43 protein-coding genes (1 of these 43 only partly in view) are annotated in these 53080 nt (G+C 44.3%); 38 read left to right on the plus strand and 5 right to left on the minus strand.

From position 1 onward, the window contains the following. The 21 genes from AC3WTJ_RS02495 to AC3WTJ_RS02595 all read left to right on the plus strand — a co-directional run. A protein-coding gene (locus AC3WTJ_RS02495; protein WP_492520412.1) for an ABC transporter permease crosses the window boundary here: on the plus strand, window positions 1-920 show its 3' portion. It extends 70 nt beyond the left edge of the window; 920 of the gene's 990 nt are visible here — the last part of the coding sequence; its start codon lies off the left edge, out of view; it ends in the stop codon at window positions 918-920. Window positions 921-931: 11 nt separating this feature from the next. Further along, window positions 932-1843 (plus strand): carbohydrate ABC transporter permease, encoded by a 912-nt coding sequence (locus tag AC3WTJ_RS02500; protein ID WP_492520413.1) that lies wholly within the window; start codon window positions 932-934, stop codon window positions 1841-1843. A 121-nt stretch (window positions 1844-1964) separates the two neighbouring features. After that, window positions 1965-3494: a response regulator gene (locus AC3WTJ_RS02505; protein ID WP_492520414.1), complete on the plus strand. Its 1530-nt coding sequence runs from the start codon at window positions 1965-1967 to the stop codon at window positions 3492-3494. Between the two features lie 20 nt (window positions 3495-3514). After that, on the plus strand, window positions 3515-5338 hold the full coding sequence (locus AC3WTJ_RS02510; RefSeq protein ID WP_492520415.1) for a sensor histidine kinase: 1824 nt from the start codon (window positions 3515-3517) through the stop codon (window positions 5336-5338). Next, window positions 5331-6869: a response regulator transcription factor gene (locus AC3WTJ_RS02515; RefSeq protein WP_492520416.1), complete on the plus strand. Its 1539-nt coding sequence runs from the start codon at window positions 5331-5333 to the stop codon at window positions 6867-6869. Before AC3WTJ_RS02510 ends, AC3WTJ_RS02515 begins: the two co-directional genes overlap by 8 nt. A gap of 175 nt (window positions 6870-7044) precedes the next feature. Next, the gene (locus AC3WTJ_RS02520; RefSeq protein ID WP_492520417.1) at window positions 7045-8766 is read left to right on the plus strand and encodes an extracellular solute-binding protein; all 1722 of its coding nucleotides are present in this window, start codon (window positions 7045-7047) and stop codon (window positions 8764-8766) included. A 68-nt stretch (window positions 8767-8834) separates the two neighbouring features. Continuing rightward, the gene (locus AC3WTJ_RS02525) at window positions 8835-9737 is read left to right on the plus strand and encodes an ABC transporter permease (protein WP_079412691.1); all 903 of its coding nucleotides are present in this window, start codon (window positions 8835-8837) and stop codon (window positions 9735-9737) included. Between the two features lie 53 nt (window positions 9738-9790). Then, on the plus strand, window positions 9791-10678 hold the full coding sequence (locus AC3WTJ_RS02530) for a carbohydrate ABC transporter permease (RefSeq protein WP_407873148.1): 888 nt from the start codon (window positions 9791-9793) through the stop codon (window positions 10676-10678). Between the two features lie 88 nt (window positions 10679-10766). Further along, window positions 10767-12524 carry a sensor histidine kinase gene (locus AC3WTJ_RS02535; protein ID WP_492520418.1) on the plus strand — a complete coding sequence of 586 codons (1758 nt, stop codon included), beginning with the start codon at window positions 10767-10769 and terminating at the stop codon, window positions 12522-12524. Beyond that, entirely contained in the window at window positions 12517-14115 is a 1599-nt protein-coding gene (locus AC3WTJ_RS02540) for a response regulator transcription factor (protein WP_492520419.1), read from the plus strand. The genes AC3WTJ_RS02535 and AC3WTJ_RS02540 overlap by 8 nt, the downstream gene beginning before the upstream one ends. 41 nt (window positions 14116-14156) lie before the next feature. Beyond that, a complete protein-coding gene (locus AC3WTJ_RS02545; protein WP_492520420.1) occupies window positions 14157-15686 on the plus strand; it encodes a glycoside hydrolase family 43 protein in 1530 nt (509 codons plus the stop codon). Between the two features lie 15 nt (window positions 15687-15701). Continuing rightward, window positions 15702-17174, plus strand: coding sequence for a DUF5605 domain-containing protein (locus AC3WTJ_RS02550; RefSeq protein WP_492520421.1), 1473 nt, complete (start codon window positions 15702-15704; stop codon window positions 17172-17174). Between the two features lie 237 nt (window positions 17175-17411). Further along, entirely contained in the window at window positions 17412-18440 is a 1029-nt protein-coding gene (locus tag AC3WTJ_RS02555) for a LacI family DNA-binding transcriptional regulator (RefSeq protein ID WP_492520422.1), read from the plus strand. 123 nt (window positions 18441-18563) lie between these two features. Beyond that, window positions 18564-19826 carry an ABC transporter substrate-binding protein gene (locus tag AC3WTJ_RS02560; protein WP_492520423.1) on the plus strand — a complete coding sequence of 421 codons (1263 nt, stop codon included), beginning with the start codon at window positions 18564-18566 and terminating at the stop codon, window positions 19824-19826. Between the two features lie 299 nt (window positions 19827-20125). Further along, the gene (locus AC3WTJ_RS02565) at window positions 20126-20833 is read left to right on the plus strand and encodes a carbohydrate ABC transporter permease (protein WP_220138838.1); all 708 of its coding nucleotides are present in this window, start codon (window positions 20126-20128) and stop codon (window positions 20831-20833) included. 12 nt (window positions 20834-20845) lie between these two features. Beyond that, window positions 20846-21667 (plus strand): carbohydrate ABC transporter permease, encoded by an 822-nt coding sequence (locus AC3WTJ_RS02570; RefSeq protein WP_492520424.1) that lies wholly within the window; start codon window positions 20846-20848, stop codon window positions 21665-21667. A gap of 35 nt (window positions 21668-21702) precedes the next feature. Beyond that, entirely contained in the window at window positions 21703-22923 is a 1221-nt protein-coding gene (locus AC3WTJ_RS02575; RefSeq protein WP_492520425.1) for a family 1 glycosylhydrolase, read from the plus strand. Window positions 22924-23195: 272 nt separating this feature from the next. Next, entirely contained in the window at window positions 23196-24143 is a 948-nt protein-coding gene (locus AC3WTJ_RS02580; protein WP_492520426.1) for a helix-turn-helix transcriptional regulator, read from the plus strand. A 73-nt stretch (window positions 24144-24216) separates the two neighbouring features. Continuing rightward, entirely contained in the window at window positions 24217-24768 is a 552-nt protein-coding gene (locus tag AC3WTJ_RS02585) for a DinB family protein (protein ID WP_492520427.1), read from the plus strand. A gap of 673 nt (window positions 24769-25441) precedes the next feature. Further along, window positions 25442-25711 (plus strand): hypothetical protein, encoded by a 270-nt coding sequence (locus tag AC3WTJ_RS02590; protein ID WP_492520428.1) that lies wholly within the window; start codon window positions 25442-25444, stop codon window positions 25709-25711. A 784-nt stretch (window positions 25712-26495) separates the two neighbouring features. Next, the gene (locus AC3WTJ_RS02595; protein ID WP_492520429.1) at window positions 26496-26771 is read left to right on the plus strand and encodes a glycerate kinase; all 276 of its coding nucleotides are present in this window, start codon (window positions 26496-26498) and stop codon (window positions 26769-26771) included. Window positions 26772-26908: 137 nt separating this feature from the next. Here the strand turns inward: AC3WTJ_RS02595 and AC3WTJ_RS02600 are convergent, their stop codons facing one another. Then, window positions 26909-27148, minus strand: a complete 240-nt coding sequence (locus AC3WTJ_RS02600) for a helix-turn-helix domain-containing protein (protein ID WP_492520430.1) — start codon at window positions 27146-27148, stop codon at window positions 26909-26911. 154 nt (window positions 27149-27302) lie between these two features. On the opposite strand from AC3WTJ_RS02600, the gene AC3WTJ_RS02605 reads away from it, so the two are divergent. From AC3WTJ_RS02605 to AC3WTJ_RS02645, 9 genes are all read left to right on the plus strand, one after another. After that, window positions 27303-29096 (plus strand): cache domain-containing sensor histidine kinase, encoded by a 1794-nt coding sequence (locus tag AC3WTJ_RS02605; RefSeq protein WP_492520431.1) that lies wholly within the window; start codon window positions 27303-27305, stop codon window positions 29094-29096. After that, window positions 29074-30672 (plus strand): response regulator, encoded by a 1599-nt coding sequence (locus AC3WTJ_RS02610; protein WP_492520432.1) that lies wholly within the window; start codon window positions 29074-29076, stop codon window positions 30670-30672. Before AC3WTJ_RS02605 ends, AC3WTJ_RS02610 begins: the two co-directional genes overlap by 23 nt. 250 nt (window positions 30673-30922) lie before the next feature. Continuing rightward, the gene (locus AC3WTJ_RS02615) at window positions 30923-32266 is read left to right on the plus strand and encodes an ABC transporter substrate-binding protein (RefSeq protein ID WP_492520433.1); all 1344 of its coding nucleotides are present in this window, start codon (window positions 30923-30925) and stop codon (window positions 32264-32266) included. Between the two features lie 90 nt (window positions 32267-32356). Continuing rightward, window positions 32357-33259, plus strand: coding sequence for a carbohydrate ABC transporter permease (locus AC3WTJ_RS02620; protein WP_492520434.1), 903 nt, complete (start codon window positions 32357-32359; stop codon window positions 33257-33259). Between the two features lies 1 nt (window position 33260). Further along, window positions 33261-34091 (plus strand): carbohydrate ABC transporter permease, encoded by an 831-nt coding sequence (locus AC3WTJ_RS02625; protein ID WP_492520435.1) that lies wholly within the window; start codon window positions 33261-33263, stop codon window positions 34089-34091. Window positions 34092-34124: 33 nt separating this feature from the next. Beyond that, window positions 34125-35279, plus strand: coding sequence for a glycoside hydrolase family protein (locus AC3WTJ_RS02630; protein WP_492520436.1), 1155 nt, complete (start codon window positions 34125-34127; stop codon window positions 35277-35279). A 20-nt stretch (window positions 35280-35299) separates the two neighbouring features. After that, a complete protein-coding gene (locus tag AC3WTJ_RS02635) occupies window positions 35300-36874 on the plus strand; it encodes a glycoside hydrolase family 43 protein (RefSeq protein WP_492520437.1) in 1575 nt (524 codons plus the stop codon). 193 nt (window positions 36875-37067) lie between these two features. Beyond that, window positions 37068-37493 (plus strand): NfeD family protein, encoded by a 426-nt coding sequence (locus tag AC3WTJ_RS02640; protein ID WP_492520438.1) that lies wholly within the window; start codon window positions 37068-37070, stop codon window positions 37491-37493. 1 nt (window position 37494) lies between these two features. Beyond that, window positions 37495-38436: an SPFH domain-containing protein gene (locus AC3WTJ_RS02645; RefSeq protein WP_492520439.1), complete on the plus strand. Its 942-nt coding sequence runs from the start codon at window positions 37495-37497 to the stop codon at window positions 38434-38436. Between the two features lie 79 nt (window positions 38437-38515). Here the strand turns inward: AC3WTJ_RS02645 and AC3WTJ_RS02650 are convergent, their stop codons facing one another. Both AC3WTJ_RS02650 and AC3WTJ_RS02655 read right to left on the minus strand, forming a co-directional pair. Further along, entirely contained in the window at window positions 38516-39604 is a 1089-nt protein-coding gene (locus tag AC3WTJ_RS02650; RefSeq protein ID WP_492520440.1) for a DUF3626 domain-containing protein, read from the minus strand. A gap of 30 nt (window positions 39605-39634) precedes the next feature. Continuing rightward, on the minus strand, window positions 39635-40483 hold the full coding sequence (locus AC3WTJ_RS02655) for an AraC family transcriptional regulator (protein WP_157318937.1): 849 nt from the start codon (window positions 40481-40483) through the stop codon (window positions 39635-39637). Between the two features lie 361 nt (window positions 40484-40844). Here AC3WTJ_RS02655 and AC3WTJ_RS02660 point away from each other — a divergent pair, with 361 nt between their 5' ends. The 7 genes from AC3WTJ_RS02660 to AC3WTJ_RS02690 all read left to right on the plus strand — a co-directional run bounded on the left by AC3WTJ_RS02660 (window position 40845) and on the right by AC3WTJ_RS02690 (window position 48503). Beyond that, the gene (locus AC3WTJ_RS02660) at window positions 40845-42026 is read left to right on the plus strand and encodes a Gfo/Idh/MocA family protein (RefSeq protein ID WP_492520441.1); all 1182 of its coding nucleotides are present in this window, start codon (window positions 40845-40847) and stop codon (window positions 42024-42026) included. Window positions 42027-42064: 38 nt separating this feature from the next. Beyond that, window positions 42065-43741, plus strand: a complete 1677-nt coding sequence (locus tag AC3WTJ_RS02665) for a type 2 periplasmic-binding domain-containing protein (protein WP_492520442.1) — start codon at window positions 42065-42067, stop codon at window positions 43739-43741. Between the two features lie 133 nt (window positions 43742-43874). Next, complete coding sequence (locus AC3WTJ_RS02670) at window positions 43875-44843, plus strand: ABC transporter permease (RefSeq protein ID WP_492520959.1); 969 nt, start codon at window positions 43875-43877, stop codon at window positions 44841-44843. Window positions 44844-44855: 12 nt separating this feature from the next. After that, window positions 44856-45737: a carbohydrate ABC transporter permease gene (locus AC3WTJ_RS02675; RefSeq protein ID WP_492520443.1), complete on the plus strand. Its 882-nt coding sequence runs from the start codon at window positions 44856-44858 to the stop codon at window positions 45735-45737. Between the two features lie 39 nt (window positions 45738-45776). Further along, window positions 45777-46556, plus strand: a complete 780-nt coding sequence (locus tag AC3WTJ_RS02680) for a phytanoyl-CoA dioxygenase family protein (protein ID WP_492520444.1) — start codon at window positions 45777-45779, stop codon at window positions 46554-46556. A 61-nt stretch (window positions 46557-46617) separates the two neighbouring features. Further along, window positions 46618-47445 carry a sugar phosphate isomerase/epimerase family protein gene (locus AC3WTJ_RS02685; protein ID WP_492520445.1) on the plus strand — a complete coding sequence of 276 codons (828 nt, stop codon included), beginning with the start codon at window positions 46618-46620 and terminating at the stop codon, window positions 47443-47445. Beyond that, window positions 47442-48503 carry a Gfo/Idh/MocA family protein gene (locus AC3WTJ_RS02690; RefSeq protein WP_492520446.1) on the plus strand — a complete coding sequence of 354 codons (1062 nt, stop codon included), beginning with the start codon at window positions 47442-47444 and terminating at the stop codon, window positions 48501-48503. The genes AC3WTJ_RS02685 and AC3WTJ_RS02690 overlap by 4 nt, the downstream gene beginning before the upstream one ends. A 76-nt stretch (window positions 48504-48579) precedes the next feature. Here the strand turns inward: AC3WTJ_RS02690 and AC3WTJ_RS02695 are convergent, their stop codons facing one another. Next, complete coding sequence (locus AC3WTJ_RS02695; RefSeq protein WP_492520447.1) at window positions 48580-49332, minus strand: esterase family protein; 753 nt, start codon at window positions 49330-49332, stop codon at window positions 48580-48582. After that, window positions 49329-50519: an ATP-grasp domain-containing protein gene (locus tag AC3WTJ_RS02700; RefSeq protein ID WP_492520448.1), complete on the minus strand. Its 1191-nt coding sequence runs from the start codon at window positions 50517-50519 to the stop codon at window positions 49329-49331. The genes AC3WTJ_RS02695 and AC3WTJ_RS02700 overlap by 4 nt, the downstream gene beginning before the upstream one ends. A gap of 206 nt (window positions 50520-50725) precedes the next feature. On the opposite strand from AC3WTJ_RS02700, the gene AC3WTJ_RS02705 reads away from it, so the two are divergent. Continuing rightward, window positions 50726-53080, plus strand: a 2355-nt coding sequence (locus tag AC3WTJ_RS02705) for a leucine-rich repeat protein (protein ID WP_492520449.1), incomplete at its 3' end; no start/stop codon positions are given.

Here is a 53080-nt window from a genome sequence, read left to right on the forward strand (position 1 = left end):
AAATTGGCGTAGAATTCAGTTGGAAAACGATAAAAAGTCAAAAGCAGTTAATTCTGATGTCGGTACCGATTCTAATTTATTTGGTTATTTTTAATTATGTCCCTATTTGGGGATGGTTAATGGCCTTTCAAAATTATCGTCCGGCCTTGCCATTTCTCAAGCAGAAATGGGTTGGCTTAGATCAGTTTAAATTTCTGATGGGTGATGATGTCTTCCTTCAGGTGCTTCGTAATACACTAGGCATGAGCTTGATCAATTTAGTACTGGGATTTGTAACAGCGATCGTGCTGGCGCTTCTTCTTAACGAAATCAAAACAAAAATATTTAAAAGCACAGTCCAGACGATTTCCTACTTACCCCACTTCTTGTCATGGGTTATTGCGGCTGGTATTGTGGCTTCCACACTGTCCGTAGAGGATGGGATCGTCAATGTCATATTAATGAAGCTTCATTTAATCAGAGAGCCGATAATGTGGCTAAGCTTCGGACATTATTTCTGGGGCATTGTTGGTGCCGCAAACGTGTGGAAGGAAGTAGGCTGGAATACGATCATTTACTTGGCTGCGATTACTTCCATAGATCCTTCGCTTTATGAAGCCGCCTCCATGGATGGAGCCAACCGGTACCAGAAAATGCGCTATGTGACCCTGCCGGGCATTAAAGCGACCTTTATTATCCTTTTAATTATGAATGTCGGCCATATCCTGGATGCGGGCTTTGAAGTGCAGTACTTGTTGGGGAATGGTCTGGTTGTGGACTGGTCGCAAACCATTGATATTTTCGTGTTGAAATATGGAATTGCACTTGGCAACTACTCCTTGGCGACAGCGGCGGGCATATTTAAGACGATCGTCAGCATTGTAATGGTTTTGAGCGCGAATTATATCGCGAAACGCCTCGGCGAAGAACGATTGTTATAAGGGGGTTGGATATGAAAACGGCTACTTTGCAGAATAATCGCTTGGAAGCGATTCTATTCAACACACTAAATGGATTTTTTATGCTTTTCCTGGTCATCGTTACCCTGTATCCTTTTCTTCATACATTGACGGTATCTTTTAACGAAGGCAACGATACGCTGCGAGGCGGACTTTATTTATGGCCGAGGATTTGGAGCTTGCAAAATTATCGGGCGATTTTTATCTCGGGAACGATTTATCATGCTGCCTGGATCTCGGTCGCTCGAACTGTAATGCTTACTGTGTTAGGCGTGTTTCTGACTTCGATGCTAGCTTATACGCTGGCTCAGCCTCACTATTTATTTCGTAAAATCATTGGTCTATTATTCGTGCTGACCATGTATTTCAATGCTGGCTTGATCCCGAATTATTTCCTGATTAAGCAACTGGGATTGCTGAACAGCTTCTGGGTGTACATCCTGCCAGGGATGGTCAGTGCGTTTAACCTGATCGTTATCCGAACCTATATCAAGTCTCTCCCAGGTAGTTTAGTTGAATCGGCGAAGATAGACGGTGCAGGAGATTTTACCATTTTTCTGCGTATTATCTTTCCTCTCTGCACGCCAGTCTTGGCAACTATTGCGTTATTCATCGCGGTTGGCTCCTGGAACTCTTGGTTCGACACGTTCTTGTACGCTTCTTCCGATATTAAATTAAGTACGCTGCAGTACGAGATGATGAAGCTTCTAGGCTCTACGATGAGCAGCAACAGTGATCCCGCGCTCTTAAATGGCGTCAACACGGGCCAAGCCAAAGGGATGGTTACACCTGCTTCTGTACGTGCTGCCATTACAATTGTAACTGCTGTGCCGATTTTGTTAGTTTACCCTTTCCTGCAGCGCTTCTTTGTAGTAGGTTTAAATTTGGGAAGTGTTAAAGAATAAGAGTTCGGGCATTTGGAAAAGCCGTTTTAGTCCGAGGACTAAAATGGCTTTTTCGTTGCTGGATCTATGGGTGGGACCGTATAATAATTTCATATCAAGAGGGAAATCAGGTGAAACGCGAATGTTGAAGGTTCTGATTGCCGATGATGAGCCGATCATGCTGGAAGGGTTACGTTTCCTGGTTGATTGGCACAAGCTTGGATTTGAAATATATGCAGAAGCGCTAGACGGAGAGGATGCTCTACAGCTAGTAGAGGAAAACTGCCCTCATCTGATCATCACGGATATTCGGATGCCCGTTATTGATGGCTTGGCATTAATTGAAAAGGTTTATATGCGCTTTCCTGATACGAAATTTATCGTGTTAAGCGGTTACGCTGACTTTCAATATGCGCAGCAGGCTATGAAATTTGGTGTTTCCAATTACTTGACAAAGCCTCTAGACGAGACGGAATTAGAGAGTGCCGTTCTTGCGGTTGCGGAGGATATTCGTGCGGAGGAAGAGCGGCGTGCTCTGCAGCGCTCTATCCTTGATCGCAGCCGTGCTGAAACGGTTTCACGGCTTTTGATGGGAGACGTCAGAAAGGAATGGGTAGACAAGGCACGAAGCTTGTTGAAACTAAACGAACAATCGAGAATCCGCTGTATCTACCTTGCTTGTAGCCATTCGAAATATAGCGAACAAGAGCGCATCAGCCTGTTCCAGCGTCTTAGGGAAGCAGTGGATTCGAATGCCTTGACCGATGTGAGCGTGCATCCGTTCGTACTAGGCATTAACAGGAGTGGTTTTATTCTTGCCGTGGACTCAAAGGAAGCTGTATTAACGGTCCCTCTCATAGATCAATTCGTATTGTATATGCGAAAAGAATACGGAGAAACCGTTACTTTTGCAATCAGTAGTGAGGTTAGAGGAGCTATTTCATTAAGTAGAGCCTATCAGGAGGCGCTTACAGCTGAGGTGTGCAAATTCCCCTCTAATCTTCCTGGTGTCTACTACTATCAGGATAAAATGTCAGAGGAATCTCCATCGATCCCTGAGGTAACCAAGACATCGCTGATCCATGCCGTTAACAATGGCCATGTAGATGCTGTTCGTACTCTTACGCTTGATTTATTTATGACTTTATCTTCTTCGGAAGCATGGGCGGCGGCAAACTTGTCTACGCTGAAGCTGGAGATTCTTCAGGAATTGGCCAAACAAGGGGCAAACATGGAAAATTGGACCCGGAGATGGTTTGCATCGCCTCTTCCTAAGCATGTGGGAGAACTGAAAAACAGCATGTTGAAAGAGTTTATGGAAGCGGCAGAGTGGATCGCAAGGGAGAAAGGTGCTCGTATCGACGACATTGTTTCTGCCGCTGAAGCATACGTTAAACAGCATTACCAAGGAAAGCTGCAGCTTCAACACGTGGCAGAACATCTTCATGTGAATGCGGCTCACTTGGGGCAACGCTTTAAAAAGCAGCGTGGGCTCGCATTCAATGAGTACGTGCACACCGTTCGCATTACGGAGGCTAAGAAGCTCCTGCTCCGTACCGAGATGAAAATAACCGAAATCGCTCACATGGTAGGGTATTCAGATCCTGAGCAGTTTGGTGCGAAGTTCAAAGCCTTGACCGGCGTAATCCCTTCATCGTACAAAAAAGGCTGAGAACGGATAGGAGATCGACAATGAACCGGAAATGGAAGCTTTTCAGCCATATCGTCAATGACATACCGCTAAAATACAAGTTTCTATTTATCTATCTTTTGTGCGTCTTACTTCCAATTATGAGTATCAATATCCTGTTCTACATGCAAAATAGCCGGGATACGCAAAGTCGGGAGAGGGAAAATCTGCAGATTTCTTTGGATCGGGCAGCTTATGAGCTCACCCAGATCGTAAACGAAAGTGTAGCGATCGGTAACACGGTAGCGGCAGATCGAACTTTCAACGGGAAGCTGGAAGCCTCCTATTCCGACTTGTCTAACTACTATGAAACTTATGACAGCTACTTGCGTGACAAGCTGCGCCCATATACGGATCAGTATCCGTACATTTCCTGGCTAGGCGTGTTTACCACGAACCCGACAATTGGAAGCGGAGGAAGCTATTTTGTACTGAAGGATAGCGATAAGCAGAGCGAATGGTACCGGAAACTGACGGATACGAAAGAGAAGGTGGTCGTCGCCTCTTACTTGGATATGAATCCAATGAATCCTCAGCAACAGAGGGTGTATGTGAGCATTATTCGCAAGCTGGAGAATTTTCCGGATTTGATGACTTACACCAAGTATTTACGAGTGGATTTGCAACTGGATAAGCTGCAGGAGCTTTTTAACAAGGAGCAGAACTATCTGCAATTCAAACTTGTAGATGCTAACAATCGGGTTGTTCTGGATTCGAACCTCTCATACATTGCGGAGGATAACCTTTTGCTCCCAATAGCCAAAGACTACTTAGCATCGAATAACAAGGCAGATGGCAATTTTATCAGCAGCTTGGGAACTGCCAGTTACCTTAGCGGCTGGAAGTTAATTGGGATTCCGGAACAAGCTCGATTTCAACAAAAGCAAAATGCGGTCATAAAATTCGGTATAATACTCACCTTGTGTAGCACAGTAATCCCGACGGTACTTGTTTTTACTATTCTTCAATCCTACAATTTGAGAGTCAGAAGGCTTTCCAAACATATGCAATGGGTGAAGAATGAGCGGTTTGAACCTATTAACATGTATGAAGGCAAGGATGAGATTGGAGGATTACTGCGCAGCTTTAATCTGATGACGGTGAAAATCCGCAATCTGATTAATGATGTCTATAAGCTGGAGATCCAGAAGAAGGACTTGGAATTGGAAAGAGTACGGGCGGAGTTGAATTTTCTGCAGAGCCAAGTAGATCCGCATTTTCTGTTTAATACTCTTAACGCTATTCTGGTGGTATGCAAGAAGCATCGGTATGAGCATGTTACGGATATTATTCGTAGCCTCTCGCAAATTTTGCGAAGGCTGCTCAGCTGGAAGGATGATCTCGTGACGATTGAAGAGGAAATTAGCTTCATTAAGATGTATCTGCAGATTGAGAAATTCAGGTTTCAGGATCGGTTTACCTATGAGATCGATATTGATCCGAGGATATTATCCTGCCGGATTCCCAAGATGAGTATCCAAACTCTGGTAGAGAATGCGTGCAAGCACGGGCTTCAATCGGTGAAGGGAGACCGGAGGATTCATATTTCAGCAGGGTTGGATGACCGCTACCTGATAATTAGGGTCAAAGATAACGGGATTGGTATGGACACTGCCAAGCTGAACAGCATTCTCCAGAACTTGCATGTGGAAGAAGAAGCAGGGAAAGGCATCGGCCTGAGAAACGTGTATAAACGGCTGAATCTTTTTTACAAGGATCGTTCCTTGTTTTTAATAGAAAGCAAAGCATATGAACAGACATCTGTAACAATCCAAATCCCTATTCATCTAATCTTGTCACAGGAGGAGGCAGCTGAATATGTGTAAAGTATTGTTTGTCGATGATGAGCCGATTGCACTCGAAGGAATCCGAATGTTAGCTGATTGGGAAGGGCTAGGGTTCGAGGTATGCGGCATGTGCTCCGACGGGGAAGAAGCTCTGAAAGTAATGATGGAATGCCGACCTTCACTTGTCATTACGGATATTCGGATGTCTGTGATGGACGGACTGGAACTGATTCGTCAGGTTCAGCTATTGTCGGAGACGTATAAGCCGATTTTCATTATCATGAGTGGCTACAGCGACTTCAAGTATGCACAGTCAGCACTGCGATACGGGGTGCGTCATTATCTGCTCAAACCTGTTATGGATGAAGAATGGGAAAGCACTTTGGGGGATGTTATGGAGGAACTTACGTCCCGACAACAGGTGTTTCATCAACAGGAAATGACAATCAGTCAACTCCTTCCAATGATGATTGCTCCCATTCTCCGGGGAGAGCTGGAAGAGTTGGATGAATGCGTATCTAAGCGGATCGGAGAATTGGATCAGGAGGCTGAAGGCTGGAAGTGTATCCTGATAGAAGGGTTGAATGAAGAGGAACTGGCATCTTGCAGCTCCTATGTAAGTGCCAAAAAAGCAATGTTTGTCGACCTTATGCCTGGCCAAGTTTGTCTAGTGGTAGATTGTGCGGAAGACGTTCGGGGACTGGCCGGTAAGGTTTATGAAAGGTTTCGACAGCAAGACGTGGCGATATACGTATCGATGGGGCCTCCCGTTCGGTCTCTTAGGGAATTGCATGTATCCTATTCGGGGGCGGTGGAGGCATCTGTCCACCACTTTTTTTATGATAATAAGGGGCTTGTTGATTATGAGAATGCCGATAGGTTGGAGTTTGGTTATAATCTCGGAATAATGGCAAAGTTGGAGGAACTGCTTGGCGCTGCGGAACGGCTACAGGAACAGGAGGCAGCCGGTTACTTAAAACAAGTCTTCGCTTTGTTCCAGAACAACAAGATAGCTCCGGAAATGGTGCGCATGCTCTGTGTACATGTGGTCCTGAAGAGTATGGATGTGCTGCGGGAGTTGGAAGTAGTATCCATGGATATGTGGCCGTTGTTCCGCAATGAGCTGCAAAACGGGCCTAAATCCCTGACGACATTGGAGCAATCTGTGTGGAGTTATCTGAACGAATATATGCGAAGATTAAGAGACCGGAGGGAATCCAGCTCGGGCCATCCACTGTTTGGAATCGAACGCTATATCCAAGAGAATTATAAGTCTCCGCTAACGATCAAGGAAATCGGAAAACGCTTTTATATGAATCCCGTCTATCTGGGTCATGCGTTCGTGAAGAAGTATGGTGTTGGTATTATTGAATATATCCATGATCTTCGAATTAATGAGGCCAAGAAATTGCTGACGGAATCTGCTGCCACGATCCGTTCCATTGCAGAGGGAGTCGGTTACGTGCATTACCATCATTTTCTGAGAGAGTTTGAGAAGCGGGTAATGGAGAAGCCAGTAGAGTATAGGGAGGCTGCTTACGATGTTAGAAAAAAGGGAAAAGAATGCTGAGTAGTACCCGTTGATTTTATAGGACTACACACAATGATTACGCTTACAACACAACAAGATCTGGTAAGTAAAGTAAAGAGATGTACATTGTTTAGACGTTATACTAACCCTATAATGAAAACATAACCACATCACTGCAGTGATAGCTTGAAATACTCAATATAGGGGGATGTACATGAAGCTAAACCAGCACAAAATGAAAGCGTTATCCGTTTCCTTGCTCGCTATAACAACGCTCGTATCGGCATGCACCAGCCAGAACAATACAACGAATACTGAACAGAAAGAAGCAGTGAGCACCGCCGGTAATACCGATGTGAAAAGTGCAAATACAGAACCGCTTGGCAAGTATGACCCACCAATTGAGGTGTCGTTTGTCCGAAACCTCAGTGATGTTGTTGAGAATAACGTACTCGGTGTGTTAAAAGGCGAATCGTTTGAAGACAACCGATGGACACGTCTATATAAGGAACAGCTCGGGATCACAATTAAAAATAATTGGGTCGTCAAAGGAAGCGATACTTCTGATCAGTATTTACAAAAACTGAATGTAACGTTAGCCTCCGGCGATCTGCCTGATATTATTCCTGTGAACGCAACTCAATTAAAACAATTAGCAGATTCCGGCCAAATTGAAGATATGACAGCTTTGTATGAGAAATATGCGGCTCCTCTCACCAAAGAGATTTTATCGCAAGAGGGAAAAAGTCCCTTCGATGCTGCAACGATTGATGGCAAACTGATGGCAATCCCGCAGGTCGACTCCTCGCTTGAACGTGCTATGTTTATCTGGATTCGCACGGATTGGCTTAAGAAATTAGACCTGCAGCCGCCGAAGACGATGGCTGATGTACAAACCATTTCCAAAGCGTTTGCCGAGAAAGACCCGGATGGCAATGGAAAAAAAGATACATTTGGACTCGGTTTAAACAAAGCCTTGTGGGGAGGAGCTGTAGGCTTAGAGGGGTTCATGGCGGGATATAAGGCTTATCCGAATATGTGGATCACCGATGCTTCCGGAAAGCTGATGTTTGGCGGTATTCAGCCGGAAGTTAAGAAAGCGCTTCAAGCCCTTCAAGGGATGTTTAAGAACGGAGAAATTGATCAGGAATTCGGGATCAAAGACGGTGGTAAGGTAGCTGAGCAAATAGCTGCTGGCAAGATTGGAATGGAGTATGGTGAACAGTGGAATTCCATCTGGCCGCTTCAATTGAACCGTAACAATGACCCGAGTGCACAATGGCAGGCATTCCCGATCGTTTCGGAGTCCGGCGATACACCTAAAGTTCCTTTGAGGTTCAGTACAAGTAAGTTTTTTGCGGTTAAAAAGGGATTCAAACATCCTGAGGCGGTTATCAAGCTGTTTAATATGCATCTGGAGAAAAACTTTGGGCAAACAGCGGAGTTTGACAAATATTATGCACCGCCAGAAGCAGAAAGCGTATGGCAGCTGTCGCCGGTAACTCCGAGCCCAGTAAAGAAAAATGTAGAGGCATTCAGAGCAATCGATGCGGCGCGTAAAGCGAACAACTTCTCGACCCTGAAGGGAGAAGCCAAAACGATTCAAGGAAAGATAGAAGCTTTCAATTCGGGTTCAAAAGAAGGGTTTGCTTTGTGGGGATGGGAACGCATTTATGGTCCGGAAGGCTCTGAAGGCGTCGTTGACCTGTACGATAAAAATAGTCAATTCCTGATGGATAAATTCGTAGGCGCACCTACGCCAACGATGGTTGAGCGGAAATCAACTTTAGAGAAGCTGATGAATGAGACTTACACCAAAATTATTATGGGCGGCTCTGTAGATGAGTTCGATAAGTTTGTGAAAGACTGGACGAAGCTGGGCGGCGAGCAAATTACAAAAGAAGTCAATGAATGGTATGCGGCAACGAAGAAGTAGATGCGGGCAGAGGACGGGTTCACCATCCTTCCTCTGCTTTTTATGCATTAAATAATGGAGGTTATTGTATGGGTATCGGGAAAATGTGGAGAGAGCTTCCGCTGCATCTGATGATGTTACCGGGATTAGTGCTGATTGTGCTATTCTCATATGTCCCAATGGCGGGAATTATCATTGCATTTCAAAAATTTATCCCTGCAAAGGGATTATTTGGTGACCAGCGATGGGTCGGGTTGGATAATTTCAGATATGTCATGAATCTGCCCAGCTTTAATCAGGTCCTGTGGAATACCCTCTTTATCTCAAGTCTTAAGCTTATACTAGGCTTAATCGTACCGATTATTTTCGCCATTCTTCTTAACGAATTGAAGAATGAGGTCATTAAAAGAAGCGTGCAAACGACCATTTATTTACCCTATTTCCTCTCTTGGGTAGTTCTCGGGGGGATACTTATTGATATTCTATCGCCTTCTACGGGTATCGTTAACCAATTGTTGGGTGCTTTCGGTTTGAATAAGATATTTTTCCTTGGAGACAATCATTGGTTTCCGTTTACACTCATTTCATCGGATATATGGAAAAATTTTGGTTATGGGACTATCGTTTATTTGGCGGCTATCACAGGCATTGACCCTGGCTTATACGAATCTGCAACGATTGACGGCGCCAACCGCTGGCATAAGATATGGCATATCACGATTCCAGGGATGCGAATGGTCATTGTCTTGTTGTCAGTTCTCAGTTTAGGACAGCTTTTGAACGCAGGCTTCGATCAAGTGTTCAATTTATATAGCCCTCAGGTGTATGAAAGCGGGGATATTCTGGATACTTTTGTATATCGGATCGGATTATTGGATGCTCAGTACGGTGTTGCAACGGCCGTCGGATTATTTAAATCGCTAGTTTCGCTTATTTTAATTTCAAGTTCTTACTTTGTGGCGTATCGGTTTGCAAAATATAGAATCTTCTAGGAGGAGGGAGAACCGTGGTACAACCATCATCCAGTTCTGTGTCTGATACTTATATCCGGGTACCCAACAGTCGATTCCGATTCGAGTGGTTTTCCGTTCTGAATGTTTCTTTTCTAATTATTGTATCGTTAATTTGCGTCCTCCCGTTAATTCATATCATTGCAATCTCGTTTAGTTCAAGTACCGCAGCAGCAGCAGGTCATGTAAAGCTGTGGCCGGTTGACTTTACATTAGCCTCTTACAAGTTTACGGCTAGTCGAGCAGCATTTTGGCAATCCATGCTTGTATCCTTGGAGCGCATCGCGATCGGGACGCCGTTAAATTTAATTTTAACCATTCTCGTCGCATTTCCTTTATCCAAGGAAACGAAGGCGTTTCGCATGCGAATGGTTTATGCTTGGATTTTCTTCATCACGATGCTCTTTCATGGTGGTTTGATCCCTTGGTATTCTACACTTAAGCAGTACAATATGCTTGATACGATTTGGGCGCTCGTGCTGCCCGGTGCGGTTCCCGTATTCAGCGTGGTCCTTCTGCTTAACTTTTTCCGTGAGGTGCCGAAGGAGCTGGAGGAGGCAGCCGTCGTGGACGGTGCGAGCTATTGGACGACACTCTGGAAAATCTATGTGCCGATATCCATGCCTGCTCTTGCAACGCTTGCCTTATTCTCCATGGTCGAACATTGGAACAGTTGGTTTGACGGCCTCCTGCTTATGGGAGACCCTAGTCACTATCCGCTGCAGAGCTATATTCAAACGATCGTCATTCAACAAAATTTAACGAATATATCACGTGACGAAGCCGTAAATATGGCCCTCATTTCTGATCGGACGCTGAAAGCTTCACAGATCTTTTTGGGCTCCCTTCCCATTATCTTGGCGTATCCTTTCTTGCAGAAGTATTTCGTTAAAGGGATTGTCCTTGGCAGCGTTAAGGGGTAGTGCATGATAGATGGCTCCCTAATGAAAATGCTTAGGAAACTTACAAGCTTCAGGCTATAATGGAAGAAAAAAGTTGGGGGCTTGTACCTTGATCAACCGTCAACCATTCACTTTGCGAAACACGATATTCCTCCGGCTGCTCAGCACTTTTTTGCTTATCATGCTGCCCATTTTATTATTTGGCGTTTACCTGTATAACTGGATCGTCCAAACGGCAAGTGAAGACATCTCCAAAACAGCGGTATCCCAACTAACCTTCTATATCAACGATCTCGAAAAAGAGATAGAACGGATGAAGCTGCTGCAGTTTGGCGTTATCGATGATGAAGATCTCAATGAACTGACACTGACTTGGGACACGATGGATGTGTTTAAACGCACGGAAAAAATTAACTCACTGCGAAAACGGCTGTATGCCATTCAAAACAGCTCTCCTTATATTAAAAATGTAAGTGCTCATATTTATCCGATATCGAAAACGATTTCATCCGCCAATGGCCCAAGTGAATTTGATACCGAACGGTACAATGGCTTGCGCTCAGCTTTAAGCAGTAGGAATAACCAGATCATCGAGTGGAATGGCGGATTGTTTCTAAGTGCCGCGAAGCAGGGAGTAGCCAAAGGGAATCAACCGTTGTTCATTATTGAAATTGAACTGGATCAAGAGAGACTGCAGGAAGCGTTAGGCCAGTTTAACACCTATCCTGGAAGTGGAACATTGATGACCAAGGAGAATACCAGTGTTATTCTGACGAGTGGATCTTTGGAGCATTTATGGCAGGATATACCGGCCACCATTGCACAAATAAATCAAAACCCGGTTCACAGCACAGGGACCTTCACCATCTCGGGAAACCGCTATTATACCGCAATTGCAAGTTCTGATTATTTAAATATGTCGATTTACCGGTTTATTCCAGAGCAAATTATTAAAAAGCCGCTAGACAAGTTTTATCTGTGGGCCTGGTTATTTATTTTCGTTGCTATTGTCATCATTGCCATTTATGCATTCTCCACCTACAAATTTATTCATAAACCTTTGTTAACGCTAGTTAAAAGCTTTCGGCGTATGGAAAATGGGGATCTGGATGTAAACATCCAACACGAGTCTAAGGATGAGCTCGGTTACTTGTATGGCCGATTTAACCAAATGGTCACCAATCTTAGCTCTTTAATCGATCAGGTGTATAAGCAGAAAATTATGACACAACGGGCGGAGCTGAAGCAGCTTCAATCCCAAATCAATCCGCATTTTCTATACAACAGTTTCTTTATCCTAAGGACGATGGCCAGGATCGGAGATCTTGAACGAATCGGACAGTTCGTCACACAGCTTGGCGAATATTTTCAATTTGTCACCAGAAATGCTTCTGACGAAGTGCTGCTGAAACAGGAAATTCACCATGCCAGAATGTACACGGAGATTCAGGAATTACGCTTTTCTCGACGTATCCGGGTACAATTCGACGCTCTCCCGCGGGAAATTGAACAGTTGTCAGTTCCACGTTTAATTGTACAGCCGATTATCGAGAATGCCTTTGAACACAGTTTGGAACAAATGAAACGCAGTGGCTGTATTATGATACGCTTCGAGTTGGCAGAGAGTGAGATACGAATCATTGTGGAGGATAATGGTGATAGTTTGACGGATGAGACACTGGAACGTATCTCGGACACGCTGGATAACGGTGACGAACATGCGGAGACGACGGGCTTAGTGAATATTCACCGCCGGGTCAAAATGACATTCGGTGAAGCATACGGTCTACGAATAAGCCGAAGTGAGCTCGGGGGATTGAAAGTTATCATTACTATTCCTTTTCAAGGTGGTGATGCTCATGATTAGAATGCTGATCGTTGACGATGAGGAGATCATAACAGACGGGCTGTTTGACATATTTAGCCAACTGAATCTCAATCTTGATTTGTATAAAGCCTATTCCGGTGAAGAAGCGCTGGATTGGATGAATACGACGAGAGTGGACATCGTGTTGTCCGATATTCGTATGCCCGGGATGGATGGGCTCGAGCTAATGAGAAACATACGCAGGAGTTGGCCGCATTGCAAAATCATTTTTTTGACTGGATATAATGACTTTGATTATGTCTACCAAGCGATTCAATCACCCGGAGTCAGTTATCTCCTAAAGAGTGAGGAATACGATAAGATCATCAAGGCCGTAACGGATGCGATACATGAATTGGAAAACAGTCTAAAGTTCCATGATCTAGTCAAGCAATCAAGAGAGAAGTTAACTACGCTCGAAACTCTCGCTCAAGGGAATTATTTCCGTTATTTACTTCAAGGGACACGAACAACGGAAGAGTTCGTCGTTGATTTCCGTAATCTTGGCATAACTCTTGATCCAACTAGGCCCATTCTTGTGGCGCTAGCTGACCTGCAACGAACGAATACGCACCCTTCCTTTGCGGAAAGTCAGAATGCAGCACTTGCAGTCAAATTTTTGGCAGAGACATTTTTGGAAGAACGCACAAACCACCTTGGAGTCATCGATCATTATGGCGACCTCGTCTGGCTTGTTCAACCCAAGGATGAAGCCTACCCCCGCACGGTAAAATATCTAGAGGGACAATTTGAGCTTATGCAGCAAGCTTGTCATGAATCTTTGGGAATTTCTTTTGCCATCACGCTTTGTGCCGATACCTGCGAATGGAAGCAGCTTTCTGAGATATACGATCGAATGAGAAGTGAACAGTACTGGCGAGCGGGCGACGGCGCCCAGATGGTGCAAACAGTCACCTTGGAAACCATTGGAACTGCGGCCAACTCAAGAACGCTGAGAGAAAAAGCAGAGTCCTTGGCGATTCATCTAGAAGGTGGAAATAGAGAGGGATATCTCCATCTGTTCAACGAACTAATGAAAACAGCATACGATGAACGAGGAAATGGCGGACCTTTTGCCCTGGAATTGTATTATACGATTGCTCTCTGTCTATTATCCTATATTAACCGTTGGGAGCTGCACGATAAGGTTGGAACAACCGGGCTTATGCAAAGAGACAGGCATTCATCCTGGCAAGATAGCTATGAGTTTTTGAAACAGACCGCAGAGTCTTTGTTTGATCTTCGATTAAGTGTAGAACGTAATAGAGCAGCAGCGGTGATAGAAAAGATACGGTTGTATATAGAGGAGCATCTATGCGAAGACTTATCTCTCGTACGTTTGGCTAGTGTGATACACTTCAATCCGTCCTATTTATCTCGGCTTTTTAAGCAGGAAAGTGGCATTAATCTATCTGAATATATTGATGAAGTTAGAATGGAGAAAGCCAAAAATTTGCTCAAAAAGGACGAACTTAAAATTGCTGAGGTGGGTGCTCAGGTAGGGTATGAAACTCCCCACTCTTTTACTCGGTTTTTCAAAAAATCAACCAGAATGACTCCTGCGGAGTATCGTGAGATTGTAAGGAAGTAAGAGTAGTGGAATTAGCATTTTAAGTATTAGGAGAGTTAGTGATGGAGAATGTGACGATAACGAACCCCATTATCTGGGCGGATGTTCCGGACCCTTGCGTTATTAGAGTAGGAACCGCTTACTATATGGTAAGCACAAGCATGCATGCAATGCCTGGATGCCCGATTATGAAGTCTGAGAATTTGATGGATTGGAGAATTGTGAACTACGTTTATGACACCTTAGAGGATAGCGACGCCTATAATTTGCTGGATGGGAGAGGCGTTTACGGTAAAGGGTCATGGGCGGCAAGCTTGCGTCATCATAATGGCATGTTCTATGTGTGTTTCTCAAGTAATGATATGAACCGGTTCTACATATACCGGACAGATGATATCGAGAACGGGAAATGGGAGCGATCTGTCCTTTCAGGCATCCATCATGATCCAAGTCTTCTGTTTGACGACGGCCGCGTTTATGTCATTCATGGCAACGGTAGTATTCGAATTACGGAACTTACGTCTGATGTGATGACGGTAAAATCTGGAGGTATCGATCAACGGCTCTTCGAGACGGAACGTGACGGCATCATGCTGCGCTGCGAGGGATGCCATGCGTATAAGCTGAACGGTTATTATTATTTGTTTTTCATTGAGTGGCCAAATACCGGAAATCAACGCCGTAGGCAACTTTGTTATCGTTCAAGAGAGTTGCTCGGTGTTTATGAACATAGAGTGATTCTTGATGACGACATGGGGTACCGCAATCATGGGATCGCTCAGGGAGGCATCGTAGATACACCGCAGGATGAGTGGTATGCCTTATTCTTTCAAGATCATGATGCTGTGGGGAGAATTCCCATTGTGCTTCAAGTTACTTGGGTGGAGGACTGGCCGGTCATTGGGATGGAAGGTAAAGCGCAAGTTTCATTCCAAGCGCAATTGCCGAACACCGCACCTACGGCGTCTACCCAATTGGTCATTAGCGATGAGTTCGACTATAACGAAAATAAATTGCTGCTTAATTGGCAATGGAATCATAATCCGGATAACCGGCTGTGGTCTGCTACCGCGCGTCCTGGCTGGTTGCGATTAGAGACGGGGAATATTACCGACAGTGTCTTATTTGCACGCAATACATTGACGCAGCGGACGGAAGGGCCTGTATGCATCGGCATTACGGCAATGGATGTTTCCCATATGAAGCCGGGTGATCATGCTGGAATGGTTGCACTTCAAAATCATTTTGGAACAGTCGGTATTCAAATCGCTGCAAACGGCGAACGATATGTTGCGATGTGTATCAATCGAGGCGAAGGTAGTGAAGAAACGGTCGAGCGGCTTCCCTACGAGGACAATTTGATTTACTTGAAAATTCATTTCGATTTTGAAAATAGTACGGATCTTGCAAGCTTTTACTACTCGACTGACTGTGAAGCATGGAAGCAAATCGGGGTCCCTTTGAAGATGAAGTATACGCTTGATCATTTTATGGGCTACCGGATCGGGTTGTTTAATTATGCGACCAAGTCTGTTGGCGGGCATGCTGATTTTGACTTTTTTCGATTTAATAAGGTTGAAAGTAATATTTAAAGGAGAGGAAGACCTATGGCTTTCGCTCAAAACAGGACATCAAGCGAACAAGTTGAACAATGGGATATCTTTGAGCTTGTGTTTTTTGCTTCATATGATGGAAATCCTTTTATTGAAGTATCTCTATCCGCAGAGTTCTACTCAGGTGACCACTCAGTAAATGTGATGGGATTTTATGATGGCGAAGGCACATTTCGTATTCGATTCATGCCGACAACCTTGGGAGATTGGAGTTATCGTACATCTAGTAATGTAGCAGTGCTCGATGGTCAGGTTGGCAGCTTTGTCTGTGTAGAATCATCTCCAGATAATCACGGTCCGGTTCGAGTAAGTGATACATCTCACTTTGCATACGCAGACGGCCTCCGATATCTGCCGGTAGGTACAACGTGCTACGCCTGGACGCATCAGCCGGCTAATCTTGAAGAACAAACGCTGTCGACGTTGAAAGCTTCCCCGTTCAATAAGCTGAGAATGTGCGTATTCCCAAAATCTTATCAGTTTAATGTAAACGAGCCCATTTATTATCCTTTCGAGGGATCACTGGAGGACGGATGGGATTATAGCCGGTTTAATCCGGTATTTTTCCAGCATCTTGAAATGAGGATTGCTGATCTTGGCAAGCTCGGCATAGAGGCAGATCTCATTCTATTCCATCCGTATGATCGATGGGGGTTCTCACAGATGCCGCTGGAAGTTGATGAAAGATATCTTCGATATCTTACAGCCCGTCTTGCTGCATACCGGAATGTATGGTGGTCATTAGCCAATGAATTTGATTTAATGAATGCTAAAAAAGAGGATGACTGGGAGTACTTTGCTGAAATCGTGACATCAACCGATCCGGTAGGCCATCTCATTTCCAATCATAATTGCCTTCGATTCTACGATTACAGCAAACCTTGGGTAACTCATTGTAGTATACAACGTATTGACATGTATAAAACGGCAGAAGAAACAAATGCATGGCGTGAAAAGTGGAATAAGCCGATTATCGTAGACGAATGTGCGTATGAAGGAGACATCGAACACGGGTGGGGAAACATCACAGGGGAAGAATTAACCCGTCGATTCTGGGAAGGTGCAGTACGTGGCGGTTATGTTGGCCATGGAGAGACCTATTACAATGAGAGGGAAGTTCTATGGTGGTCAAAAGGAGGCGAACTTACGGGGACGAGTCCTGAGAGAATCGCATTCCTTCGCCGAATCATTGAACAAAGCCCTGGTGGCATACTGAATCCGCTGCCTTCTTCCTGGGATTTGCCTTGCGCAGGCATGAAGGATGAATACTACTTGTACTACTTTGGTTTCAATCAGCCGCGTTACCGGCATTTCAAACAAGAGGCCGGTGTCTCCTATCGTGTAGAAGTCATTGATACCTGGAATATGACGATAACCCAGGTGCCAGGCATTTTCGAAGGGGCGTTCCGTGTTGAACTTCCTGGGCGTCAATATATGGCGGTTAGATTAGTTGCATTGATAAATTGATTAAGGCAAAGGCTGAATGCGAACCGGGTAGTGCATTTTCGCGAAGGGAAGTTGAGCGAGATTGGATAGGATGAGGACCGGGACTCCGTTGGGGTTCCGGTTTTTGATTTATCGACATTTAATTTCTCATTAAGGAATGGGGGGGGGCTTTGTAATAGAAAGTATTGACAAAACAATGAGAACGCTTTATTATTCGGTTATACAATTTAAATCGATTTAAACGATAAGGGGTAACAAGTGAAAAATTTTACAGTAACAATAAAAGACGTTGCTAATCTTGCCAATGTTTCAACGGCGACCGTATCCTTAGCTCTCTCCGGAGATCCAAGGGTAAACGTGAAAACGAAGAAATTGGTAGAAGAAGCAGCTTTGAAGCTGAATTATATTCCGAATGAGATTGGCCGCAGTCTCAGAGCTAAGAAAACGGAAACCATCTCATTTATCATCCCCAATACCTCTCATCATGTGTTCACTCATCCTTACTTTGCTCAGCTACTAGAAGGAATTAACGAAGTGCTCGATAATCATAATTATAATTTGATGCTATCGACAAGCCCGTCGGAAAAGGATGAATCTGCCGCGTACAACAAAATATTGAAGAATCGCCGTACAGATGGGATCATACTTTCATCGGCTTCCATACATGATAGAAATATTCTAAGAATGGTCGAATCAGGCTTTCCTGTTGTATATCTGGGGAAATGGCACCATGACAATGTGCTAACGGTCGAAAGAGATGATAAGGGGGGAGCTTATACAGCTACAGAGCATCTCATACGGATTGGCCGAAGGAGAATTGTACATATTACAGGTCCATTAGACCATCAAGAAGGCATTGATCGGTTAGAAGGGTATAAGCAAGCTCTTTCAGATAATAAAATCCACTACGATGAAGCTTTAATCATTGAAAAGGATTTCTCTAGAGAGTCTGGATACGAAGCTGCAGCAGAATTAATGGATAAACAAGTGGATTATGATGCAGTGTTCGCAGGAAATGATCTTATGGCAATTGGCGCGTTGAAATTTTACAAAGAAAACAAGATTTCGGTTCCAGGTGATGTGTCCGTTGTAGGTTTTGATGATATTGATATGGCAACAGTTGTCAGTCCCGAGCTAACGACGATTCATCAGCCCATGAGAGAGATTGGGTATGCGGCTGCGGAGAAATTAATCGCCTTCCTAAATAACCAAGAAGTAAAGGAAAAAAGAACGATTATGTCTACACATCTTATCATTCGCGAATCATGCGGTGCAGATAGGACATAAGCGTTTTTTTAAAATAAATTTAAATCGATTTAAATTAGAAAGGAAGTGATAGCGATGTAACGCGAAATGGCTGTCCGAGGTGTCAAAAACAGGGGTCTTACATTTAACCAAAGGAGGATTACAATGAGCAACCTTTTAATGAAAAAATCATGGGTGAATTCGTTCGTATCCGTTTTGACTTTATCCGTTGTTCTGACAGCATGTGGAGGAAGTAAAGAAGCTTCTGGACAAAAAGTAACGTTAACCTATTGGAATGGATTCACGGGCCCGGATCGTCCGGCCTATGAGGAACTAGTCAAACAATTTAATGATAAACACCCCAATATTCAAGTTACGATGGACATTTCTCCATGGGATGCACTTCTTGCCAAATTACCTACATCATTAGCTTCGGGGCAAGGTCCTGATATCGCCTCCTTCGATTCGTCGCTGATTCCGCAATATGCTAAAGGCAACTTGATTCTTCCGGTAGATGATATTTACGGAAAGGGGATCGACCAAAATGTTATGGCGAAGAGCTTAGTTGATGCAATGAAATATAATGACAAGTTATACGCAGTGCCCGCCAATACAGCAACGTTATTAATGTACTATAACAAGGACCTATTCAAAGCTGCAGGGATTACCGCTCCTCCCACGACGTGGGCCGAATGGCAGGATGACATTCTTAAAACAACGAAAACGAACGGCTCTGATAAACAATATGGGCTGGTGCTCGCTGACCATGCAACAATTCCGATGTGGCCAATTCTTCTTTGGGGTAACGGCGGAGATATTCTTTCTACCGATCACAAGAAATCCATGTTAAACGACAGTAAAACTGTGGAAGCGCTTAAAATATGGGCTGACCTAGTCGCAAACAAGGGGATTTCTCCCGTTAATCTTACGGGGGGAGATGCTGATAAAATCTTCGCATCCGGCAAAGCGGCCATGGAAATTAATGGTCCTTGGATGGCTGGTGGATTAAGCGGCGTGAACTTTGGCGTTGCGCCGGTTCCGGCAGGCCCAGCAGGTAAGGCTACGCTTGCGAATGCCGTTGCCATGGTTATCGGGAAAAACACGAAGCACAAAAATGAGGTTTACGAGTTCATGAAGTTCTGGAACAGTGCGGATGCACAAGCTTATCTATCTTCAAAAAGCGGATTCCCACCAACGCGAACCGATCTAAATGACAATGCGCAGGTAAAATCGAATCCACTCATTCCTCAATTTGCAGCGGTCGCAAATGATTCTAGATTTTACCTAGCAGGCTTAGAACAGTTTAGCAAAATTGACAGCGATATCTTTACTCCGGCTATTCAAGCGATTACCAACAATAAAGGTACCGTAGAAGCTACAATGGCAGATGCAAGCAAGAAATTGGATGCCCTTTTATCAGGCAAATAGTTCATAACGGTGTGAAAAAGCACCCTACGGACTGTGGGCGAAAATACCATTTTGATAGGGTGCTTCTCATGCCGCTTATGTTTAAGAGTAACCCGGTTCAGGAGGTAGTTATGACAAGCACACGCACGATCAGAAAGCCTTTGATAAAACAAAGCCGGGCAGCCTTTTTCTTCTTGTTGCCAACTGGACTGATATTATCATTATTTGTATTTTGGCCAATCATGAATTCGTTTTGGTTAAGCCTTCATCAATGGAGTCTGCTGGAACCAGACCACCCATTTATAGGATTAAGTAATTACATGAAATTGATGCAGGATGAGCGCTTCTGGAACTCCGTGAGAAATACCGTTTATTTTACAGTTGGATCTGTTCCTCTGGGTATTATTTGTTCGCTGCTGCTCGCTCTATTGTGCAATTTAACGCTTAAAGGTATGAGTTTCTTTAAAGCGATTTATTTCCTGCCCGTGATCTCTTCGTTTGCCGTGCTTTCGATTATTTGGTCCTTTTTGATGGATCCGGATATAGGATTACTCTCTTATTATTTTCATCTCATTGGCTTTTCCGTGACCGGTTGGCTGCGGGATACCACATGGGCGATGCCGGTTGTTATTCTAATTGCTATTTGGAAAAATGTCGGTTTCAATATGGTCATTTTCATGGCAGGCTTGCAAGGGATTTCTGTTTCCTTATATGAAGCTGCAAAAATTGACGGCGCTAATACGTTCCAAAAATTTTGGCATATTACATTGCCGTCCTTAAGACATACTACGCTGTTTGTGATCATTATCTCCCTCATTGCCTCATTTCAAGTATTTGATCAGGTGTTTGTTATGACGCACGGAGGTCCCTTGTTCAGTACGGAAACCATTGTTTATTACATTTACCATCAAGGCTTTGAATTGCTCGATATGGGATATGCCTCGTCAGCGGCTTGGATTTTGTTTATTTTTGTATTTTTAATTACACTAACTCAACTTAAGTTGTTTAACTACAATGAAACGGATTAGGAGGTATTGGATATGAAGGTAACTTTAACCCGCAATTTCCAGTATCTTATGCTCATTGCGGCAGCGATTGTCATCGCCTTTCCTTTTGTATGGATGGTGCTAACATCATTTAAGCCAGAGAACGAAATTGTACATTTTCCACCTGCTTTGTTTCCATCCAAGATGATCTTAGACTCCTATATCCATGTATGGAGTAGGATTCCTTTTCTGGTGTTTTTCAAAAACAGCGTTATTTTCTCGTTCAGTGTTACCTTGGTCTCTCTCCTGTTTGACTCCATGGCCGGTTATGCGTTTGCCAGACTTTCGTTTAGAGGAAGAAATAAGTTGTTTCTTCTTGTGCTTGTTGCATTAATGATTCCCGTCCAAGTAACCATTATTCCGTTGTTTATCATGCTTAGCCATTTGGGCTGGCTTAACACGTTTGTGGGTTTAATTGTTCCGCGTGCAACGAATGCATTTGGCATTTTTATGTTAAGACAGTTTCTTGTGGGTTTGCCCAAAGAGTTGGATGAAGCAGCAAGAATAGACGGATGCTCTGAATTTAGATTATATTGGCAAATCATTTTGCCCCTTGCCAAGCCCGCTATTGCGAGTCTGGCGCTGTTCCACTTGATGTACAACTGGAATGATTTATTGTGGCCACTAATAATTACAAGTACCGAGGATATGAGAACGCTGCCGGCTGGACTTGCCTTATTTATGGGGCAGCATGTTGTGGAGTATGGCATTTTAACTGCTGGGGCAGCGATTGCTACCGCACCGCTTGTTATTGCTTTTTTATTTGCACAAAAGTATTTCATTCAAGGTGTTGCATTTACCGGCATGAAAGAATAGAGAAAAGATTTGACGGAAAAGGAGAGAACGACTGTATGGGCAAATTACATCCTTGGGTTTGGGCTGTAGGAATCGAGAATACTTTCATCGGTCAAACGGCGAGAGGCGAGAGGGTACTAGATGAATTCGAGATTACGCAGCATTATCAATTCTGGGAAGAAGACTTAGATCGAGTGAGGGCATCTGGAGCTACCATGATTCGTTATGGCGTTCCCTGGTATCGGATTGAAACGAGCGAGGGCGTATTCGATTGGTCATGGACAGATAAGGTAATGGCTTATTTTGATCGGCATCGAGAATTAGTGCCCATCATTGACTTGATGCATTATGGTACGCCCCTATGGCTTAAGAATGAATTCATGAATGCGGAGTATCCGCAATTCGTTGCTAGATATGCTAAGGCATTTGCGGAAAGATACAAAGGAATAACTTCTTACTACACGCCGCTAAATGAGCCATTCGTTAATGCGGAATGGTGTGGATGGAGCGGAACTTGGCCGCCATATCTAACAGGCTTGCTGGGCTTTGGCTTACTTATGAATCAACTATGTAAGGGAATCATCCTAACGGTTCAGCAATTAAAACAAGTTGACCCAGATGCGGTGATGGTGCATGTGGAGGCTTCAAAGAAGTATATAGCCGCAGATGAATCCTATATCGAAGAAACCCATTTATGGAATGAAATCAGGTTTATCATGTGGGAGCTTATACAGGGTCGCATTCAGCAGGCACATCCTTTATACACGTGGGTATTGGATCATCATTTTAGCCATCGTGATTTAGAATGGTACGCAGAGAATCGGATTGAATTAGATATTGTCGGAGTCAATTATTATCCGCAATTCTCCTTGAATGTGATTGGCCAAGAGACGGCCGAACAAGGACAAATCCCACGTGCGGTGATGGGTTCAGCTGAGGATATGATCGATATTGCCAGGGATCTGTATCAACGATACAAGAAGCCCATTTTCATTACGGAAACCAGTTTTAATGGCAGCGTAGAACAACGCGTTTCTTGGTTGGAGGAACTCATTCGTGCAAGCTGGAAGATGAGTGAGGAGGGAATTGAGCTTTATGGTGTAACGTGGTTTCCTTTTCTGGATATGGTGGATTGGCCTTATCGGACCAATGGGTTATCGTTTCAAGAGAATCTGGCTACCTTCGGTCTATACAGTTTGGAGGAGAAGCCCGACGGAACGATTCATAGAGTTAAAAATGCGGCTGGCGAAAGATTCGAGGAAGAATTGAGAAAATAGTCGGTTTTATTTTAGACAGGATCCTGTCAACTTGGGATAGCGATAGGTGAGAGATCAATTAGCTCCAACCTATGTCTTAGCAACGTCGCCAAGTAATGTCTTGGATGCGAGTAAGGGTTTATGAAGCCGGCGAGATTTCGCGGGCTTTTTAATATTTAAATCAAAATAATTTTGTGGGAGTTCGCGATCGGCTGTCAAGTCCATGCTAACGTGTAATTTGTTGTGGTAGAATAAGTAGATGGAGTGAGAGGACGGACACGGGGGGAACAGTAATGAACAAGACCGATCGGCAGCTCGCCATAATGCTTGAACTACAACGGAGTAAAGTATTAAGAGCAGAAGATTTGGCATCTATATTTGAGACTAGCGTGCGGACAATATATCGGGACATACAAGCTCTAAGTGAAATGGGGGTTCCGATCCTTGGGGCTCCCGGGCAGGGTTACTCCCTAATGGAAGGTTATTTTCTTCCACCAGTCGGGTTTACTGCTGAAGAGGCAGTAGCCATGCTTATGGGTACTGACTTTATCGAACAGAGGCTGGATGGCGATTACGCACATGCAGCTAAGGCGGCCCGGCGCAAAATTGAAGCTATTCTGCCAGAAACAGTGCAAGACGAGTCGAGGCGCGTTCGGGAAACGATGCGGCTTCTTCAGGCCGGCGAGCCGGTAACTAGCTCGAGGGAAAAGGACTATCTCGGACAAGCGAGGCGGGCAATTATGGAGCGCCGTAAATTACGTATGACCTATCTGAAAAAAATGCCGGAAGCGGACGGCAATCGGAAGAGCACGCGTGAGATCGCTCCATACGGATTGGCGCTTGTTCAGGGAAATTGGATTTTGATTGCACATTGTGACTTGCGGCAAGAAATTCGGCATTTCCGGTTGTCGCGGATGACGGGGCTAACCGTATTGGAGGATCGCTTTCTCATTCCAAATGGATTTAACCTTAACAACTACCGTCCGTCGGACGACCGTAACGAACGGGTGCTGGTTCTGGCTCATCCTGAAATTGCGGACAAAATCGCTGAGACTTGTCATTATTATATGGAATCGACTGAGGAGCGGAAGGACGGTCTTCTCGTCAACTTTCTTGTCCGACAGCCGGAGGAGCTGCTGTCTTATATCCTCGGCTGGGGCGGGAATGTCGAGGTGTTGGAACCGGAGTCTCTCCGACATCGGATTCAGGAAGAGGCCGAAAAAATCTTAAAACGCTACTGACACGCTATTGTCAGTAGCGTTTTGTTATATTTGGATCATATCCAAGAATGAATGATGAGGAGTTGTTTGATTCATGAGAAGTACAGCGGAAGCACTAAAGGCATTTGAGACAACAGTAGGGCGTTATTTAATAGAACTGGAAAGCCTCGATATGGAGCAGCTGATAAAAAAACCGAACGAGGAGGAATGGTCGATTGGTGAAATGTATATGCATCTAATTCAATCGGCACAATTCATGCATTTGCACAATGTTGATCAATGTTTGGCTGGAAGTGTAGCGACAGTAGACGCTATGGAGGAAAAAACAGAGAGGGGCAAGGGAGCCTTCGAACTGGGGAGTTTTCCTCCCGTGCGGATTCGGGTACCTGCTTCACCGCAATACACTCCAAAACAACCGGAAAGTAAGGAGCAGCTGAAGGAGAGTTTTCACGGGATCGTGGAGCGGATGAAAAATACGGAATCCACTTTGAGTAAGGTACCCGAGAGCAGAAAAAACAGAAGAATTCTTCATCCCGGATTCGGTGCTCTAAACGCCAATGAGTGGTTTTTACTTATAGAGATGCATTACAGGCATCATTTATCGCAGTTGGAGCGTTTGAAACAATTTTTGGAAAATAACGCATAGTTGTTGGCGGTTAGATTACCGCTATCTATTGTAGTGGATAAAATTGGTTAATAGGTATGAGGAAGGGCTGCCGCATGGCAGCCCTTTTACGTGGTAGAATATCAATATTTCAGTTTTTTAGTAAAGATGAAATAATGCTAGTACGCTAATAAGATACCCTTTGAATGAATAAGAGCATACCCCGGAAGCTATTTTAGAAAGGTTTATCTAGGATATAACATCATTATAGTTGATCAAAAGGGAAGGATAACGAAGTCAACCGTTGAATAAACATATGTGAGATATTCTGGAATTTATCTGGTAATATGAAAACAACAGAGAGAAATACGCTCAAAGCGAATAGAACGTTAGTTCAATATAGCAGATTAAAACCGTATAACGGCAAGATGTATTATTGGAATGTCCAAGAAGATGACGAGGATTATGGGAGAATTAATCTTAGTATTGTTTCAGAAGATAAAAAATTAATTGTTTCATATCGTGTAGCGCAGTCAGACAATCATAAGACACCGCATATTGTAATACAGGGTAAGGAGTTGGCAATACATTAAGTGATCAGAGAACTTTAGTTTAATAAGCATCTTAGAAAGAGCTACAAGCATGGATCGTCAGCCGAGTTATTTAAGGAAACTGTGTGTGCAAAAGCATTTGTTTGAATCTTGAGGAGGTCAAGATGGGGAGTTTTGCCTTAATCTGTTTAATCGTCCTAACTCTAATAGCTGTTGCGATCTTTTATGGATGTGTATTTTTGGACTTTATTAACCCAAACGCACTTCAAGCTCAACTTTTAGGTGTCATTATTATACTGTTCGGAGTAATTGTTTTGCTGTCTTTTGAAGATTCTTCTGGATATGGATTTACATTTGGGTTAATCGGCTTTATTACAGGCGTTCTCGGTACATTTAGAGAATCCCAAAGGGTTACAGAAGAAAAAGAAGATTGAACCAGTGGTGTACGATAGTTGAGTTATATAGCACAGGAAGCAGATGACATGTAGTTACTCCCTGCGGAAATCATGAGAATTTCCAGTTACTTAATACTTATCCTGTGGAGTGTTGGAATGGCCCTACATCGACCTTGCATGCACTGAATGAATCTAAACATTCGGGTATTCATAAGGATCAGTTAAGTGATTATTTTGAGCAAATACAAGAGCGGTTATCTTATAAAAAGTGGTATTTTGGTCACTTTCATAGAGATATGGAATTACCAAATAAACAAAAACTTATATAAATCAATTGAGCTATTTCCGACTGAGCAATCCTAGTTAATGAGATATACCGTGGGAGATTTAGCCATAAAAACATCAAAGGGTGAACATTGAACAAGAAAAAATCGATAATTTATTTTATCCTAGCATCATTTTTATTCGGTGGAGCCATCTATCTATTCCAGAGTATCTTTTGGACTTTATTCTTTTTAATATTTATAGGTTATATCTTAACGATTAAGATATCAGATAAAAGAAGTTTCGGGAAACAAATGTTTAGTGCGTGTTTAGGTCTTTTCTTTTTCGGTTGGCTCGCAGCTTTTGTCATTGTGCTAATTAAAATATTCATAAGCCAATTATATTACTCGTTAGACTAACATGGATGGATTGCATGGCATGCAGCTCGTCACGCGGTAGCTGCTCCCTGGTTTCGTTAAAGGTACGGGAGGATAGTTGATCAAGATGAAACGCATTTAGTCATCCTAATCTGCTTAAGTTCGTCATTTCTCCTTTCTCAATGTGGAGGCGTGGAGAAGGCCGGATCGACAACCAAACGGCATCTGGCAAGACACCGATGGGTATTGCTCAAGAGGCACAAAAATTCAATGTTCCTACCATTGCCTTCGCTGGTTCGGTAGGTCAAGGGATCGAACGCTTGTACGATGTTGGTATTCATAGTGTTCATAGCATTATGACAGGTCCTATGCTATTAGAAGACGCCATGAAGCAAGCACCTGAATTGCTGGAGCAAGCGAGTGAGCAGCTTATACGAACACTGGTGTTGAGATTTTGAAGATTTTTAAGGGTTCGAATCAGTAAGACAGGACGGAAGTTTCTATTACACATGTGACCGGGACCCGAAAGGGCCTCGGTTATTTGTTTTTAAGCAGAGTAGCGCAATGTTCTAGAAGCAGCTCTTTATTTTTGACCCTACTTATTCCTATAGAAATTACTCATATAAGAAGAAGGAGATTCCCCTATTACTTTTTTGAAAACGCGACTGAAATAATAAGGATTCTTATAACCTAACCTCTCGCTTATCTCAGATACATTGAGAGAAGTGTTTCGCATCCAATCGATCGCTTTGTTTATTCTTAATTTCGTATGCGCTTCAATAATGCTAAGTCCTGTTTGTGTTTTGAAGGTTGCCGATACGTAACTGTAGTTCAAGGATGAGACCTATACCGTTTATTTTCCTGTGGATCAGTCCCATGAATAAGTTCTTAAAAAAGCGCACCTTCACATGAAATATCATCGCTCGTTTAACGGGCGAATTCTGTTAAAATAGACTTATTCTAAATCGAAAGCATGAGGCGGCTCCCAGATGGCATCGAACCCTTTTCGGCTGCACAAAAGCATTTTTGCCAAATTTACACTCTCTTTCATTTCCGTCGGTCTCATCCCGCTGCTCATTCTCAGTTATATTTCACTGCAGACGTTCAGCGGCTTTATGGAGCGTTATGCGACGAACAATTATGAGCAAATGCTGCTGTTTGCGAGCCGAAATGTCGATGATATGTTTGTCAAATACAACAACATTTCCAAACTCATGTACTCCTACGGAGTTGGCGGCCTCTATGGCCAATTGGGACAAGCGATTGCAGCGCAAAGCAAGGAGAAAGACATTCGCTTGACGATGACGATCAATGATTTCTTGCAAACGGTGTTGTATACAGAACGTAACCTGCAAAGTGTCTTTTTTGTTTTGCCGGACGGAACCTTTCAAAGCTTATCTAAGAACAACGTTGCCCTGGATTACCAATATCAATATCCGAGGGTGGAATGGCAAGAGCAGATGAAGCTTAATCGTAACGGTCTTGGCTTTTTTTCGACCCATAAGCAAGATTATTTTCTTGGGGCATCGGATCAAGTGATGACGTTCGGTCGCAACCTAACGGATGTCCTGGGGTCTTCGAAGGTCGAAGGCGAGATCGTCGGGAGCTTTTATATGGATGTTGGGCTTGGCGTGTTTAATGAGATTTTTAAGCAAATGGTTCTGAATAACCGGGATACCGTCTATGTCGTTGATAAACAGGGGATTATCCTTTATAGCAATCAGACAGAGCTAATCGGTTCTGTTTTTCATGCGAATCCATCGGATGATTTTTTGCATCTACAACAGGAAACAGCCGAGAATAACATTAAGATTGTTGGCGAGTTTTATAAAAAAGAATTGTTTCTCAAAGTCGAGCAGCTCATCAAGACGATTACGATCGTCATTGGCCTGTGTATGGTTTCGTTGATTGTGGTAGCTGTCTGGTTCTCCAATCGCTTCTCCAACCCGATTCGCAGCATTACGCGAGAAATGGCAAAAGTAGAATCCGGTAATTTCGATACGAAGGTGACCGTCAAGACGGCGGATGAGCTGGGTTTACTTTCCCATGGTTTTAATAAAATGGTGGGACGGCTGAAGGAATACATTGATGTTGTGTATGTAGCGCAAATTAAGCAAAAGCAGGCGGAGCTTAATGCACTGAAAAGCCAGATCAGACCGCATTATTTGTACAATACACTGGAAGTAATTCGGATGAACGCCGTTGCGGAAGATGCGAACGAGGTTGGGGATATGATTCTATCGTTATCGCATCAGCTTAAGTATGTCCTCGATTATGGCGAAGAATCGGTTGCGATCCGGGCTGAGAAAGCGAATGTGGAGCAATATTTTCAATTGATGGTCATCAGGTACGGCGAGCATAAGCTGGGCCTTGACTTCCGGTTCGATGCGGACTTAATGGACTATGCGATTCCGAAGTTATCGCTGCAGCCGATCGTCGAAAACGCCATTTATCATGGCATTATGCCTAAACCAGGGAAAGGTACAATTCGTATATCGATTGAAAAGCTGCCGGACAACTTGCTTAGTGTCACGGTGGACGACGACGGTGTAGGGATGAACGAGGATGCGCTTGAACTTGTTCGTCAGAAGTTGGCTAAGGGCAGCTCACTGGATACGGGCAGCAGTATCGGGCTCATTAATGTCCATGAGCGAATTGTGGCGCTGTATGGGCAAGGTTTCGGTGTAGAGATCAATAGCAGTCAACATATTGGAACAACCGTCCGTCTTGTCATTCCTTTAACGAAAGAGGTGAGCGTCCGTGTTGAACGCCATTCTAGCTGATGATGAACCGATCATTATCAAAGGGTTAAAAAAACTCATTCCGTGGGAAGAGCTCGGCATTGCAATCGTAGGTGAGGCGATGACGGGGAGAGGTTTGATGGAACAGATTGAACTCACTCAGCCTGATCTGGTCATCACGGATATTAGTATGCCGGACGGATCAGGCATCGATGTCATTAAAGAGGTGCAAAGACGGCAGCTGCGGACGAAAATTATTTTCATCAGCGCATATCAAGAGTTCTCTTATGCTAAGGACGCGCTAGCCTTCGGTGCGGTCGATTATTTGGTGAAGCCGATTGAGAAGAGGCTGCTGCTCGAGGCAGTGGGCAAAGCGATGACGTTGCTGCAGGAGGCGAATGAAGATCAATCCTCCAAGGGGAAGCTCGCTGTTTATGAACAAAAAGATAAAAAGACACAGCTCGAGGAGCTGTTCGACAGGCTTACCCAAGGCGATATTCGGTGGGAGGAAGCGCAGCGTAAGCTTCAGGCATTGAACACACAGTTTACCGGCCCCTGTTTCAGTGTGTTGTATGTGAAGCTTGCGCATGTACAGTTGCAGGATGGCAGGTGGGGGGAGCATGAGAAGCGTCTACTCGTGTTTGCGGTATCCAATCTGGTTGATGAGCTGCTCCAACTTTATGGCAGCGGTCTCGTCTTTCGTAAAGGTGAAAATTTATGCGTCATTGTGAACCACATGCATGTAGAGGATGATTTGCAGCGGCTTGTGAGCGAAATGCGGGATAAGATTTTATTTTATTTGAAAATTCATGTGACGATCTGTATCGGAATGCCGGCTCACAGTCTACAGGACATAAGGCAATCCTACATGTCGGCCGTTGAGACGATGAACTATAGCTATTTTGAAAAGGATGGGACGATTCTTTCTTGGTCACAGAATGAACGGCGAGGCGGCTCAGATCAACTCTTGGCAGATGCCAAGCAAGCTGTGATTAAAGCGGTCATCGCCAAGGAAAAGCAGCAGGTGCAGGAGCTGTTGGGCAGCTTCTTTGAGCATGCTGCAGCGGGCGCCAACGGTCGCAAAGAATCGGCGATCTTAATCGTATACGCCATGCTGACGGACTTAATGGAGGAGATGTCGGCTGTGGGGATTGACCATCAGGTGTCATCGGAGCAGCGGAAAGACTGGCAGCAGCGGATGCATCAATTTTACTGTTTTGGTGATCTTATTGCTTTTATAAATGCCCGTATTTTGGACATACTGGAGCAAGTAAGCACCGCAGGCGGCAGCCGCGAAGCGCAGCAAATGAAGATGATTAAAGAATACATTGAGGAGCACTATAGCGAGAATATAACGTTGGAAAGCATGGCTTCCCAAGTTTTTATGAATCCGTATTATTTTAGCAGCTTCTTTAAAAAGCACACGAATGAGAATTTTAAGCAGTACGTCACGAACGTTCGGATGAAAAATGCAGTCCGGCTGCTCTTGCAAACAGATTTGCTCGTTTATGAAATTGCTGAGCAGGTTGGCTATCATAATCCACGGCAATTCAGCGATATGTTCAAGAAAAGCTATGGCAAGCTTCCGCATGAATATAAGAGTCAAATTAAAGGATAAATCGTAGTCAATCTGTTTTTCTAAAGACAGCTTCTGCCATAGCTTCGTTTCGGAGCCTAAGCGGAGGCTGTTTTTCCATGTAGATGAAAGTTGTTGCCTCCGTTTTCACCTTCTTAAATTCATGCACATCAAGCTTAAAAAACTTCATTCTAAACGATTTGGGCGTATGTTAGTCTTAATTCAAACGAACAAAGCACAAAGCAAGGGTTGTTCAAAAGAAGCTACAACTAAAGGGAGGTTACTTTCAACCATGGTTAAAACTTTTTCCAAAGTACTCGTAGGATCGACAGCATTAGCACTCATTGTGGCAGGTTGCGGCAGCAAAAGTGATTCCGCAACTCCAGCATCAAGCGCAGCTCCGGCTGGCACAGCTGCAGCGACTGCAGCTCCGAAGAAAGAGGTAACCTTCAGCGTCATTTATGCGACAGGCGACCCGGCGACCAAGCAAGCGGTAGCTGATTCCATTGCCGCTTACACGAAAGCGAACCCGAACGTTAAAATCAAAGATTTGAGCGAAACAACGACAGCGGCTTATCTGGACTTCTTAAAAACCAAAGATGCCGTTGGTGAATTCCCGGATTTAGTTGAAATGCGTGACACGCAATTGTTCGCGGATGCCGGCAAGCTGGCTGAACTTCCAAAAGATCTACAAAGCTTGTTTGAAAACGTTCCACAAGTTAACGGCAAAGTATACAATGCGCCTATCGCGCTGCCTGCTCCACAAGGGATCATTTATAGCAAAAAAGCGTATGCGGATGCAGGCATTACCGAAGAGCCCAAAACGTATGCGGATTTCATCGCTGCGCAGGAAAAGCTGAAAGCCAAAGGTATTTCACCGATCGTTGTCGGCGGTAAAGACATTTTTCACTGGGGCTTCTGGGTCAATAAATTTTTGATCGACGAAGTGTTCATCAAAGATGCGGATTGGAATTCCAAGCGTTCCGAAGGCACAGTGAGCTTTACGGATCCAGGTCCGGCGAAAGCGATGCAGCTATTGACGGATCTATTTACGAAAGGCTACGTAGATAAAGGTTACATGAGTACGGCGGACAACCAAACGGCTTCCATGCTCGTGACAGGTAAAGCAGCAAGCTTATTCTCCGGCCCTTGGATGTTCCCGACGATTGCACAAGCAGATCCGAAATTTGATTTCGGCTGGTACCCGGTACCGGATCAAACAGGTGCAGTAAACGTTGTTGGTCTTGCTCAGCCTGCAGGTTGGTCCCTGTCAGCTAATGCAGCGAAAGATGCCGATAAAACAGCGGCGATCTCGGACTTCATTAAGTTCTTCTTCAGCAAAGAGCAATATCCGAAATACTTGAAAGTAGCAAGCGCAATCCCATCTACAAAGGAAAAAATGAACTATGAAGCTTCTCCGCAATTGCAAGAAGTGTTGACGATGATGGCGGATCCAAATGTTAAAAAATCACTTCAAATCAACAACTTCTGGGGAGCTAACCAAATCCCGCCGCAATTCCGTAACTGGTTCTATAAATCCGTTCAAGATTGGTTAGTGAAAGGTGATTTCAGCGCAGATTACTTGAAAAAAGCGGATGCTGAGTGGGATACCGAAGTGAAGGCAATGAAAAAATAAAAGCGAAAAGGCTGCAAACGGAGAACCTCTGCGTCACTTGCGGAGGTTTTCCTGCTACTGCCTTCAAATTCATATAGGAGGCATAAGAGAATGACAAGCATACAGCCTGTTAAGAGAAAAAGAAAATGGCTAAACTTTTCCATCGTGTTTCTTGTTCCTGCACTGATCCTCTATACCTTATTCGTCATGGTCCCAACAGCAAGCAGTGTTTACCTTAGCTTTACTTCCTGGGACGGTGTTAGTCCGGATATTCGCTTCATCGGCTTCGATAACTTCGTAGAGATGTGGCATAGTGAGCGCGTGCATAATGCGCTGAAGAATACGTTAATTTTATCTGTTGTCTTAGTTATTGTTGAAAATGTCGTGGCCTTGATGCTGGCGATGCTCGTAGATCAGGTGAAATGGTTCCGCAATTTGTTTCGCAGCATTTTTTACTTCCCAACGTTACTCAGCGGGATTGTCATGGGGTTTGTCTGGACAATTATTCTGAATTACAACTTTGGCGTGATTACACAATTGCTTGCTAAGCTGCATCTTTCCTTCTTGAACGTCGATTGGCTTGGAAATCCGGATTATGCCTTGATCTCCATCATTTTTGCAACGGTATGGAAAGGCGCCGGCTATTATATGATTATTTATTTGGCTGGTCTGCAAGGGATTCCGCCAGAGTTGACGGAAGCGGCAAGCATTGACGGAGCGAACCGATGGCAGCAATTCCGCCATATCACGTTCCCATTGCTGGCAGGAGCCTTTACGGTCTGCATGATGTTGTCGATGATTGCATCCCTCAAAATATTCGATCAGATCGCCGTCATGACGGACGGCGGACCTGGATTTGCAACAGAAACACTGACGTACATTATTTACAAAGTCGGCTTTGGCGAGCTGCGGCAAGGCTTCGGAACAGCGCTATCGCTTGTCTTATTTATTCTCATTTTGATCGTATCGCTGATTCAAATTAAGCTGCTTCGCAGCAGGGAGGTGCAGCTATAAGATGAGAAAGCAGAAAAGTATACTGGAGATTCTCCTCTTTGTCCTGACACTGGTCCTTGCTATTATCTTCTTTTTTCCCATCTACTTCAGCTTAATTTCCGCCTTTAAAAGCAATGGAGCCATTCTGCGGGATGCGATCTCATTTCCAACCAGCTGGTACGTGGACAGCTTCGTGTATCTGTGGACCAAAACGGATTTCCCTAGAGCGATGGTCAACTCTATCATTTTAACACTATGCTCGATTATCGCGATGATTGCGGTCATCCCCATGGCGGCATACGCCATTGAACGGACGAATAAAAGATGGACGAATATGGTATATGTCTACTTTCTAGCAGGGATGATGATTCCATTTCAAGTCTATATGATTCCGCTGTTCAAAGAGATGAAAATGATAGGTTTATACGGCACATTAAGCGCACCGATTCTCATCTATATCTCCGGCTCGGTCGGGTTCGGCGTGTTGCTATATACAAGCTTTCTGAAAGGGGTGCCGCGTGAAATTGAGGAAGCGGCTGAAATTGACGGCTGCTCCAAGTACGGCATTTTCTGGCGGATCGTATTCCCGCTGCTTGGGCCGTGTACGGCGAGCTTGGTCGTGCTGAACGGTCTCGGGATTTGGAACGATTTCCTGATGCCAAGCTTGGTGCTGCCTTCGGATAAGCCCAAAACGATGATCGTCGAAATCTTCGGCTTCGTCGGCGAATATGCTTCTCAGTGGGACATGGTTTTCGCAGGCACGGCGATTTCAATTATCCCTGTTTTAATCGCTTTCATCGCGCTTCAGAAGTACTTTGTCAAAGGGATTGCAGCAGGTGCAACCAAAGGCTAATCACTAAACAATGGGGAAAGTGGGCAGAAGCATATGTTAAAAGAACAGGAACAAGGTTGGTTGAATGACGTTATTGATAGGATTTCAACGAAAATGGACTGGGTCAGCGAGAAGTCAAAACATAAAATTCCGTATACAACCATTAACGGAACACATGATAATCGTATCGTCGATAATCCTACAGGCACGGAGACAGATGAAATTAATTGGTGGACGAACGGCTTCTGGGGCGGCATGATGTGGCTCATGTATCATGAAACCGGCAACGAGAAATATAAAGAAATTGCGCAAATCTCCGAAAATGAATTAGATCGTTGTTTTGATGAATTTTATGGACTGCATCATGATGTTGGATTTATGTGGTTGCCGACGAGTGTGGCTAATTATAAAGTGACGCAGAATCCGGAATCTCGCAAGAGAGCGATGCATGCCGCTGTCCTGCTCGCGGGCCGTTTTAATTTGGCAGGGGGTTTTATTCGCGCTTGGAACGATCTAGAGGGCTCCGATACGAGAGGTTGGGCAATTATTGATTGCATGTTCAATATTCCGCTGCTGTACTGGGCTTCGGAAGAAACGGGAGATCCGCGGTTCAAGCAAATCGCGATGAAGCATGCCGATACGGCGATGACGGCGTTTGTTCGAGCAGATGGATCTGTGAACCACATCGTGGAATTTGATCCATTCGAAGGCGGTGTGATCAGATCATATGGCGGACAAGGCTATGAAGAAGGCTCCTCCTGGACGAGAGGGCAGACCTGGGCTTTGTATGGGTACATGATGAGCTACATTCATACGCAAAAGGATGACTATTTGCAAACCGCGAAACGGATTGCCAACTATTTTATCGCGAACATTCCTGCGGATGGCGTGATTCCCGTTGATTTCCGACAACCTAAGGAACCGAAGCTTAAGGATGATACAGCTGCAGCCATTGCGGCGTGTGGTCTGATCGAAATTGCGAAAGCCGTAGGCGAGCATGAAAAGGATCTTTACCTCGGTGCAGCGTTGAAGTTGCTCAAAACGTTGGATAGTACCCGAATTGATTGGTCAGCGGATAGTGATAGCCTGATTCAATTCGGTTCGGCCGCCTATCATTCGGCAAACCATCATCAGGCCATTATTTATGGCGATTATTATTTCATGGAAGCGATTTTCAAGCTTAAAGGGAACGATTTGTATTTGTGGTAGCGAAAAGGAGCACGAACCTCATGATTCAGAATCCAATTTTACGCGGCTTTAATCCGGATGCGTCGATCATTCGGGTTGAAGATGATTATTATATTGCAACATCTACCTTCGAATGGTTCCCTGGCGTGCTCATTCATCATTCCAAAGATTTAATGAACTGGAAACCGCTGACGCGTCCTTTGGATCGGGTGAGTCAGCTGGATCTGCGCGGTGTGCCAAGTTCAGGCGGCATTTGGGCGCCTTCCTTAAGCTACTGCGACGGTACGTTTTACTTGTGCTTTACGAATGTAGTTGGTAGAAAAGGTGTATATAAAGATCTGCACAACTATATCGTGACGGCGCCTTCGATAGAGGGACCTTGGTCGGAACCGATCTATCTGAATTCCAGCGGTTTCGATCACTTTTTGTTCCACGACACGGATGGCCGCAAGTATCTGTTTAATATGCAGTGGGATTTTCGCAAAAACAAAAAACGGTTTGCTGGCATTATCATGCAGGAGTTCTGTCCAAATGAAAGCAAGTTGATCGGGGAGATCAAGCTGATTACTGAAGGGACAGATTTGGGTGTGACAGAAGGGCCGATGGTGTATAAAAAGGATGGCTGCTACTATTTACTGATAGCTGAAGGGGGAACGGGTCCGATGCACGCCGCCACCCTTATGCGCGCAACTTCCGTAGGAGGTCCCTATGAAGTTGATCCGGACTACCCGATGATCACAACAAGAAACACGCCGGATCATCCGCTGCAAAATGCAGGCCACGGTTCCTTGGTGGAAACGCAGCTAGGAGACTGGTACATGGTGTTCATTTGTTCTCGTCCTCTTCCGGACGGCAGCAAACTCAGTCCACTAGGAAGAGAAACCTCCCTGCAGAAAGTAACGTGGACGCCGGAAGGCTGGCTGCGGCTGGCCTCAGGCGGAAAGCAGCCGCAGCTGCACATTCCGGAAACAGAGCTGACGCCGCATCCGTTTGCTCCGGATCCGATCCGCGATGATTTTGACGAACGGAAGCTCAGCGTGCATTGGCACACACTGCGCGTCCCGGCTGACGAGTCGTGGTTAAGCTTATCCGAGCGTCCTGGCTATTTGCGGCTCAAGGGGAGAGAGTCGCTTACCTCTTTGCACCACCAAAGCCTAGTGGCAAGACGCATTCAAAGCTTCACTTGTGAGATCGTGACATGTGTGGAGTATGAGCCGCAAGCTTTTACACAAATGGCAGGTCTTGTGCTTTATTATGATGAGTCCGATCATTACTATTTGCGCATCTCCCACGATGACCAGCTTGGCAAGCATCTGGCGATTATCGTTAGCGATCAGGGGCAATATGATGAATTGGACACGTATGTGCCGATTCCTGAAGGGCGGGTATATCTCAAAGCCGCAATGAATTTCGATCAAATTCATTTCTTTTATGGTTTAGACGGCCAGTCGTGGCAGCCAATGGGTCCGACGTTGTACTCAGGTAATCTTGCCGACAGCTACCAAAGTAAATTATCCTTTACCGGCGCTTTCGTTGGTCTTTGCGCACAGGATTTGCGCGGAACTCGCCTGCATGCGGACTTCGACTTTTTTGATTACACGGAGCTTGATGCCTAGCTTTTGCAGCTAACAATGAGGTTAAGGGGCAAAGTTTATAAAAAAACCAGTAAACCTTGAGTTTACTGGTTTTTTTATATGTTTCGTTTTCATACGTAACTGCTTCCATTGTACTTTTTAATGACATAGTCAAGCCGGATTTCACATAAAACTTAACAAGGAATTGATGCTGAAAGGGAGGTGTGGAAACAAATTGCTTTGGTTACTGTGGCTTATTTTGGCCGTGTTATTTGTGATTTTTGAACTTTATACAGGCACTTTTTACATGTTAGTTCTAGCAGCCAGTGCTTTTCTTTCAATGATCACTGCACTCGTCCATCTTTCTTTCCTGATACAGTTATGTGTGTTTACGGTTGGTGCGTTCTTGATTTATGCTTTTTTGTTGCCTATTGTACGCAAGCTGATACCTTCATCCAAAGAATTGCTGCCATCACCAAATCAATTAATAGGTCAAAAGGCATTCGTAATAAGTGATATCAAACCCGGTGAAGGCGGTTTAGTTAAGGTGAACTCCGACATGTGGAGTGCATACGCAGATGAGCTGATTCAAGTAGGTGAAGAAGCAATTGTCATAGATGTTAAAGTCACGAAACTGTATGTAAAAAAGGGGCAGGTGTAATATGGTAGGAGTTATCGTCTTTCTTTTTCTTATTATTCTCATTGTTGTTGTTATCATTAAAGGCATTAGGATTGTTCCTCAACAAACCGTAGCGATTGTTGAAAGAGTAGGGAAGTTTTATAAAACACTGCATGCAGGTATTAACATCATCATCCCAATTATTGATAATGTTCGCAGTCGGCATGATTTAAGGATTCAGCAGGAGAAAGTTCCTTCCCAATCCGTTATTACCAAAGATAACGTAGCCATTGGCGTCGAGCTTGCAACATTCTTCTCCGTTGTTGATCCTAAATTAGCTACATATGGCATAGCCAATTATGTGCAAGGCATTCACAATATTGTAGCTTCGGCCTTACGCTCCACGATAGGTAAAATGGAACTTGATGAAATTCTTTCGAATCGCGACCGCATTCAGGCTGAACTGCGTCAAGCCCTGGATAATGCTTCGGAGAACTGGGGAGTGAGAATTGACCGGGTAGAAATTTTACAACTGGAGATTCCAATTGATATCCAAACTTCCATGGAAAAACAAATGAGAGCGGAACGAGAAAAACGGGCGAATATCTTACAGGCAGAAGGTGAAAAACAAGCTACCGTTCTTCGTGCAGAAGCGCAGCAGTCCGCTGTTATACTTGCAGCGGAAGCGGAGAAACGACGTCAAATTCTTGACGCTGAAGCCAAGCAAAAATCACAGGAACTAGAAGCTTTAGGACGGGCAGAAGCAATTAAGCTTGTTGCGAATGCAGAGCGTTCACGCATAGAAGCACTGAATGAAGCCGGTCTAAATTCGGAGATCCTTACTTACAAGTCTTTTGAGGCACTTTCTGAGATGGCCAATGGAGCAGCATCAACAATCTTCATCCCAACGGATGTAGTTAGTACATTAGGCTCAGTTGGAACGATTGCCAAAGTATTTAAATTAGATAAAAATAGTGATCAATAAAACGGCCAAGTTCTGATACAGTGAAAAGAGACGGCCTCGTCTAGCGGCTGTCTCTTTTTTCTTTTGCCATTATGTATAGTTAAAACTTCGAAAGTGGCTTTCCATATCTCACTAGAACATGCCACATAAGTTTCAACTCTTGAAGTACCTCTTTATAGGTTCCGCGATCGCTCCATGAAGCGGGATTGCGTTTCAAGTCCATTACAGCCGATCCAATCATGCTCACATCGATAAAATCATTTCGTGCAATGCGTTTGGCCAAGGAAGGCATCGAGGGACCTCTAAAATCGGAGGGAACTTCGTTTGCCAAAAGCGCAAAGCCCATATGCCAATAGAGATCAATTGAATACTTGAGGCATATTTGCTCCAGAGTCCGGCCCGTAGGAGTACCTTTAAATGAAGGATCTGCAACGAGCACTTCCACGTCTTCCTTAAGTGAAATATCCCCATGTATCTGGGCCTCAATATAATGGTTAAGATTGCGGCTTGGCTCTTTGGTTCCTGGGTCAGAGAATGGCCTCTCCAAGTTAACCAACAGATGATTGATTAATTTCTGTGGTGTCAGATTTTTTTCCCCGATAGCAAAATCTCTTAAGAATGCCTCTTTCAGGAGAGCAGCCATAATGATATCGAACTCCTCATAAGTACCCTTTTCTTTCGGGTCTTGATGAGAATCCAAATAAGTGAATGTACTACGATGTGAGACCTCCGGGGATAGAAGGAAATAGCAAGATCCGAAACGTGGTGCTGGACCATCGGGATGGAACATCAAATCCAGTGCGCCATACTTGGGACGCTGGCTATTGGTTGAGCCCATTCGTTGATAGGCGCCTCCAAAGATCTTTTTTTCCCAAAGGTCGCGTTGACCGCCAGGATAAGCGGATACACTGCCATTTGATAATAATGTTTCAAATTGGCTCTTATAAATTCCTTGCTCAAGCAGGGCCTCGGCAACGCTTTTCATCGTCGGATCCGGCCTGTCTGGATGAAAATGCAGGGCAATTTTTGCGTGCGCCTTGAGTTTGGCGACAGCTTCTTCAAATGGTTTAGACGCGATATTAGACATTTGAATAATTTCTTTCATTGCCTGCTCAGCTTCATCTTTGTGGCTTCTTGCGTACTCTGTAATATGTTCTAAAGCCAATAATTGTGAATTTGATAATTTCATGGATATAGTAGTCGCTCCTCTTCGAACCGATTAGTCAATGTCCATATTACCTAAATTCCCCTTATATTTGCCGGGAGAGATGCCAACGGTGCGTTTAAACATTTTCAAAAAATTAGAATAATCATTAAATCCACACAGTTCGCAAGTATCTGTGACGCTATAGCCTTCCGAGAGAATCTGTTTAGCTTTGGATATTCGTTTGAAAAGAATATATTCATGGATGTTACTACCGATATATTTCTTGAAAACTCTCCCCATATAGAATCGATCCACATAAAATTTAGTAGAAAGAGATTCAAGTGAGAGATCCTTTTCCAAATTCATATCAATGTAGTCTAATAGAGAAGTTAATAATTCCGGCATAGAAGAAAGGTTGTCCGAACGATTAACGTCTTTGAATATAATATTGATTAAGACTAGCAATTCAATGAGATAATTCAGCTTTAAAATCTTATAGCCGGCATGGGGTTTAAGATTCTCAATTTGATTAAAAAGACGTAGAAATTCATTGATTTGGCTGGGTTGGAGCGTAATCTTATTTTGTTGGCCTTTGGGTTTGTTTAGAAAACAGCTTAGAAGGTCGAGACTTGGAGAATTAAACTTGCGAACGATATGTGGTGCAAACTGTAACGTTATTCGTTCGTATACGTTATCGTTTTTGAAGGAAGGTTTATGGATTTCTTGATTATTTGTAATCATGACATCGCCAAATTTAATTGGATACATGTTCTTTTCAACGAAGTAGTTCACATCACCTGAGATTAAAAAGTAAATCTCAAACTCTTCGTGCAAATGAAAGTTAACATTACATTTATTGGGATTATAGATTCTACGTTCATAACGGATGCATTCGTCTATACTTTCATAAGCTAAGTTCATCCATATTACCTCACTTTAAATACCTGAAGATTCAGGTGAATTGTAGTGTTACTGATGCTGGATACAATCCAGCGACAGCCGGTGAAATAATGACCGCAATCAATCTGATGTTCTATAAACTCCGGTGCTACCCAACCTTTCCTACACTTCCATATTAAAGAAGTTTACACAAAACTATTTTACAGACTACCGTCAAGGGAATCAAGTAGCCATTCCTGCACAAAAAACGATATTTTCATCACAAAAAACTATGACTTATTTCGAGTATTATTTTAGAATAGCAAAAGAAAACGCTTTATTCTTCGTTTTTCTTCCTGCGGTCAGGCTTAACTACATTTTAATATACGGGGAGGGGTATTGGGTGAGTCCAAAAAGAAAAGTGAAATTAGGTGTAATTGGTCTAGGCGGAATGGGAAGCAGCCATCTCAAGTATTTGACACGGATGGAGACAGTTGAAGTCGTAGCCGTTTGTGATGTTGTACATGAAAAGGCTGATAAAGCAGCAGTTCTGTACCATACCAAGGCCTATTACAGCCATACGGAGCTTTTTGACAAATCGGAGATAGAGGCTGTATTAATAGCCGTTCCCCATTACGATCATACACCTATATCGATTGATGCGTTCCATAAGGGCATCCATGTTCTATGTGAGAAACCTATTGCAGTGCATGTCAATGATGCACAAAAAACGATTGACGCCTATGAAAGCGCCAAGGAACATCACCCCAATCTGATGTTTGGCATTATGTTTCAAGAAAGAACTTACCCTCACCATAAAAAAATCAAAGACATTCTTGACGGCGGCGAGCTGGGTAAATTAATCAGAGCGACCTGGATTAATACCAAATGGTTCCGATCTCAACTTTACTACGATAGCGGCGAATGGCGTGCAACTTGGGCTGGAGAAGGCGGAGGAATTTTGACCAACCAATGTCCGCATAATCTGGATCTCTACCAATGGTTATTCGGTCTTCCGTCACGGATTAACGGTTTTGCGCATATTGGCAAATATCATGATATCGAAGTTGAAGACGAAGTGACGGCCTACTTTGAGCACGAGAACGGGATGGTTGGCCATTTTATCGTGACAACCGCTGAAACACCTGGATCCAACCGGATGGAGATCGTGGGGGAGTACGGAAAATTGGTTTTTGAGGATAATCAAATTGTGTTTTATCGAACCCGTGAGTCGATGCTTCGTTTTATCAAAGAATCGCAAAGCAGAATGGGCAATGTTGAAAATTGGTACACGGAGATTCCTGTGAACGTGAATGTGCCTACAGGGCATCAAGTCGTGACAGAGAAATTTATCGAGGCGATACAAAATGGCGGCGGGGAGCTTATCGCACACGGTCCTGATGGGATCAATGGACTAACCCTTGCGAACGCGATTATGCTTTCTTCGTTCAAAGATCAAACCATCAGGCTGCCTTTGGATGCCGACGAATACGAGAAGAAGCTGGACGAACTGATCCGAAGCTCCAAATACAAGAAGACAGTGAGACAGGATGTTTTTATGGATATCAGCTATTCCCAGGGTTAGGTCTTATCAACTCACAAAATATCTAGGGGGAACGATCAATGAAGGGTAAACTTGGCATGGTTTCAGCTTTATCTCTTTCTGTTGTATTATTCGCAAGTGTATTAACGGGGTGCACCTCTAATGCTTCGAAGCAATCAAGTACGTCAGAAAAAAATGAAGCAAGTTTATCTTCAATCCCACTTCCTATCGTTAATAAGCCTATCACCTTAAAAATGTTTGTGCCCATGGATGCCAAAGTAGCGGCAACGATGAAAAACTATAATGAAATCGCTGTGTTTAAAGAACTGGAAAAAAGGACAGGGATTCATATCGAGTTCATTCATCCTGCATCTATGGATGGGGCAGCGATCAAAGAACAATTTAACCTCATGGTCGCGTCGGGCGATTTACCTGATCTGATTTATTATAACTGGATAGGCGATTATAACGGCGGGCCTAATAAAGCGATCAAGGATGGCGTCATTTTGCCGCTGAATGATTTGGTAGATAAGTACTCACCCAATCTTAAAGCGTTTATGAACTCTGACCCTAAAGCGAATAAACAGCTGCGTACAGACGATGGTACGATCTATGTTTATCCCGAGGCCCAATCACCGAATCAATATGCGAAAGTAAACCCGAATCCGAATCCTGCTTTTCAGACTTTTGGATGGCAGATCCGCCAGGACTGGTTGGAAAAACTGAATTTAAAGTCACCTGAAACGATTGACGATTGGTATGAAGTGCTAAAAGCGTTCAAAACGAAAAATCCTAGCGGTAGCGGTAAAAATGACGAAATTCCTTTGGCGCCTAAGGGAGCGGGGGACCTGCAGAACTGGGTCAGAGCATGGGGGATCAACTACGGGTTTTATCATGACGGCGATAAAGTCAAATATGGACCTTACACGCCGGAGTATAAGGAAGCGCTAACAACCTTGGCAAAGTGGTATAAAGAAGGCTTAATCGATCCTGATTTTGGAATCACGGATGCCAAACAATTCGATACCAAAGTTATGGGTAACCGTGCAGGCTCATGGACGGGATCGACATCAGGAACATTCGGCAGATTCGTTCAATTGATGAAAGCGAAAGATCCGTCGGTAAAATTATCCGGAACGGTTCCGCCTTACGTTACAGGCACGAAGTCCTACAATTTCAATGTTGATGAAATTAAAGTTGCCAGTGGCGGCGGTGTCGCGATATCCGCAAAAAGTAAATATGCGAAGGAAGCTGCGATGTGGCTGGACTATGGCTACAGCCCGGAAGGATCACTGCTCAATACCTTCGGTATTGAAGGCGAGAGCTACAAAATGGTGAACGGTTCGCCTCAATTGCTTCCAGAGATTACGAATAATCCACAGGGCTTGTCGATTGATGAGGCGTTATCTAAATATTCCCGAGGTTCCGGCGGGCTGGCCTTTATCATGACACCTGAAATTTGGCAGCAGCGCATGGCTTTACCTGAACAACAGCAAATTATTGGCTTATGGAAAGCAGGCTCCTACGACAGAACCATGCCGCCGGGCGTAACGCCAACCATTGAGGAATCAACCAAGATGGCATCCATTACTTCTGCAGTTAATACGTATAGGGATGAGATATTCTCTAAAATGATCATGGGACAAGTCCCTCTTAGTGAATTTGATAATTATATGAGCAAATTAAAAGCTATGGGAATCGAAGATGCGATCAAAATTCAGCAAGCCGCATACGACAGATACATGGCAAGGCAATAAGCCTTAACGTTGACCAGATTTGGATTGGCTAGCAGCCAGAGCGCCAGCACTTGATCGCCTCCCATAGGTAAGATCAGTGCTGGATGCCTGCTGCGCGAATTTCTTCACTCAAAGGGGACAAACGATGGAGAATATGACGGTTGGTGAGGCGGCGCATGCCAGAAGTGTCTATCAGACGACGAAGCAAAGCAGCTTTGTCCATAGACTTCGAAGAGACTTGTATAAAAACAGAATCATTTATTTCATGGCCTTACCCGTGGTCGCTTACTATATTATTTTTCAATACATTCCTATGTATGGAGCCTCGATTGCTTTTAAAGACTTCTCTCCAATGAAGGGAATTTGGGGCAGCACTTGGGTGGGAATGCAGCATTTTACCGATTTTTTCAACGATGTTTATTTCGGCAGAATTCTTACGAATACCCTTTTAATTAGTGTATATTACATTATTTTCGGTTTTCCGGCACCAATCATTTTGGCCTTGCTATTAAACGAAGTACGAAGAAATGATGTTTTTAAAAGGTTTGTGCAATCGGTGACGTATTTACCGCATTTTATCTCGGTTCTGGTTTTATGCGGTTTAATTGTTGATTTTACGGCAAGAAACGGGATTATTAATGATTTACTCGCCTTCATGGGAATGGAAAGAATAACGATGCTGCTTGAACCCGGATTATTCCGAACCATCTATGTGAGCTCTAATATTTGGCAGGAAGTGGGTTGGGGCTCAATTATCTATTTGGCTGCTTTAGCCGGCATCGATCAGGACTTGTATGAAGCTGCGACGATTGACGGGGCGGGACGTTTTAAGCAAATGCTGCATGTTACACTGCCGGGGATTATGCCCACCATTATCATTTTGTTTATTTTAAGAATGGGAAGCATGATGAATGTCGGATTCGATAAAATCTTCCTGTTGTACAATCCCGTTACTTACGAAACTTCAGATGTGATTTCAACTTATGTATACCGTAAGGGGATTCTGGAAGCAAACTACAGCTTCAGCGCAGCCGTTGGCTTATTTAACTCGGTGATCAATTTTGCGCTCTTGGTAGCTACCAACAAAATCAGTAAAAAAGTTAATGAGACCAGTCTTTGGTAGGGAGGGATGACGATGAATCTAAAGCGAAGCAAGGCCGAAGCTATTTTCGGTTTTATTAATATATGCTTCTTGCTGTTTCTAGCTCTAATTACACTTTATCCATTTCTATATGTTACTATGGCGTCCTTAAGCAACCCCTCTAGTTTAGCGAGCCATTCCGGTTTGTTGCTCTGGCCTTTGGGTTTTAATGTAGACGGCTACATAAGTGTTTTTAAAAACCCCAATATCATCACGGGTTACACCAATACATTAATTTATGTTGTAGTGGGAACAAGTATCAACGTAGTGATTACCTCGATCGGTGCCTATGTATTATCGAGAAAAGGTGTCATGCTGCGGGATTCCATCATGATGATGATTGTGTTTACGATGTTTTTTAGCGGAGGCTTGATTCCAAACTATTTGCTTGTAAAAAGTCTCGGCATGTTTGACACGATGTGGGCACTCATTTTACCAGGGGCAATCAGCACCTATAATTTGATCATCATGCGAACCTCGTTTGCGGCGATTCCGGATAGTTTGGAAGAATCCGCTCGTATTGACGGAGCCAATGATCTCACGATCTTGTTTCGAATCGTGATGCCTTTATCGCAAGCCGTGATCGCCGTTATGATTTTGTTTTACGCTGTGGCCCATTGGAACTCGTGGTTCAGCGCCATGATTTATTTGCGAGATCGAGATGCTTATCCTTTACAGCTCTTCTTACGTGAGATTTTGATAAACAGCAGTACCGACAGTATGATTACCGGTTCCGGCGGGAGCGATAAAGAAGCGGTTAGCGAAATTATTAAATATTGCACAATCATTATTGCCACATTACCCATCATTGCCGTGTATCCTTTCTTGCAAAAATACTTTACCAAAGGGGTTTTGGTAGGCGCTGTGAAGGGTTGAGCAAATAGGCCCTTATTAAAGTTGAAACGAGGGATTGGCATGATCTCTGAGGATCAAGTGAAGTTTTATCATGAGAATGGTTACTTACTTGTAAAAGGTGTATATGACGCAGAGGAAGTTGAAACGTTCAGAGAATCGGTAGAAACATTCCTGAAGAGGGCGGCTGCATCGAAATTTGACCGGAGCCATGCTTGGGCTGGAGGCTACCTGCCGCCGGAAGAACTAAAGAAGCTGGTGCTTAAAGGTTTCCATGATGTTCAATATCATGACGCCCAGTTTATGCGCATGATCACGCAAAGGAATTTGATCAAGATTTTCACCCAATTGATTGGCGATAATGTTCAACTGCATCATACCAAGATGATGGTCAAACCTCCGGAGAAGGGGGCAGCCTTCCCCATGCATCAGGATTATCCGTATTTCCCGCACAGCAAGCACAGTATGATGCTCGCCAGCATCCATTTGGATCATACGAATGAGGAAAACGGTTGTTTGCATGTTATTCCGGGATCGCATAAACAGGGGCCATTACCACATGTAGGAAGCTATTATTTGAATCATAAAGAATATCCTATAGAGAGCGGAATTCCTTGTGTCGCTGAATCCGGAGACGTATTATTTTTTAACTATTTAACGATTCATGGCTCACCGATTAACCGCAGCGACCGGACGCGCAGAAATATACTTGTCCAGGTTCGTGATCCCGAGGATCAGCCGACGAATGATAAACATGTAAACTGGGGACAGGGGTTAATGCTTCATGGCATAAATCCGAGATTTAGAAACTATAAATATGAAGGAACATTACTGGAAGTTTGATAGCTGACAATAGGATGGGAAAAGAAGTCTAAAATATGTGAACAAATTGGAGTGAACCTATATGAAATTATCTTTTACCACGTTAGGGTGTCCCGAGTGGCCTTTAGACAAAATTATTTCCAACGCGACTGAATATGGATTTGATGCAATTGATTTTAGAGGCTTGACCGGTGAAATGAATATTTACAAGCTTCCGGAGTTTTCCGAGCAGGTGGAACAAACACTTCGTAAAATTGCGGATGCCGGTCTGCATGTATCATGTTTTTCCAGCTCCGTTCATTTATTTTCAGCTGAAAACTTTGAAAAGAATATGCAGGAGATTAGGGAATTTTCAAAGCTTTGCCGTATTTTCGGGACACGCTACATTCGTGTGTTTGGCGGTAAAATTAGCGGTGATGTTAGCCGGGAAATGGCTGTTGATCAGGTCGCTCAGCATGTAAGCGAAATGGCAAAAATCGCAAAGGCACACGGTGTTAAGCTTTTAATTGAAACACATGATGACTGGATTTCATGCGTAAATATGAAAAAGGTGTTGGAACAGGTGGATACGGAAGCCGTGGGGGTACTGTGGGATGTGCACCATCCTTACCGCATGGTGGGAGAACAGCCTGAAGAAACTTGGAAGACACTGGGGCAGTGGATCGAGTACACGCATGTGAAGGATTCACGTGCCGGAGAAGGAGGGGGAGAAGACTTCCGTTACTGTTTAACAGGGGAAGGAGATATCCCGCTGAAAGACATCTACAAGTTATTAGTTCGTGAAGGTTATCAAGGTTATTTCACCTTAGAGTGGGAGAAAAAATGGCATCCTGAATTGGAAAACCCGGAAATTGCCTTTCCCCAATATGTACAATACATGCGCAAATTAATGTCGGAGGTAACGATATGAAAAAGATTAGAGTTGCCATCATAGGACAAGGACGCAGCGGTCGTGATATACATGCCAATTCCTTAAGTCAAATGAAGGAGCAATATGAAATTGTTGCAGTAGCTGACATGTTGGAGGAGCGGTTGGAGCGAGCCAAAAAAGAGTTGAATTGTGAGGTTTACCGTGATTACCGTGATTTGTTCAAGAGAAACGATATTGATTTAATTGTAAATGCTTCGCCCAGCCATTATCATTTCACGATTTCTAAAGAAATTATGGAAAGCGGATTTCATGTCCTGTCTGAGAAACCGCTTGCCCGAACGGCACATGAGGTTGATATTTTGATGGATACGGCGAAGAAAACAGGGAAATTGCTTGCTATTTTTCAGCAATCCAGGTACGCACCCGCTTATCGCCAAGTGCAGGAAATTATCAAATCCGGCGTGATTGGACGCGTGGTTCAGGTCAGTATTGCCTACAACAATTTTGCAAGAAGATGGGATTGGCAGACTTTAAAAGCGAATGATGGAGGCAATCTCTTAAATACGGGTCCACATCCGGTAGATCAAGCCCTCCAATTTTTCGGAAGCGAGGAAATGCCGCATATCACTTCCATGATGGATCGCGCGAATACGGCTGGAGATGCCGAGGACTATGTAAAAATCATCCTGCATGGCCACGGGCGTCCCGTCATTGATATAGAAATTTCCTCCTGCTGCGCATATCCGAGTTTCACCTATAATGTCCAAGGGACTAGAGGCGGAATCAAAGGGAGCACAACCCATCTGGACTGGAAATATTTCAAACAGGAGGAAGCGGGAGAACTGAAATTAGTGACAACGCCTATGGTCAACGAAAAAAATGAGCCGGCTTACTGCCGTGAACAACTAAAGTGGTACGAAGAAAGCTGGGACATTCCCGCCGAACAGGGGAAAGATGTATTCCCTTCAATGGCCCAAAACTTCTATAACATGATTTATAATACGATCGTACATGGGAAAGAACTTGAAATTACACCATCACAAGTGCGCCAGCAAATTGCCGTTATGGAAGAATGTCACAGACAAAATTCACTATAATTGGAAATTATAGCAAAAAATTATATTGAAATGACAAGAGGCTGCCAGCAAATTGGCAGCCTGTTTAACTACTGGATTAACTTAAGCACCGATTCATGTAGTATAGGATTTGCTTCTTCCACCAGTACCAATCATGATTGACATCGTGCCCCCAAAATTCCACGTTTGCTGGGATGTGTTTCTCCTGCAGCACTTCCAAGAGCTTCTGCGTCTCCGATCGCATTAAATCTTCATAAGCGCCTTGGCCTGTACAAATGAAGATTTTGCTGTTCCTGTACGGATTCAGATAAGAATCGTCTTCCAAGTTTTTTAAATAGTGAAGGGGAGAATGGTAATAAGCTGAAGGAGGGACCTCTTCTCCAAAAAAACGATTGGTCGAATACAAACCGCTTAAAGCAATTAAACTGTCAAAATATTGTGGGTGCCGGAAAAACATATTGGCACTGTGATAAGCCCCCAGCGAACATCCTGTCGCCAAAATCTTCTGCGTTTGTCCTCCGTTATTCTCCTTGCTTTGATGCAGAATAGAAGGAATGAGCTCATTTTTCACATAGGCATCATATTGGTCGTAGCGTTTCATTTTCTCATCGGTCGTCGAGTTCTTGGCATAAAATGTCTCTTCGTCAATGCTGTCGCATGTCCAGACTTGAATTTGTCCTTGTTCAATATAACTACCCAACGTGCCGATCATACCGGAATCTTCATATTGATAAAACCGTCCGCAGGAGGTGGGAAAAACAAGAACAGGCTTCCCTTGATGTCCGTAAGTTTTGTATTCCATGTCCCTATGCAAGTTATCACTATATGCCTTGTGGTAGGCTACTTTCATGCATACACCTCGACTTTGTTTTCTACTGCATGGATAAAAGCTTCAATTCGTTTCACTTCATTAAAGTCCTTTGAGCGAAATTGATACGCATAATTTCCCCTTGACTGGCTTTGCACATCCTCAATGCTGAAGTGATGGACAATCTCACGGTGATATCGCTGCATGATCTCTTCGTGCCCATGGGCGTAGGGGAGGTGGTTTTTATGGCTGGCAAACCCGGTATAATACTTCCCGGCAAAAGGTCCTTCCACCTGATTATTAACAACCATCTTCGCCCATAGCTCATAAATATCTATATCGTAAGTGTAGTTGATTGCATCCGTCATCCACGAACCGGGCGGCCTCATATTGACTTCAAGCGCAATAATATTTCCGTCCCTATTAGATTTAAAAAACTCGAGATGAAAAAAGCGTTCTCTGATCCCGTAGGTTTGGATGATTTTTCTACCGGCCTCCTCAATTTCTCCGCTTACTTCTTTTAAACAATAGTAGCTAAAATGATTTCCAGCATTTACGGATTCCATGATGCTATGCGGAAATTCGTGGCTTGCAGCAAATAGGATTTCTCCATCCTTGTTGACGAGACCATCGTAGGTTTGCAGTACGCCGTCTATATGCTCTTGCATGATAAATTCGACTTCTGGCGGTTTGGTATGTAAGAAATGCTCCAGCTCCGATTCGTTCGCGATTTTGTAAGTCATGTTCGCTCCCACGCCTATATTCGGTTTTACAACGACGGGATAGCCGCCGATTTTCGCAATAAATTTCTTTGCCTTCGCACGATCGAATTTCGTTATGGAACGTATGGACTCGACACCGCTTTTTTTGAAAAACTTTTCCATCTTCGATTTTTGTTTCAAATTTGAAATGAAATCGAGCTTTGTCCCGAAAATGTTGAAATCCGTTCGAATGTGCGCATCAAGCTCTAGCCAATGCTCGTTAAGGGATTCGAAACGATCAATTTTTCCATATTTATGGGTATAGTAACCGACCGCGCGCAGAACCTCATCATAATCTTCCAGACGATCTACTTTGATATACTCAGTCAGCGAATACTGCAGCTTCTCGTCAAGTAGGTAATAATCCACATCGCTAATGCCAAGGACATTCACTCCGCATTTTTTCAATTGAAAGCAAAATTCCGTGCAGTACTTTGGATAATTCGGTGAAAAGAAAATAAAGTTCATTTATTTGTCCCTCCTGACTCCTATTATCTAAAATCTTATCCTGACATTTCCATGTTTTCAAGAAAATCAATTGTAAAGATTAGTGCTTTATGGAAGTAATGACAGCGAAATCGTATGATTCTTTCATTATTCTTTCATTAGCCTTCTTTACAATGAATGATAGCGAACGTCTAGTTGCAGAAACCGTTATATGAAAGGAGCAAACCATGAAAAAATTAGTCTTATCCCTATTCATTGTATTATTTGTGTTTGGGACTTCATTTTCGCAGATTCAGCTTGTGTATGCAGCTGAGAGTGATTTTACTTTTACAGTCGGTTCCAACGGTGCGACGGTTACAGACTACAAGGGCACGGATCTGAACGTGGTTATTCCCGCTGCTTATGCGGGTACGACGGTAACCGAGATCGGGAGATCAGCATTTGATACGTACGGTACGGGCAAACCCAAAATTACGAGCGTCGTGATTCCGAACAGCGTGAAGGTCATTCAAACGTATGGATTTCGTTATACTAGCCTCACTTCCATAGACCTTCCTGACAGCTTGTTAACAATCGGTTCCAGCGCATTCGAAAACAATCCATTAACTTCCGTCGTATTTCCAGATAGTGTGACGATGATCGGAAACTACTCTTTTTATATGAATAATTTGACATCGATTAAATTATCGGAAAATTTGAAGACGATTAACGGTGGAGCTTTCGACACGAATCACATTACGAAACTAGTCATCCCAGCAGGCGTAACGAAAGTCGACAGCAGCTCATTTTATAATAACAACTTGACTAGCATAACGGTGTTAGGCGATGCAACAACTTTTGGAACAGGCGTATTTGCAGGCAATCCAGGCAATCTGAAAATATTCGGAATTGCGAATTCCCCCGTATCTGCTTATGCGTCAAGCAACGGACATACGTTTGTGGACGGAACAACTTTGTTTCAAGCGGTCGCTAACGCCAAGTCGTTGTTGAAAAGTCATCTGGCGGGCACCGGCGTAGGGCAAGTGCCGGCCAATACGTACAACAACTTGTCTGCAGCCTATGACACAGCTAAGCTTTTTATCGACGGAATCGGGAATGCGACCAGCGCCTCCGACCTGGCAAACGCCGCTATACCTCTGACTTCTTCCATTGCGGTATTCAATGGGGACATTATCCAAGCCGGCAATCCCGCAGCGTTGGGGGCAGCAATCACAGCGGCACAGCAGGCGATGACGAATCATCCGCAAGGGGTGAATGTGGGACAAACATCGGCGGCAGACCGCATCGCTTTGCAAAACGCAATTACTGCCGCCCAACAAATTTTCAATCAAGCCGCCCAATATCTTCAAGGCGAATTAGATGTGGCTGTGGCACATTTGGAAATGGCGATAAATACATTCGAAGAAGTGATTATCTCAGCCGGCGATCCGACGGCGCTGGGCGCAGCGATCACAGCGGCGCAGCAGGCGTTGACGGATCATCCGCAAGGGGTGAACGTGGGACAGACTTCGGCAGTAGCGCGCGCCGCACTGCAGACAGCGTCCAATGCAGCGCAGCAGATTCTCAATAACGCGAGCAATTACACGCAGGATCAACTGGATACAGCCGTAGACCAGTTAAACTCGGCGGTTCAGGTGTTTAATGCCGCCGTTATACAGGCCGGCATTCCGACGGCGCTGGGCGCAGCGATCACAGCGGCGCAGCAGGCGTTGACGGACCATCCGCAAGGGGTGAACGTGGGGCAGACTTCGGCAGTAGCGCGCGCCGCACTGCAGACAGCGTCCAATGCAGCGCAGCAGATTCTCAATAATGCGGGCAATTACACGCAGGATCAATTGGATACAGCCGTTAGCCAGTTAAACTCGGCGGTGCAAGTGTTTAATGCCGCCGTTATCCAAGCGGGCATTCCGACGGCGCTGGGCGCGGCGATCACAGCGGCGCAGCAGGCGTTGACGGATCATCCAGAAGGAGTGAACGTGGGGCAGGTGTCAGCGGGAGCGCACGCCGCACTTCAGACAGCGTCAAATACGGCGCAGCAGGTACTTGATAACGCGGGCAATTACACGCAAGATCAATTGGATACAGCTGTTAACCAGTTAAACTCAGCGATTCAAGTGTTTAATGCCGCCGTAATACAAGCGGGCATTCCGACGGCGCTGGGCACGGCGATCACAGCGGCGCAGCAGGCGTTGACGGACCATCCGCAAGGGGTGAACGTGGGGCAGACTTCGGCCGTAGCGCGCGCCGCACTGCAGACAGCGTCTAATGCAGCGCAGCAGATTCTCGATAACGCGGGAAATTACACGCAGGATCAACTGGATACGGCCGTAAACCAGTTAAACTCGGCGGTGCAAGTGTTTAATGCCGCTGTTATCCAAGCGGGCATTCCGACGGCGCTGGGCGCGGCGATCACAGCGGCGCAGCAGGCGTTGACGAATCATCCGGAAGGTACGGATGTAGGACATACTTCGGCAGCAGCGCGCACCGCACTGCAGACAGCGTCCAATGCAGCGCAGCAGATTCTCGATAACGCGGGAAATTACACGCAGGATCAACTGGATACGGCCGTAAACCAGTTAAAC

It is taken from the genome of Paenibacillus sp. FW101-FHT12H11, assembly GCF_058790355.1.

What these genes read in the sequence shown, in the direction of transcription:
- AC3WTJ_RS02575 (WP_492520425.1), top strand. Translation starts at nt 21,703, where the DNA reads ATGGGCAAATTACATCCTTGGGTTTGGGCTGTAGGAATCGAGAATACT.
- AC3WTJ_RS02650 (WP_492520440.1), bottom strand. Translation starts at nt 39,604, where the DNA reads ATGAAATTATCAAATTCACAATTATTGGCTTTAGAACATATTACAGAG.
- AC3WTJ_RS02635 (WP_492520437.1), top strand. Translation starts at nt 35,300, where the DNA reads ATGATTCAGAATCCAATTTTACGCGGCTTTAATCCGGATGCGTCGATC.
- AC3WTJ_RS02595 (WP_492520429.1), top strand. Translation starts at nt 26,496, where the DNA reads ATGTGGAGGCGTGGAGAAGGCCGGATCGACAACCAAACGGCATCTGGC.
- AC3WTJ_RS02625 (WP_492520435.1), top strand. Translation starts at nt 33,261, where the DNA reads ATGAGAAAGCAGAAAAGTATACTGGAGATTCTCCTCTTTGTCCTGACA.
- AC3WTJ_RS02510 (WP_492520415.1), top strand. Translation starts at nt 3,515, where the DNA reads ATGAACCGGAAATGGAAGCTTTTCAGCCATATCGTCAATGACATACCG.
- AC3WTJ_RS02605 (WP_492520431.1), top strand. Translation starts at nt 27,303, where the DNA reads ATGGCATCGAACCCTTTTCGGCTGCACAAAAGCATTTTTGCCAAATTT.
- AC3WTJ_RS02615 (WP_492520433.1), top strand. Translation starts at nt 30,923, where the DNA reads ATGGTTAAAACTTTTTCCAAAGTACTCGTAGGATCGACAGCATTAGCA.
- AC3WTJ_RS02540 (WP_492520419.1), top strand. Translation starts at nt 12,517, where the DNA reads ATGATTAGAATGCTGATCGTTGACGATGAGGAGATCATAACAGACGGG.
- AC3WTJ_RS02680 (WP_492520444.1), top strand. Translation starts at nt 45,777, where the DNA reads ATGATCTCTGAGGATCAAGTGAAGTTTTATCATGAGAATGGTTACTTA.
- AC3WTJ_RS02505 (WP_492520414.1), top strand. Translation starts at nt 1,965, where the DNA reads ATGTTGAAGGTTCTGATTGCCGATGATGAGCCGATCATGCTGGAAGGG.
- AC3WTJ_RS02695 (WP_492520447.1), bottom strand. Translation starts at nt 49,332, where the DNA reads ATGAAAGTAGCCTACCACAAGGCATATAGTGATAACTTGCATAGGGAC.
- AC3WTJ_RS02690 (WP_492520446.1), top strand. Translation starts at nt 47,442, where the DNA reads ATGAAAAAGATTAGAGTTGCCATCATAGGACAAGGACGCAGCGGTCGT.
- AC3WTJ_RS02550 (WP_492520421.1), top strand. Translation starts at nt 15,702, where the DNA reads ATGGCTTTCGCTCAAAACAGGACATCAAGCGAACAAGTTGAACAATGG.
- AC3WTJ_RS02580 (WP_492520426.1), top strand. Translation starts at nt 23,196, where the DNA reads ATGAACAAGACCGATCGGCAGCTCGCCATAATGCTTGAACTACAACGG.
- AC3WTJ_RS02515 (WP_492520416.1), top strand. Translation starts at nt 5,331, where the DNA reads ATGTGTAAAGTATTGTTTGTCGATGATGAGCCGATTGCACTCGAAGGA.
- AC3WTJ_RS02520 (WP_492520417.1), top strand. Translation starts at nt 7,045, where the DNA reads ATGAAGCTAAACCAGCACAAAATGAAAGCGTTATCCGTTTCCTTGCTC.
- AC3WTJ_RS02665 (WP_492520442.1), top strand. Translation starts at nt 42,065, where the DNA reads ATGAAGGGTAAACTTGGCATGGTTTCAGCTTTATCTCTTTCTGTTGTA.
- AC3WTJ_RS02670 (WP_492520959.1), top strand. Translation starts at nt 43,875, where the DNA reads ATGACGGTTGGTGAGGCGGCGCATGCCAGAAGTGTCTATCAGACGACG.
- AC3WTJ_RS02645 (WP_492520439.1), top strand. Translation starts at nt 37,495, where the DNA reads ATGGTAGGAGTTATCGTCTTTCTTTTTCTTATTATTCTCATTGTTGTT.
- AC3WTJ_RS02630 (WP_492520436.1), top strand. Translation starts at nt 34,125, where the DNA reads ATGTTAAAAGAACAGGAACAAGGTTGGTTGAATGACGTTATTGATAGG.
- AC3WTJ_RS02570 (WP_492520424.1), top strand. Translation starts at nt 20,846, where the DNA reads ATGAAGGTAACTTTAACCCGCAATTTCCAGTATCTTATGCTCATTGCG.
- AC3WTJ_RS02590 (WP_492520428.1), top strand. Translation starts at nt 25,442, where the DNA reads ATGGGGAGTTTTGCCTTAATCTGTTTAATCGTCCTAACTCTAATAGCT.
- AC3WTJ_RS02655 (WP_157318937.1), bottom strand. Translation starts at nt 40,483, where the DNA reads ATGAACTTAGCTTATGAAAGTATAGACGAATGCATCCGTTATGAACGT.
- AC3WTJ_RS02685 (WP_492520445.1), top strand. Translation starts at nt 46,618, where the DNA reads ATGAAATTATCTTTTACCACGTTAGGGTGTCCCGAGTGGCCTTTAGAC.
- AC3WTJ_RS02500 (WP_492520413.1), top strand. Translation starts at nt 932, where the DNA reads ATGAAAACGGCTACTTTGCAGAATAATCGCTTGGAAGCGATTCTATTC.
- AC3WTJ_RS02545 (WP_492520420.1), top strand. Translation starts at nt 14,157, where the DNA reads ATGGAGAATGTGACGATAACGAACCCCATTATCTGGGCGGATGTTCCG.
- AC3WTJ_RS02675 (WP_492520443.1), top strand. Translation starts at nt 44,856, where the DNA reads ATGAATCTAAAGCGAAGCAAGGCCGAAGCTATTTTCGGTTTTATTAAT.
- AC3WTJ_RS02525 (WP_079412691.1), top strand. Translation starts at nt 8,835, where the DNA reads ATGGGTATCGGGAAAATGTGGAGAGAGCTTCCGCTGCATCTGATGATG.
- AC3WTJ_RS02560 (WP_492520423.1), top strand. Translation starts at nt 18,564, where the DNA reads ATGAGCAACCTTTTAATGAAAAAATCATGGGTGAATTCGTTCGTATCC.
- AC3WTJ_RS02620 (WP_492520434.1), top strand. Translation starts at nt 32,357, where the DNA reads ATGACAAGCATACAGCCTGTTAAGAGAAAAAGAAAATGGCTAAACTTT.
- AC3WTJ_RS02585 (WP_492520427.1), top strand. Translation starts at nt 24,217, where the DNA reads ATGAGAAGTACAGCGGAAGCACTAAAGGCATTTGAGACAACAGTAGGG.
- AC3WTJ_RS02565 (WP_220138838.1), top strand. Translation starts at nt 20,126, where the DNA reads ATGAAATTGATGCAGGATGAGCGCTTCTGGAACTCCGTGAGAAATACC.
- AC3WTJ_RS02700 (WP_492520448.1), bottom strand. Translation starts at nt 50,519, where the DNA reads ATGAACTTTATTTTCTTTTCACCGAATTATCCAAAGTACTGCACGGAA.